Annotated in this window: 50 protein-coding genes (1 of these 50 running past the window's edge); 35 read left to right on the top strand and 15 right to left on the bottom strand. The window is 72.9% G+C overall.

The window, feature by feature from the left end; all coding sequences use genetic code 11:
• On the bottom strand, nt 1-532 hold the 5' portion of the coding sequence (cofD, locus tag DCI01S_RS03980) for a 2-phospho-L-lactate transferase (protein ID WP_061228049.1). 530 nt of this gene lie to the left of the window's left edge; only the first 532 of its 1062 coding nucleotides appear in the window; it begins with the start codon at nt 530-532; its stop codon lies beyond the left edge, outside the window.
• Between the two features lie 341 nt (nt 533-873).
• Between cofD and DCI01S_RS03975 the strand changes: the two genes are divergently transcribed.
• On the top strand, nt 874-1185 hold the full coding sequence (locus tag DCI01S_RS03975; protein WP_061228048.1) for a WhiB family transcriptional regulator: 312 nt from the start codon (nt 874-876) through the stop codon (nt 1183-1185).
• A gap of 70 nt (nt 1186-1255) precedes the next feature.
• On the opposite strand, the gene DCI01S_RS03970 is transcribed toward DCI01S_RS03975, so the two are convergent.
• Nucleotides 1256-1759: a metallopeptidase family protein gene (locus DCI01S_RS03970; RefSeq protein WP_061228101.1), complete on the bottom strand. Its 504-nt coding sequence runs from the start codon at nt 1757-1759 to the stop codon at nt 1256-1258.
• A gap of 185 nt (nt 1760-1944) precedes the next feature.
• Between DCI01S_RS03970 and DCI01S_RS03965 the strand changes: the two genes are divergently transcribed.
• From DCI01S_RS03965 to secA, 12 genes are all read left to right on the top strand, one after another.
• Nucleotides 1945-2451, top strand: coding sequence for a DUF3499 domain-containing protein (locus tag DCI01S_RS03965; RefSeq protein ID WP_061228047.1), 507 nt, complete (start codon nt 1945-1947; stop codon nt 2449-2451).
• Between the two features lie 93 nt (nt 2452-2544).
• On the top strand, nt 2545-3921 hold the full coding sequence (locus DCI01S_RS03960; RefSeq protein WP_061228100.1) for a phosphomannomutase/phosphoglucomutase: 1377 nt from the start codon (nt 2545-2547) through the stop codon (nt 3919-3921).
• Nucleotides 3914-5008 (top strand): hypothetical protein, encoded by a 1095-nt coding sequence (locus DCI01S_RS03955; protein WP_061228046.1) that lies wholly within the window; start codon nt 3914-3916, stop codon nt 5006-5008. The genes DCI01S_RS03960 and DCI01S_RS03955 overlap by 8 nt, the downstream gene beginning before the upstream one ends.
• Before the next feature lie 4 nt (nt 5009-5012).
• Nucleotides 5013-6230, top strand: coding sequence for a mannose-6-phosphate isomerase, class I (manA, locus tag DCI01S_RS03950; RefSeq protein ID WP_061228045.1), 1218 nt, complete (start codon nt 5013-5015; stop codon nt 6228-6230).
• 81 nt (nt 6231-6311) lie between these two features.
• Nucleotides 6312-7778: an adenosylhomocysteinase gene (gene ahcY / locus DCI01S_RS03945; protein ID WP_061228044.1), complete on the top strand. Its 1467-nt coding sequence runs from the start codon at nt 6312-6314 to the stop codon at nt 7776-7778.
• A gap of 41 nt (nt 7779-7819) precedes the next feature.
• A complete protein-coding gene (locus DCI01S_RS03940; protein ID WP_239550382.1) occupies nt 7820-8533 on the top strand; it encodes a dTMP kinase in 714 nt (237 codons plus the stop codon).
• A 91-nt stretch (nt 8534-8624) separates the two neighbouring features.
• Nucleotides 8625-9305, top strand: a complete 681-nt coding sequence (gene mtrA / locus DCI01S_RS03935; RefSeq protein WP_061228099.1) for an MtrAB system response regulator MtrA — start codon at nt 8625-8627, stop codon at nt 9303-9305.
• Complete coding sequence (gene mtrB / locus DCI01S_RS03930; protein ID WP_061228042.1) at nt 9302-11029, top strand: MtrAB system histidine kinase MtrB; 1728 nt, start codon at nt 9302-9304, stop codon at nt 11027-11029. Before mtrA ends, mtrB begins: the two co-directional genes overlap by 4 nt.
• The gene (locus DCI01S_RS03925) at nt 11026-12762 is read left to right on the top strand and encodes an LpqB family beta-propeller domain-containing protein (protein ID WP_061228041.1); all 1737 of its coding nucleotides are present in this window, start codon (nt 11026-11028) and stop codon (nt 12760-12762) included. The genes mtrB and DCI01S_RS03925 overlap by 4 nt, the downstream gene beginning before the upstream one ends.
• 4 nt (nt 12763-12766) lie before the next feature.
• Nucleotides 12767-13555 carry a ComF family protein gene (locus DCI01S_RS17115; protein ID WP_232303066.1) on the top strand — a complete coding sequence of 263 codons (789 nt, stop codon included), beginning with the start codon at nt 12767-12769 and terminating at the stop codon, nt 13553-13555.
• Between the two features lie 238 nt (nt 13556-13793).
• Entirely contained in the window at nt 13794-14495 is a 702-nt protein-coding gene (gene hpf / locus DCI01S_RS03915) for a ribosome hibernation-promoting factor, HPF/YfiA family (RefSeq protein ID WP_007628525.1), read from the top strand.
• Between the two features lie 165 nt (nt 14496-14660).
• A complete protein-coding gene (gene secA, locus DCI01S_RS03910; RefSeq protein WP_061228040.1) occupies nt 14661-17438 on the top strand; it encodes a preprotein translocase subunit SecA in 2778 nt (925 codons plus the stop codon).
• 31 nt (nt 17439-17469) lie between these two features.
• On the opposite strand, the gene DCI01S_RS03905 is transcribed toward secA, so the two are convergent.
• Entirely contained in the window at nt 17470-18036 is a 567-nt protein-coding gene (locus tag DCI01S_RS03905) for an Rv3235 family protein (protein WP_232303065.1), read from the bottom strand.
• A 128-nt stretch (nt 18037-18164) separates the two neighbouring features.
• On the opposite strand from DCI01S_RS03905, the gene DCI01S_RS03900 reads away from it, so the two are divergent.
• The 4 genes from DCI01S_RS03900 (at nt 18165) to DCI01S_RS03885 (ending at nt 21792) form a co-directional block, all read left to right on the top strand.
• Entirely contained in the window at nt 18165-18575 is a 411-nt protein-coding gene (locus DCI01S_RS03900) for an HAD family hydrolase (RefSeq protein ID WP_061228039.1), read from the top strand.
• 4 nt (nt 18576-18579) lie between these two features.
• Entirely contained in the window at nt 18580-19977 is a 1398-nt protein-coding gene (locus DCI01S_RS03895) for a wax ester/triacylglycerol synthase family O-acyltransferase (RefSeq protein ID WP_007630257.1), read from the top strand.
• Nucleotides 19978-20043: 66 nt separating this feature from the next.
• A complete protein-coding gene (locus DCI01S_RS03890; RefSeq protein ID WP_007630255.1) occupies nt 20044-20565 on the top strand; it encodes a DUF6912 family protein in 522 nt (173 codons plus the stop codon).
• A 108-nt stretch (nt 20566-20673) separates the two neighbouring features.
• Nucleotides 20674-21792, top strand: a complete 1119-nt coding sequence (locus tag DCI01S_RS03885; protein WP_007630253.1) for a ferredoxin reductase — start codon at nt 20674-20676, stop codon at nt 21790-21792.
• 61 nt (nt 21793-21853) lie between these two features.
• Here the strand turns inward: DCI01S_RS03885 and rsgA are convergent, their stop codons facing one another.
• The gene (gene rsgA, locus DCI01S_RS03880) at nt 21854-22903 is read right to left on the bottom strand and encodes a ribosome small subunit-dependent GTPase A (RefSeq protein WP_061228038.1); all 1050 of its coding nucleotides are present in this window, start codon (nt 22901-22903) and stop codon (nt 21854-21856) included.
• A gap of 9 nt (nt 22904-22912) precedes the next feature.
• Nucleotides 22913-24232 carry a 3-phosphoshikimate 1-carboxyvinyltransferase gene (aroA, locus tag DCI01S_RS03875; RefSeq protein WP_061228037.1) on the bottom strand — a complete coding sequence of 440 codons (1320 nt, stop codon included), beginning with the start codon at nt 24230-24232 and terminating at the stop codon, nt 22913-22915.
• 40 nt (nt 24233-24272) lie between these two features.
• On the opposite strand from aroA, the gene DCI01S_RS03870 reads away from it, so the two are divergent.
• Nucleotides 24273-25076, top strand: coding sequence for an SOS response-associated peptidase (locus DCI01S_RS03870; RefSeq protein ID WP_061228036.1), 804 nt, complete (start codon nt 24273-24275; stop codon nt 25074-25076).
• On the opposite strand, the gene DCI01S_RS03865 is transcribed toward DCI01S_RS03870, so the two are convergent.
• On the bottom strand, nt 25073-25654 hold the full coding sequence (locus DCI01S_RS03865) for an aminoacyl-tRNA deacylase (protein WP_244881639.1): 582 nt from the start codon (nt 25652-25654) through the stop codon (nt 25073-25075). The genes DCI01S_RS03870 and DCI01S_RS03865 overlap by 4 nt on opposite strands.
• A gap of 105 nt (nt 25655-25759) precedes the next feature.
• Between DCI01S_RS03865 and DCI01S_RS03860 the strand changes: the two genes are divergently transcribed.
• Entirely contained in the window at nt 25760-26437 is a 678-nt protein-coding gene (locus DCI01S_RS03860) for a sigma-70 family RNA polymerase sigma factor (protein WP_061228035.1), read from the top strand.
• Nucleotides 26437-26763 (top strand): zf-HC2 domain-containing protein, encoded by a 327-nt coding sequence (locus DCI01S_RS03855; protein ID WP_061228034.1) that lies wholly within the window; start codon nt 26437-26439, stop codon nt 26761-26763. The genes DCI01S_RS03860 and DCI01S_RS03855 overlap by 1 nt, the downstream gene beginning before the upstream one ends.
• 98 nt (nt 26764-26861) lie before the next feature.
• Here DCI01S_RS03855 and DCI01S_RS18245 read toward each other — a convergent pair whose 3' ends face one another.
• Nucleotides 26862-26936: a 50S ribosomal protein bL37 gene (locus DCI01S_RS18245; protein ID WP_370650909.1), complete on the bottom strand. Its 75-nt coding sequence runs from the start codon at nt 26934-26936 to the stop codon at nt 26862-26864.
• A 104-nt stretch (nt 26937-27040) separates the two neighbouring features.
• Here DCI01S_RS18245 and DCI01S_RS03850 point away from each other — a divergent pair, with 104 nt between their 5' ends.
• Nucleotides 27041-27256 carry a biotin/lipoyl-binding carrier protein gene (locus DCI01S_RS03850; RefSeq protein ID WP_061228033.1) on the top strand — a complete coding sequence of 72 codons (216 nt, stop codon included), beginning with the start codon at nt 27041-27043 and terminating at the stop codon, nt 27254-27256.
• Between the two features lie 78 nt (nt 27257-27334).
• Here DCI01S_RS03850 and DCI01S_RS03845 read toward each other — a convergent pair whose 3' ends face one another.
• A complete protein-coding gene (locus DCI01S_RS03845) occupies nt 27335-27583 on the bottom strand; it encodes a WhiB family transcriptional regulator (protein ID WP_007630625.1) in 249 nt (82 codons plus the stop codon).
• Nucleotides 27584-27970: 387 nt separating this feature from the next.
• On the opposite strand from DCI01S_RS03845, the gene DCI01S_RS03840 reads away from it, so the two are divergent.
• Nucleotides 27971-28399, top strand: a complete 429-nt coding sequence (locus DCI01S_RS03840; protein WP_109149117.1) for a hypothetical protein — start codon at nt 27971-27973, stop codon at nt 28397-28399.
• An 11-nt stretch (nt 28400-28410) separates the two neighbouring features.
• Here DCI01S_RS03840 and DCI01S_RS03835 read toward each other — a convergent pair whose 3' ends face one another.
• Together DCI01S_RS03835 and DCI01S_RS03830 are read right to left on the bottom strand one after the other, a co-directional pair.
• On the bottom strand, nt 28411-29751 hold the full coding sequence (locus DCI01S_RS03835; protein WP_061228032.1) for an Rv3212 family protein: 1341 nt from the start codon (nt 29749-29751) through the stop codon (nt 28411-28413).
• Nucleotides 29752-29780: 29 nt separating this feature from the next.
• On the bottom strand, nt 29781-31394 hold the full coding sequence (locus tag DCI01S_RS03830; RefSeq protein ID WP_061228094.1) for a DEAD/DEAH box helicase: 1614 nt from the start codon (nt 31392-31394) through the stop codon (nt 29781-29783).
• Nucleotides 31395-31611: 217 nt separating this feature from the next.
• Between DCI01S_RS03830 and DCI01S_RS03825 the strand changes: the two genes are divergently transcribed.
• Nucleotides 31612-31839, top strand: a complete 228-nt coding sequence (locus tag DCI01S_RS03825; RefSeq protein WP_061228031.1) for a DUF3107 domain-containing protein — start codon at nt 31612-31614, stop codon at nt 31837-31839.
• Nucleotides 31840-31916: 77 nt separating this feature from the next.
• On the opposite strand, the gene DCI01S_RS03820 is transcribed toward DCI01S_RS03825, so the two are convergent.
• Nucleotides 31917-32576, bottom strand: coding sequence for a TetR/AcrR family transcriptional regulator (locus DCI01S_RS03820; protein ID WP_061228030.1), 660 nt, complete (start codon nt 32574-32576; stop codon nt 31917-31919).
• 163 nt (nt 32577-32739) lie between these two features.
• Here DCI01S_RS03820 and DCI01S_RS03815 point away from each other — a divergent pair, with 163 nt between their 5' ends.
• The 8 genes from DCI01S_RS03815 (at nt 32740) to nudC (ending at nt 45949) form a co-directional block, all read left to right on the top strand.
• A complete protein-coding gene (locus tag DCI01S_RS03815; RefSeq protein ID WP_082767630.1) occupies nt 32740-33750 on the top strand; it encodes a DUF3152 domain-containing protein in 1011 nt (336 codons plus the stop codon).
• Nucleotides 33747-34991 carry a ThiF family adenylyltransferase gene (locus DCI01S_RS03810; RefSeq protein WP_061228092.1) on the top strand — a complete coding sequence of 415 codons (1245 nt, stop codon included), beginning with the start codon at nt 33747-33749 and terminating at the stop codon, nt 34989-34991. Before DCI01S_RS03815 ends, DCI01S_RS03810 begins: the two co-directional genes overlap by 4 nt.
• Nucleotides 34992-35017: 26 nt before the next feature.
• Nucleotides 35018-35908, top strand: a complete 891-nt coding sequence (locus DCI01S_RS03805) for a TIGR02569 family protein (protein ID WP_070723093.1) — start codon at nt 35018-35020, stop codon at nt 35906-35908.
• Nucleotides 35905-37155, top strand: coding sequence for an MFS transporter (locus tag DCI01S_RS03800; protein WP_061228028.1), 1251 nt, complete (start codon nt 35905-35907; stop codon nt 37153-37155). The genes DCI01S_RS03805 and DCI01S_RS03800 overlap by 4 nt, the downstream gene beginning before the upstream one ends.
• 73 nt (nt 37156-37228) lie before the next feature.
• Complete coding sequence (locus DCI01S_RS03795) at nt 37229-40477, top strand: UrvD/REP family ATP-dependent DNA helicase (protein ID WP_244881638.1); 3249 nt, start codon at nt 37229-37231, stop codon at nt 40475-40477.
• Nucleotides 40474-43800 carry an ATP-dependent helicase gene (locus DCI01S_RS03790; RefSeq protein WP_061228026.1) on the top strand — a complete coding sequence of 1109 codons (3327 nt, stop codon included), beginning with the start codon at nt 40474-40476 and terminating at the stop codon, nt 43798-43800. The genes DCI01S_RS03795 and DCI01S_RS03790 overlap by 4 nt, the downstream gene beginning before the upstream one ends.
• Before the next feature lie 60 nt (nt 43801-43860).
• Nucleotides 43861-44940, top strand: a complete 1080-nt coding sequence (locus DCI01S_RS03785; protein ID WP_061228025.1) for a potassium channel family protein — start codon at nt 43861-43863, stop codon at nt 44938-44940.
• Nucleotides 44941-45022: 82 nt separating this feature from the next.
• On the top strand, nt 45023-45949 hold the full coding sequence (gene nudC / locus DCI01S_RS03780; protein ID WP_061228024.1) for an NAD(+) diphosphatase: 927 nt from the start codon (nt 45023-45025) through the stop codon (nt 45947-45949).
• A gap of 65 nt (nt 45950-46014) precedes the next feature.
• Here the strand turns inward: nudC and DCI01S_RS03775 are convergent, their stop codons facing one another.
• Entirely contained in the window at nt 46015-46284 is a 270-nt protein-coding gene (locus DCI01S_RS03775; protein ID WP_043567235.1) for a mycoredoxin, read from the bottom strand.
• 138 nt (nt 46285-46422) lie between these two features.
• Here DCI01S_RS03775 and DCI01S_RS03770 point away from each other — a divergent pair, with 138 nt between their 5' ends.
• A complete protein-coding gene (locus tag DCI01S_RS03770) occupies nt 46423-48567 on the top strand; it encodes an ATP-dependent DNA helicase UvrD2 (RefSeq protein ID WP_174521517.1) in 2145 nt (714 codons plus the stop codon).
• 12 nt (nt 48568-48579) lie between these two features.
• On the opposite strand, the gene DCI01S_RS03765 is transcribed toward DCI01S_RS03770, so the two are convergent.
• Together DCI01S_RS03765 and DCI01S_RS03760 are read right to left on the bottom strand one after the other, a co-directional pair.
• Entirely contained in the window at nt 48580-49896 is a 1317-nt protein-coding gene (locus DCI01S_RS03765; protein ID WP_061228023.1) for an ABC1 kinase family protein, read from the bottom strand.
• Nucleotides 49897-49903: 7 nt separating this feature from the next.
• Nucleotides 49904-51010, bottom strand: coding sequence for a hypothetical protein (locus tag DCI01S_RS03760; RefSeq protein ID WP_244881637.1), 1107 nt, complete (start codon nt 51008-51010; stop codon nt 49904-49906).
• Between the two features lie 134 nt (nt 51011-51144).
• Here DCI01S_RS03760 and DCI01S_RS03755 point away from each other — a divergent pair, with 134 nt between their 5' ends.
• Entirely contained in the window at nt 51145-51849 is a 705-nt protein-coding gene (locus tag DCI01S_RS03755; RefSeq protein ID WP_244881636.1) for a M48 metallopeptidase family protein, read from the top strand.
• A 29-nt stretch (nt 51850-51878) separates the two neighbouring features.
• On the opposite strand, the gene DCI01S_RS03750 is transcribed toward DCI01S_RS03755, so the two are convergent.
• Nucleotides 51879-53276: a zinc-dependent metalloprotease gene (locus DCI01S_RS03750; RefSeq protein WP_061228021.1), complete on the bottom strand. Its 1398-nt coding sequence runs from the start codon at nt 53274-53276 to the stop codon at nt 51879-51881.
• A gap of 79 nt (nt 53277-53355) precedes the next feature.
• Here DCI01S_RS03750 and DCI01S_RS03745 point away from each other — a divergent pair, with 79 nt between their 5' ends.
• Both DCI01S_RS03745 and DCI01S_RS03740 read left to right on the top strand, forming a co-directional pair.
• Nucleotides 53356-54417: a YlbL family protein gene (locus tag DCI01S_RS03745; RefSeq protein ID WP_061228020.1), complete on the top strand. Its 1062-nt coding sequence runs from the start codon at nt 53356-53358 to the stop codon at nt 54415-54417.
• A 65-nt stretch (nt 54418-54482) separates the two neighbouring features.
• On the top strand, nt 54483-57560 hold the full coding sequence (locus DCI01S_RS03740; RefSeq protein ID WP_082767629.1) for a UPF0182 family protein: 3078 nt from the start codon (nt 54483-54485) through the stop codon (nt 57558-57560).
• The last annotated feature ends 111 nt before the right edge of the window (nt 57561-57671 follow it).

The following is a 57671-nucleotide window of genomic DNA, read 5'->3' as shown; positions in this document are numbered from 1 at the left end:
TCGCCCGCGAGCCGGTCGCGGACCCGCCCGCCTCACCCGCCCCGGCCCCGCCGTCCGCGGCCGGCGGGTCGGTCACCACGACGTGCGTCTCGCAGCGGTCGTCGGTCACGGGCAGCAGGCGCACGCCAGGGGACCAGCGGGTGCAGAGCGCCTCGGTGACGTCGGTGAGGCGGTAGCCGGCGTTCAGCATCTGGGTACGCACGAGGTGGGTGGCGAGGTCCTTGTCGCCGAGACCGAACCAGTCGGGCTGGACGCCGTACGCGGCGAGCTCGTCGCGGCAGTTCCAGGTCTCGCCGGCGTGGCCCCAGCCGCGCTCGGGATCGATGCCCCCGCCGAGGGTGTACATGCACGTGTCGAGGTCGGGACAGATGCGGACGCCGTGCATCCAGGCGTCGTCGCCCACGTTGACCACCGCGTCGATGCGGTGGGGGGAGTCGGCGCGGGCGGACCCGGAGTCCAGCCCGAGCAGTCGGCGGGCGCCGAGGAGGAAACGGGCGCCACCGACGCCGCCGGCCAGAACACAGATCTTCACGGGGACGAGAGTAGTGACGGGCCCGGGGGCCGGGGGCGCGACCCCGGTGGGCTGCGCAGGCCCGCGCGGCGACGTGTCCCACGCCACATCCGGGGCGGCGTGTCGCCGGTCATAGCCGGAGGGGGAAAATGGTAGGTTCCGTCGATTTCGCTTGACCTACGCGGCTTGCATGTGTGTAATCACAGATGTGTCATTCCCTGGTGGGTGACGGTAAACCACATTACGGACACCGGCCGGGCGCCGGGCCCACGGTGCCCTCACGGTCGAGGCCTCTCGCGATCGCGCCGGTGACGGGCACTCCATCGCGGATCTTTCGCAGACGAACAACGCAACACGAAGGGATGACCGTGGATCGACAGTCACGCACCGTCGCGGGACCCGAGCTGGCCCTGGTCGACCTCGGTGTCCCCGGTCTGCTCGTCGAGGACGAGCAGGAGAGCTGGCAGGACCGGGCTCTGTGCGCGCAGACCGATCCCGAGGCGTTCTTCCCCGAGAAGGGCGGCTCGACCCGCGAGGCCAAGAAGATCTGCACCGGGTGCGAGGTCAAGGCGGAGTGCCTCGAGTACGCGCTGGCCAACGACGAGCGGTTCGGCATCTGGGGCGGGCTGTCCGAGCGCGAGCGGCGACGCATCAAGCGCGACGCCGTCATCTGATCCCCGGGCGCCCGCGATCATCCCCTCCGCGGCCGCGCCGCGCGTCATCCGACCCGCGGCCGCGCCGCGTTCAGTCCTCCTCCGGGCCCGCCTCGACCTCGTCTGGTGAGATCTCCAGGTGCTGCGAGACCAGCTCCACGAGCACGGAGTAGATGAGATCCCGCAGATCGTCGCCCTCCGGCGCGCGCCGGGTGAGCGGCTTCCGGAACAGCACGAGCCGCGCGCGGGTCGGCTGTCCCGACCGGTCCACCCCCGCCGGCACGAGGCGGGCGAGAGGGACGTCGCCGTCGGCCACGACCTCCTCGGGCCACGTCTCCCCGGGTCGCAGGCGCATGCGGGGCACCATGTCCACGGCGAGGTCCAGGTGCTCGAGGCGCGAGTGCCAGTGCTGGTCGATCTCGGCGAACGCCTCGAGGGCGGCGGCGTCGAACTCCGCCGACCGGCTGCGCCAGCGGGGCACCTCGGGCGGCAGGATCGGCCCGCGGGGCCCGTGCACTCGGCGGTCCGCGCGACGGGACGTCACCACGCGGGGACCGCGACGCCCGGGGTCACCGGGGAAGTCGCGGACGGAGATACGGCTGCCCGCGGCGACGTCGGACTGGCCGGCGCCCGGGATCGCGGTCCCGGTGGGCGGCCGTCCGGGTACCGGGGCGGTCGGGGTCATGGCGCGAGGATAACCCCGCCGGCGTCGGCCGGCTCGCACCGGTGTGGGCGGGTCGCGGCCCACCCGTGCGGCGTGCGGGGCTACGCTGGGGCCTCGTGAGTGAGAACCGTCGTTGCTGCCGCCCGGGATGTCCCAACCGTGCGGTCGCCACGCTCACCTACGTCTACGCGGACTCCACGGCCGTCATCGGGCCGCTGCCCGCGGTCCAGGAGCCGCACGCCTGGGACCTCTGCGCCGTGCACGCACTGCGCATCACCGCCCCCCGCGGCTGGGACCTCGTGCGTCATCCGGACCTCGACACCTCGGCCGAGGACTCCGATCTCACGGCCCTCCTGGACGCCGTCACCGGCGGCCCCGTCGGAGGGCGGCGGACCGGCGCGGCACTGGTCGACGCCGAACGCCTGCGCCGACTCGGGGTCTCCGATCCCGAGCCCGCGCTGGACCGCGCGCTGGCCGGCAGCGACCCGCTCCCGGCCCCCGGGCCGTCGACCGGCTCAGGGCGCCCCCACCTGCGGGTGGTCCCCGACGTGTCCGCTGCCCGGGAAGACGGGTCCGACCGGCACTCCGGCGGCGCGGGCGGGTCCGGCCCCGCCGCCCGCTGACCCGCCGCCCGCAGGGTGGTCCGCCGCGTGATCGGCGCGGGTAGTGTCTCGGAAGACATCGACCGACCCCGTCTCACACCCCTGGAGCAGCACGTGGCACGCAGCGCCGAGTCCGTCCGAGCAGTCATCAAAGCCTACGACGTCCGTGGCGTCGTCGGAGAGCAGATCGACACGGACTTCGTCCGCGAGGTCGGTGCGTCCTTCGCTCGGCTCATGCGCTCCGAGGGCGCGGGCACCGTGGTGATCGGGCACGACATGCGCGACTCGTCCCCGGGCCTGTCGGCGGCGTTCGCCGACGGGGTGACCGCGCAGGGCCTCGACGTGGTGATGATCGGCCTGGCCTCCACCGACCAGCTCTACTTCGCCTCCGGCCTGCTGGAGTGCCCCGGCGCCATGTTCACCGCCAGCCACAACCCGGCGAAGTACAACGGCATCAAGCTGTGCCGGGCGGGCGCCAAGCCGGTGGGCCAGGAGTCCGGCCTCCGGACGATCGCCGACGAGGTCATCGCGGGCGTCCCCGCGCACGACGGGGAGACCGGCACCGTCTCCGAGCGCGACGTGCTCGAGGGTTACGGCGAGTACCTGCGCGGGCTGGTCGACCTGACGGGGATCCGCCGCCTCAAGGTCGCGGTGGACGCCGGCAACGGCATGGGCGGTCACACGGTGCCCGCCGTCCTGGGCGGGCTGCCGCTCGAGATCGTGCCCCTGTACTTCGAACTCGACGGGAACTTCCCCAACCACGAGGCCAACCCGCTCGAGCCGGCCAACCTCGTCGACCTGCAGGCCCTCGTCCGGGAGAGCGGAGCTGACATCGGCCTGGCCTTCGACGGCGACGCGGACCGCTGCTTCGTGGTCGACGAGCGCGGAGAGCCGGTGGCCCCGTCGGCCATCACCGCCCTCGTCGCCGAGCGGGAGCTCGCCAAGGAACCGGGCGCATCGATCATCTACAACCTCATCACCTCCAGGGCCGTCCCCGAGCTCGTCGAGGAGAAGGGCGGCGTCGCCGTCCGCACGCGCGTGGGCCACAGCTTCATCAAGGCGCAGATGGCCGACACGGGTGCCGTCTTCGGCGGCGAGCACTCCGCGCACTACTACTTCCGCGACTTCTGGGGCGCCGACTCGGGCATGCTGGCCGCCATGCACGTGCTGGCAGCACTCGGCGGTCAGGACGGCACGCTGTCCGAGCTCATGGGCGAGTACACCCGGTACGCCGCCTCCGGGGAGATCAATTCCACGCTCGACTCGGCGGAGGCGCAGACCGAGCGCATGGAGGCCGTCGTCGCCGCGTTCTCCGACCGCGCCGCGTCGGTCGACCGCCTGGACGGCGTCACCGTCGACCTCGGCGACGGCGCGTGGTTCAACCTTCGCGCCTCCAACACCGAGCCGTTGCTGCGCCTCAACGCCGAGGCGCCGACCAGGGAGGACGTCGACGCCGTGGTCGACGAGGTCCTCGCGATCGTCCGTGCCTGACCTGTCGAACGACACTGGGGCCGGGCGGGTCGACCTCGACGACCCCGAGGCGCTGCGCGCCGCGGACGCGACGGGGGCCCTGCTGCACGCGTCGATGGCCGGGGCGCAGCTCCGCGCCGTGGCCACCGCCGTCGAGGGCGGGGCCCTCGACGGTCTCACCGGCTTCCGGCCCCGCGCCGTGGTGTGGGTGTCCGGCCGGTCCGACCGCGCGCGGCAGGCGGCCGGCGTCGTGGCGGCTCTCGCCGTTGAGGCCGGTGGGCCCGCGGTCCCGCCGCTGGTGCACGCCGGCACCCTGCCCGCCTGGGTGGGAGCGCTCGACGTCGTCCTCGTCTCAGGAGACGACGCCGGCGATCCCGACCTGGCGGCGGCGATCGACGCCGCCGCCGGCCGCGGGGCCGCGGTGATCGTGGACGTGCCTCGCGAGGGGCTGGTCTCCGAGGCGGGCCGGGGGCGCGCCTCCTGGCTCGAGCCGCTGCCGTACCTACCCCCGCACCGCGGCGTACTGCGTCACCTCGCGGCCGGCATGGCGGTCCTCACCGCACTCGGGGCGCGGGGACTGGACGTGGGTGCCGCCGCCGACGCCGTCGACGTCGAGCTCGAGGGGATCGGGCCCGAACTGGCGACCCCGGTCAACCCGGCCAAGCTGCTCGCGACGTCGGTCGCCGGCCGCGACCCGCTCGTGTGGATCCACGCGGACGCGGTCTCCGCGGCCTGTTGCGATCGCGCGGTCGCGGCGTTCTGCGACGCGGGCCGGATCACCGCGGCCTCGTCGGTCGGGGACGCCGTGCGTGCCGGCGCCGAACGTGCGCAGGGGCGCCCGCCGGTGGATCCACTGGCGGACCTTTTCCACGATGAGGAACTTGACGGGCCACGCGAGGACATGCGCGTGCGATACCTCGGTATGGTGTTGAACGCGGACGAGGACATCGTCCGGCTGGCCGCGGGCCCGCTCGCGGACGTCGAGTGGGTCACCGACCGCGGTCGGGACACGGTCGGCGACGCCCCGGCCCCGTTGAGCGGAAAGGTGGCCGCGCACATGGCACGCACGGAGCTGTCCGCCGCCTACCTCCTCGTCGGAGGTCTGTAGGTCCGTGGTCGCCCTAGAACCGGTGGTCCAGGCCTACGCCTGGGGCTCCCGGACCGCCCTCCCCGAACTGTGCGGGACGGCCTCGCCGTCACCGCACCCCGTGGCCGAGCACTGGTTCGGTGCCCACGACTCGGGATCCTCCCTGTGCGCTGACGGACGGGCGCTCGACGCACGGATCGCCGACGACCCCGAGAAGGAACTCGGCGCCCGCGTCCTGGCCGAGCACGGCGGGGGACTGCCGTTCCTCGTGAAGCTGCTCTCGGCCGAGCAGGCGCTGTCCCTACAGGCGCACCCGTCACCGGAGAAGGCGCGCGAGGGCTACGCCGCGGAGGACGCCCGGGGGATCGCCGTCGACGCCGCTGACCGCAACTACCGCGACGCCAATCACAAGCCCGAGATCCTGGTCGCCCTGACCGAGTTCCACGCGTTGGTGGGATTCCGCCCGGTCGAGCGCACGATCTCCCTGCTCGACGCGTTCGACGTGGACTCGCTGCGGCCCTACCGCGACATGCTCGCCGGGCAGCCCGACGCCGAGGGCCTGCGCGCGGTGTTCACCACGTTCGTCACGATGCCCCACATCGTGCTGGCCGACGTCGTGTCCGACCTCGCGGCCCGGGCCGTGTCCTATCTGACCGTGAACGGGGTCGACGCCCCGTGGTCCGCGGTCGCCACGACGGTGGCGGAGCTCGCCGAGCGCTATCCGACGGACCCCGGCGTCCTGGGCGTCCTGCTGCTCAACCGGGTGGTCCTGCAGCCGGGCGAGGCCGTGTACCTGGGACCCGGGCAGCTGCACGCCTATCTGCGCGGCGTCGGGGTGGAGGTCATGGCCAATTCCGACAACGTGTTGCGTGGCGGACTGACCCCCAAGCACGTCGACGTGCCCGAGCTGATGCGGGTGCTCGAGTTCGGCCCGCTGGCCGACCCCACCGTCGACGCGATCCCCGCCGACCGCGGTATCCCCGGTGAGGTCGACTACCCCACGCCCGAACCGGATTTCGCGCTGTCGCGCATCGACCTGCCCGCCGGACGGCTCGTGACCTGGCGACCCGACGGGCCGGAGGTGCTGCTGTGCACCTCGGGCGAGGCGCAGGTCGACGAGGACGGTGCGGGGGAGGTGCTCCGGCCTGGGCGCGCGGTGTGGGTGCCGGCCTCGACGACGCGGGTGTGCCTGCAGGGTCTCGACGGGACGACCGTGTTCCGCACCCGCGTCGGCGACCGGTGACGGGGCCGACGCGCGAAGAGGCGCTGCCGCTAGTGTGGGGCGGAGATCTTTCGAGAGTCAACGAGGAGCTGGTCGAAGAACATGTCCGCTGATCTGCAGGTTCAGTCCGTCAACGGTGTCGAGTTCAAAGTGGCGGATCTGTCGCTGGCGGAGGCGGGGCGCAAGCAGATCCGTCTGGCTGAGCACGAGATGCCCGGCCTGATGGCGTTGCGTGAGGAGTACGCGGCCGAGCAGCCCCTGGCCGGCGCCCGGATCGCGGGGTCGATCCACATGACGGTCCAGACCGCTGTGCTGATCGAGACGCTCACCGCGCTCGGTGCCGAGGTCCGCTGGGCCTCCTGCAACATCTTCTCGACCCAGGACGAGGCCGCCGCCGCCGTGGTGGTGGGGCCCGAGGGCACCCCGGAGGCGCCCCGCGGCGTGCCGGTGTTCGCGTGGAAGGGCGAGACGCTCGAGGAGTACTGGTGGTGCACCGAGCAGATCATGACGTGGCCGGGCACCGAGCCGAACATGATCCTGGACGACGGTGGTGACGCCACGATGCTCGTGATCAAGGGCAAGGAGTTCGAGCAGGCCGGCGCCGTGCCGTCCGACGACGCGTCCTGGTCGGCCGAGGAGAAGGTCTTCCACGCGCTGCTGCGCGAGTCGGTGCCCGCGAACCCGGGTAAGTACACGGCGATCGCCGAGTCTGTGAAGGGCGTGACGGAGGAGACCACCACCGGCGTGCACCGGCTGTACCACTTCCACGCCGAGGGCGTGCTGCCGTTCCCGGCGATGAACGTCAACGACGCGGTCACCAAGAGCAAGTTCGACAACAAGTACGGCACCCGTCACTCGCTGCTGGACGGCATCAACCGCGGCACCGACGCCCTGATCGGCGGCAAGAAGGCCCTGGTGTGCGGTTACGGCGACGTGGGCAAGGGCTGCGCGGAGGCACTGGCCGGTCAGGGTGCGCGTGTGCAGGTCACCGAGATCGACCCGATCAACGCGCTGCAGGCGATGATGGACGGGTTCGACGTGGTCACCGTGGACCAGGCGATCGCGGATGCCGACATCGTCATCACCGCCACGGGCAACAAGGACATCATCACCTTCGAGCACATGAAGCGGATGAAGAACAAGGCCATCCTGGGCAACATCGGCCACTTCGACAACGAGATCGACATGGCCGGGCTCGAGTCCGCGGAGGGCGTCACCCGCATCAACATCAAGCCGCAGGTCGACGAGTTCGTCTTCGACGACGACGGCCGCTCGATCATCGTGCTCTCGGAGGGACGCCTGCTCAACCTGGGCAACGCCACCGGGCACCCGTCGTTCGTGATGTCCAACAGCTTCTCCGACCAGGTGATCGCGCAGATCGAGCTGTTCACCAAGGCCGACCAGTACCCGATCGGGGTGCACCTGCTGCCCAAGATCCTCGACGAGAAGGTCGCCCGCCTGCACGTCGAGGCTCTCGGCGGCACCCTGACCCGGCTGGCCAAGGACCAGGCCGAGTACATCGGCGTGGACGTCGAGGGTCCCTTCAAACCCGACCACTACCGCTACTGAGCTCACCGACGATGAGTGCACGGCCGATGAGTGCACGGCCGATGAGTGCACGGCCGATGGGTGCGCGGCCGGGAGGCGCACGGCTCGTGGTCGTCGAGGGGCTCGACGGAGCGGGCAAGAACACGTTGACGACCCGCCTCGTCGCCGAGCTCGGCGCCCGCGGGCTCTCGGTCGGCCGGCTGGCGTTCCCGCGCTACGGCACCCTCCACGCCGACCTGGCCGCCGACGCCCTGCACGGCGGTCAGGCCGGGGCGGCGGACTCGCCCCACGCGATGGCGCTGCTGTTCGCTCTGGACCGACACGCCGCGCTCGACGCGCTCACCGGACTCGCCGTCGCCCACGACGTTGTGCTGCTCGACCGGTACGTGGCCTCCAACGCCGCGTACACCGCCGCCCGGCTCGGTCCGGACCGCGAGGCCGAAGTCGTCGAGTGGATCGGCGCGCTCGAGTTCGACCGGCTCGGGCTGCCGGCCCCGCATCTGCAGCTGCTGCTCGACACCCCCGTCGAGGTGGCCGCCGAGCGGGCCGGTTCCCGCGAGGTCGCCTACCCGGGCCGTGCCCGCGACCGCTACGAACGCGACGCGGACCTCCAGGCGGCGACCGGGGAGGTCTACCGCCGACTCGCGGCGGCCGCGTGGCGGTCGCCCTGGCGCGTCCTCGGGGCCGATCCCGCGGTGCCGGAGTTGGCCGACCTCGTCGTCGACCCCACCCCGGAGCCCGCGCCGCACCCGCGATCGCGCGGGGTGGCCGGGTAGTGTCTGAAGCGGCAGGAAGACGACCCACGGTACGTACCGGCGGTCGTGCGCCTGACGATGCCGACCCGACACGCCGACACAAGTGGTGACCATGACCCCCAAGATCCTCGTCGTCGACGACGACGCCGCGCTGGCAGAGATGCTCACCATCGTCCTGCGGGGTGAGGGGTTCGAGACCGAGATCGTCGGCGACGGTGTCCAGGCCATCGAGACCTTCCGGGCCGTCCAGCCCGACCTGGTCCTGCTGGATCTCATGCTGCCCGGGAAGAGCGGGATCGACGTGTGCCGGGAGATCCGCGCCGAGTCCCGGGTGCCGATCGTCATGCTCACCGCCAAGACCGACACCGTCGACGTGGTCCTGGGTCTGGAGTCCGGTGCGGACGACTACATCATGAAGCCGTTCAAGCCCAAGGAGCTCGTCGCCCGCATCCGCGCGCGCCTGCGCCGGGGCGAGGACGAGCCGAGCGAGGTCCTGCACATCGGGGACGTCACCATCGACGTGCCCGCGCACACCGTCACCCGTGACGGCACGCCGATCCCGCTGACCCCGCTCGAGTTCGACCTCCTCGTGGAACTGGCCCGCAAGCCCCGTCAGGTGTTCACCCGTGAGGTCCTGCTGGAGCACGTGTGGGGCTACCGTCACTCCGCCGACACCCGTCTGGTCAACGTCCACGTCCAGCGCCTGCGCGCGAAGATCGAGAAGGACCCGGAGAACCCCGAGGTCGTCCTCACCGTCCGCGGCGTCGGCTACAAGGCGGGCCCGGTCTCGTGACGACCGCTCGTCCCGACGACGCGGCGGCGTCCACCGGGGACGAGCGCGACACCCGGGACGCCGGCGACGCGAACCCGACCCTGCGCGAACGACTGTCCTCACTGGACCCCGCCGCGCTGGGCGTGCGGATCGCGCGCATGTGGCGACGCTCCCTGCAGCTGCGGGTCGTCACCTCGACCCTCGCGTTGTCGATGGGCGTGATCCTCACGATCGCGTTCATGCTGCAGAGCCAGATGGCCGCCCAGCTGCTGTCGACCAAACTCGACGCCGCCATTGAGCAGGCCGGCCGGCTCCGCCTCACGGTCGAGGCGCAGATCGCCGCGACCGACGAGGGCACCAGCGAGCAGTCGCGGCTCGACCAGGCGCGCAGCGCCATCAGCGACCGCGGCGTCGCGTCCGGTGGAGACTCCGTCCACGCCGGGACGTTCGACCCCATCCTCGTCGTCCCCGACCAGACGGGCCGCGGTCAGGTGGTCAGTCCCGCCGAGGCGGAGGTGCCGCCCGAACTGCAGTCCCTCGTCCAGCGGGGGCGCATCGCCTACCAGTACGTCACCGTCGACTTCCGCGGCGAGCAGGCCAAGGCGCTCATGCTGGGCACCCCGACCGACTCGTCCATCCCCGGGCTCGAGCTCTACCTCGTGTACCCGCTCATCGCCGAGGAACAGACCCTCGGCATCATGCGGGGGATCGTCGCCACCGCCGGCCTGGCGATCATCGTGCTGTCCGCGGCGATCGCGTGGATCGTCGCGCGGCAGGTGGTGCTGCCCGTCCGGCAGGCGGCCTCGATCGCCCAGCGCTTCGCCAACGGCCACCTCAAGGAACGCATGGTCATCCGCGGCGAGGACGACGTGGCCCGGCTGGCGATGGCCTTCAACGACATGGCCCAGAGCCTGTCCGACCAGATCACCCAGCTCGAGGAGTTCGGCGACCTGCAGAAGCGGTTCACCTCCGACGTCTCGCACGAACTGCGCACCCCGCTCACCACCGTCCGGATGGCCGCCGACATCATCTCGGACTCGGCCGAGGACCTCGACGCCCCCACCAAGCGCGCCGTGGAGCTGCTCGAGTCCGAACTCGACCGCTTCGAGAGCCTGCTCACCGACCTGCTCGAGGTCTCGCGCCACGACGCCGGCATGGCCGAGCTGTCGACGGCCGAGCTGGATGTGCGCAACGCCGTCAGGGACGCGGTCGGCACCGTCGCCCACATCGCCGAGGCCGCGGGCGTCGAGGTCGAGATCGACATGCCCGACGAGCCGGTCATGGCCGAGGTCGACTCCAGGCGCGTCGAGCGGATCCTGCGCAACCTCGTGGCCAACGCGCTGGACCACTGCGAGTCCAAGCCCGTGCGCGTCACCCTCCGCGGCTCCGACACCGCCCTCGCGGTCTCCGTCCGCGACCACGGCGTCGGGCTCAAACCCGGCGAGGAGACACGCGTGTTCAACCGGTTCTGGCGCGCCGACCCCTCCCGGGTGCGCCGCTCCGGCGGCACCGGCCTCGGACTGGCGATCGCCCTCGAGGATGCCAAGCTGCACGGCGGCCGGCTGGACTGCTGGGGCAGCCCCGGCGAGGGATCATGTTTCCGGCTCACCATCCCGCGCCGGCGCGGCAGCACGCTCACCTCGAGCCCGCTGCCGCTGACGCCCGAGGACGAGGCGCGGCTCGTGTCCACCGGCTCACCGACCCCGCTCGAGCGGGGCCCCGGAACGGCGGAGGACACACCATGACCCGACCCCGGCTCCTGACGGTCGCCGTGACACTGGCCTGCGCCACCGGACTGACGGCCACCGGCTGCGCCACGCTGCCCTCGTCGTCGTCGCCCCAGGTCATCGGCACGTTCGCGCCGGAGGGCGACGACCTGGCGATCCCCACCCCCGTGCCCGACCAGGAACCGGACCTCCTGGTCCGGGATTTCCTCAAGGCGGCGGCCATCGCCGACCAGCGGCACGCCGCCGCGCGCCAGTTCCTCACCCCGGAGGCCGCGGAGACCTGGGACGACCTGGCCGAGACCATCATCGTGCTGCGCGCCGACCTCAGTGCGGAGGGCGGCCGCTCGGCCGACCGCGCCGAGTACACGCTCCGCGCGGAGAAGGTCGGCTCACTCGACCCCGGCGGCATCTTCCGCGAGGACGTCGGCCAGCTCGAGGTCACCATCGGGCTCACCCGCACCGACGGACAGTGGCGGATCGACGAACTGCCGCCGGGAGTCGTGATCGAGAAGGCCGAGTTCTTCTCCACCTACGCCCAGCGCGAGCTGTTCTTCCTCTCCGGCTCCGGCGAAGCCCTCGTCCCGGACCCCCGGTGGACGGCCGCCGACCGCACCGACCTCGAGTACTCCCTCGTCAACCTCCTCGCCACCGGCCCGCGCGCCGGTCTCACCGACTCCGTCCTGTCCAGAGTCCCCGCCTCCGTCTCCGTCCGCCCCGGCGAGGAAGACGGCGCAGACGTCCCCGGCACCACCATCGACTTCGCCGGGCTGCCGGTGCTGAGCAGTCAGGCCACCACCCAGTTCGCCGCTCAGGTCGTGTGGACCCTCGCGCGCGCCGACGTCCCCGGGCCCTACCGCCTCGAACGCGACGGCGCGCCCCTCGACGAGCGGTACGCGAACGGGTGGACCACCGAGGACGTCCGCGACTTCGACCCCTACCCGCCGGCCGAGCCCATGCGCTACGCCCTCACCGCAGCCGACGGGCTGGTCCGACTCGAGCCGGGCGGCGCCCGCCCGGCCGGCGGACCGTGGTCCGAGGTCCGCGGGGGCAGCAGCGCCGCGGTGTCCTACGACGGGCGCGTCCTCGCGATGGTGGTCGGCGACGAGGCGGCGGGGACCAGCCGGCTCCTCGTGGGACCGATCGACGGCGAGCCCACCGAGGTCCTCACCGCGCGGAGCGTCGCCGGACCCACGTTCCACCCGGTCGACGGCCGGGCGTGGGTGATGGTCGACGACACGCGCCTCGTCCGCATCGGGATGGGGCGCGGCGGCCCCGACGTCCGGGAGATGGAAGCCGGCCCGATCCGGTCCCTCGGCGGCCGGGTCACCGCCCTGCGCATCGACCAGTCCGGCACCCAGATGGCCGTGGTCGCCGACGGCAAGGTGTTCATCGGCTCACTGTCCGCCGAGACGGGGCAGCCGCTCGCCGGCACCTTCCGGCAGGTCGGCCGCGCACTCGGGGAGACCGCCACGTCCGTGGCGTGGCGTGACCGCTCGACGATCGTCGTGGCGCGCGACACCACCGAGGCGCCCGTCGCGACCGTCTCCGTCGACGGGGCCATCGCGGAGCCGCTGTCCCAGCGCAACATCTCCGGACCGGTGACCGCCGTGGCCGCGGCCGGACGCGAGATCTACGTGGTGGACCGGCGCTCCCTGCTGCGCCTCGACACCGGCGCCCAGACCGGGGACAGGTACTGGCGGGAGATCCCCGGACTGGCCGCGATCCGCGCCGACCCGGTGGTCGCGGGCTGACCCGGTGACCGCCGGGGACGAGGGCGCGCCGCCCTCCGGACGCGCCACGCCTCGCCGGCGCGGCACCGACACCTGGGCCGCCGCCCTGGCCGACCTGTTCGTGCCGCTCGAGTGCGCCGGCTGCGGACGCGCCCGCCACCGGTGGTGCCCGGGGTGCGCCGCGACCCTGGCCGGACCACCGCTCGTCGTACGGACCCGCGCCGACCTCCGCGTCCCCGCCTGGGCGCTGGCCCGGCACGCCGGCCCGCCCGCACGCGCCGTGTCCGCCTACAAAGACCGCGGCAGATCCGACCTCGCGCGCCCGTTCGGCACCGCCCTCGCCGCGGCGATCGACCGCCTGCGCGAGGCGGGGGAGATCGCCGAGGCGGGGGAGCGTCCCACCGTCCTCGTGCCGGCCCCGGCGTCGGCGCGGGCCCGCCGACGGCGCGGGTTCGACCACGTCCGTGACATCGTGGACGTCCTGGCCGCCGACCTCGCCGGCTCGCTACCGACCGGCCCGGTGGTCGTGGCGCCGCTGCTCGAGGTCCGCGGACGAGTGCGTGACGCCTCCGGCCTCGGTGCGCGGGCCCGCGCCGACAACCTCTCCGGGCGCATCCGCCGACGCCCCGCCGGGACGGTGCTGCGCGCCTCCCCCGGGGCGCCGGACACGGTGGCCGCCCTGCTGGCGACCCCGGCCACGGTCCTGTTCGTCGACGACGTGGTGACCACCGGCGCCACGGCCGCCGAGTGCGTGGCGGTCCTCGCGGCGGGAGGCCTGCCGGTGACCGCTGTCCTGGCCGTCACCGCCGCCTGAGCGAGCGCCGTCGCGTGCGGACCGAGGTGAGCTTCGCCGTCTCGGGTGCGGCGTCAGCGGGAGCGGGTAGAGTGGGCTTCGGACGGGTTCACCAGCACATTCGCCGCCTGTCGGCTCCGGTGGGCCGTGTCCGCAGAGTGTCCACTCAGCCATGTGGGTGGACCCTTCGGCCGGGATTCCGGGCGGTTACCGGACCGGTCGCAGCGGTCCGCCGCAGGCCCGATGAGGAGGAGCTTCGATGGCGAAGACCCCCGCAGTCCTGCTCGACCCCGCCACCTTCGACGGTCCCGAGACCGACGATCCCGGCACCCCCGAGGCCCAGGTCACCATCCGCGGCCGGAACGTCGAGGTCCCCGACCATTTCGCGAGCCGGATCAACACCAAGCTGGCGAAGGTCGAGAAGATGGCGCCGTTGATCCAGCGGTTCGACGTGATCCTGTTGCACGAGAACAACCCGAGGCTGGCCAAGGTGAGCCAGCGCGTGGAGATCACCGTCAAGGGCAAGCCGGGAGTGGCCCGGGCCGAGGCGGCCGAGGACACCTTCTACGCGGCTCTCGAGTCGGCCGTGGCCAAGCTCGAGCGGCAGATGCGCAAGGCCCGCACCCGTCGCAAGATCAGCCACTCCGGGCACCGGCGGCCGCAGTCGGTCGCCGAGGCGACCGCCGAGCTGGCCGCCGACGCCGCCCCGGTCGACGCGCTGGACCAGCAGCTCGACGGCGTGGAATACGACGACGGGGTCGACGCCTCGATGCCCGGGCAGATCGTGCGTCGCAAGGAGCACGACGGCACGCCGATGTCGGTCGACGAGGCGCTCGAGAAGATGGAACTCGTGGGTCACGACTTCTACCTGTTCCGCGACGCGGAGACCGGACGCGCCACCGTCGTCTACCGCCGGCACGCGTTCGACTACGGGCTCATCACCCTGAGCGACGAGGGCTGACGGCCTCCACCCGCACCCGCCGAGGGCGGTCCGGTCCCACTCGACCGGACCGCCCTCGGCGTGTCAGGACGGCCCGAAGCACCTAGGATGAACCCGGGCCCGCGTGCCACCACGCAGGTCGCAGATACCACGACCACTTCCCCGACCACGAGGACGTTCGAGACTGTGTCCATTCTTTCCAAGCTGCTGCGGGCCGGCGAGGGGCGAAAGCTCAAGAAGTACACCGCTCTCGCCGACTACGTGGACTCGCTCTCCGCCGACACGGAGAAGTTGACCGACGACGAGCTCCGGGCGAAGACCGGGGAGTTCAAACGTCGGGTGGCCGAGGGGGAGACGCTGGACGACCTGCTGCCCGAGGCGTTCGCCGTGGCGCGCGAGGCCGCGTACCGCGTCCTCGGGCAGAAGCCGTACAAGGTGCAGATCATCGGCGCCATCGTGCTGCACACCGGGTCCGTCGCCGAGATGAAGACCGGCGAGGGCAAGACCCTGACCTGTGTGCTGCCCGCTTACCTCAACGCCCTGTCCGACAAGGGTGTGCACGTGGTGACGGTCAACGACTACCTCGCGAAGCGCGACGCCGAGTGGATGGGCCGCGTCCACCGCTTCCTGGGCCTGTCCGTGGGCGCCATCCTCAGCGGCATGACGCCCGACCAGCGGCGCGAGGCCTACCACGCCGACATCACCTACGGCACGAACAACGAGTTCGGGTTCGACTACCTGCGCGACAACATGGCGCACGACACCGCCCAGCTCGTCCAGCGCGGCCACAACTACGCGATCGTCGACGAGGTCGACTCCATCCTCATCGACGAGGCGCGGACCCCGCTCATCATCTCCGGTCCCGCCGACGGTTCCAGCAAGTGGTACGCCGAGTTCGCGCGCATCGCCCCGCTGTTGGAGGAGGGCACCCACTACGAGGTGGACCGCAAGAAGCGGACCATCGGCGTCACCGAGCAGGGCGTGGAATTCGTCGAGGACCAGCTGGGCATCGACAACCTCTACGAGGCCGCCAACTCGCCGCTGGTGAGTTACCTGAACAACTCCATCAAGGCCAAGGAGCTGTTCACCAAGGACAAGGACTACATCGTCCGCGACGGCGACGTCATCATCGTCGACGAGTTCACCGGGCGCGTCCTCGACGGTCGCCGCTACAACGAGGGCATGCACCAGGCCATCGAGGCCAAGGAGCGCGTGGAGATCAAGGCCGAGAACCAGACCCTGGCCACCATCACGCTCCAGAACTACTTCCGGCTCTACGAGAAGCTGGCCGGCATGACCGGCACCGCCGAGACGGAGGCGGCCGAGCTGTACCAGATCTACAAGCTTGAGGTCATGCCCATTCCGACCAACCGCCCCATGGCCCGCGCGGACCAGCCCGACCTCATCTACAAGACCGAGGAGGCCAAGTTCGCCGCAGTGGTCGAGGACATCGCCGAGCGGGTCGAGAAGAAGCAGCCGGTGCTCGTGGGCACCGCCTCCGTCGAGCGCAGTGAACACCTGTCCCGGCTGCTCACCCGCAAGGGCATCAAGCACCACGTGCTCAACGCGAAGTTCCACGCCCAGGAGGCCCAGATCATCGCCCAGGCCGGCCGGCCCGGCGCGGTCACGGTCGCCACCAACATGGCCGGCCGCGGTACCGACATCGTGCTGGGCGGTAACCCCGACATCATCGCAGACCTCAACCTCCGCGAGCGCGGTCTCGACCCGGTGACCACCCCGGAGGAGTACGAGGCCGCGTGGGACGCCGAGATCGAGCGGATGCGCAAGCTCACCAAGGAGGAGGGCGAGCGGGTCCGCGAGGCCGGTGGCCTCTACGTCCTGGGCACCGAGCGGCACGACTCGCGCCGCATCGACAACCAGCTGCGCGGTCGTTCCGGCCGCCAGGGCGACCCGGGGGAGTCCCGCTTCTACCTGTCGCTGGGTGACGAGCTCATGAGGCGCTTCAACGGCGCGGCCGTCGAGGCGATCATGAACAGGCTGAGCCTGCCCGACGACGTGCCCATCGAGGCCGGCATGGTCTCGCGCGCCGTGAAGAACGCTCAGACGCAGGTCGAGTCGCAGAACTTCGAGATCCGCAAGGACGTGCTCAAGTACGACGAGGTGATGAACCAGCAGCGCACGGTCATCTACCGTGAGCGCAAGCGCATCCTCGAGGGCGAGGACATCACCGACCAGGTCGAGTCGATGATCTACCAGGTGGTCAGCGCCTACGTCGACGGCGCCACCGCCGAGGGGTACGTCGAGGACTGGGACCTGGAGAAGCTGTGGGACGCGCTGCGGCAGCTGTACCCCGTGTCGATCACCGCGCAGGAGATCATCGACGGGGACGAGTACGGCTCTCCCGGCGATCTGTCCGCCAAGAACCTCAAGGACGCCGTCCTCGACGACGTCTTCGCCCGGTACGACGAGCGCGAGGCCGAGATCGAGGGGATCGGCGGCGAGGGCGCGATGCGCCAGCTCGAGCGGTCGGTCATGTTGCAGGTCCTCGACCGCAAGTGGCGCGAGCACCTCTACGAGATGGACTACCTCAAGGAGGGCATCGGTCTGCGGGCGATGGCCCAGCGCGACCCGTTGGTCGAGTACCAGCGCGAGGGCTACGACATGTTCTCGGCGATGATGGACGGCGTGCGCGAGGAGACCGTGGCGTTCCTGTTCAACGTCAAGGTCCAGGCGGGCCGGCAGCAGGCGGCGATGGCCGGCCCGTCGGCCGCGCAGGCCGCGGCGCTGGCGGGTGGCAATCCCATCCTCCAGGCGGCCGGCACCGGCCGGGACGTGAGCGAGGAGCAGATGCAGTTCTCCGGCCCGTCGGAGAGCGGCGACGCCCAGATGGTCGACGAGGGCGCCAGCGCCAACCGGGCCGAGCGCCGCTCGCAGGAGCGTCAGCAGCGGGCCGAGCGCCGGGAGCGGGCCGCCCGGACCGCCTCGCGCGGTCGCCGGGACTGATCGGTCCCGCCCGGCCACCGCGCCGGGGCGCTCACACCAACCGCAGGGCCGTGCAGCCGGCCCCCGTGGGTGTCACCCGGATGCGGGCCGCGACGGCGAACAGCCGCGGTCCGCGCGCGTACGTGGCGCAGACCTCGTAGTCCCGGGACCCGGGGTCCCCGTCCGGCCCCGCGTCCGTCGCCACGGCGCCGGCGGCATGGATGTGGAGGCGGTGGAGTCTGGCGGGCCCCAGGTGCTGTCCGGGTACACCGGTGCGCGCGAGGGAACGCAGCATCTCCATGAGATGCGGCGGGAACGCCCCACGGGTGTTCTGCGGCGCGCGCCGACGATCCACGACCTCCAGCGCCATGACGACGAGCGCGTGGGCGGCCCGTCGTGCAGGCACGGGTACCTCCTCGTCCGGGGCGGGCGCGGTTCCCGGGGTGCGTTGGACGACGCGCTCGCGCTCACGTCCCCGCGAACCCGGTTCGGGTTCCGTCGGCGGCAGGGGTCGGATCCGGCCGTCCGCCGTGTGCGTCTCCGCGGCGCCTCCGGCGGCGATCACGGCGGCCGGCGGCGGCCGGCCGGACGTCGGTGCGGATACGGGTGTCGGTGTCATCTGGCTGGGCTCCTCTCGCGCTCGACCCTCGGTGGTCTCGCGTCCTCTACCCTCTTGACGCCGCGGATCGCGGCCGTGGTTCCACCTCGCCTACTGCACACCGGACGGGTGTTGCCTAGGCTGTCCCCATGCGTGGACTGATAGTCGACTACTTCGGCGTGCTGGACGGCACGGACGAGGACCGTGAGAACTGGCGGTCGATCCTGACCGGTGCGAGGGCCAACGATGTGCGCCTCGCCGTGCTGAGCAACGAACCCGAGGGGTCGGGCGCCGACCGCGTCCGCGAGGACGCCCGTGAGTACGGGATCGACCACGTGGTGCTCAGCGGCGCGATCGGCGTCGAGAAGCCCGAGCCGGAGGCCTTCCTCGAGGCCGCCCGCCGCCTCGAGCTCGAGCCGAGGGAGTGCGTGATGGTCGACGACGCGATCGAGAACATCCTCGGCGCGGTGCAGACCGGCATGATCGGCGTGTTCTACCAGGTGTTCGATCGGGCGGCCGTGGAGATCCGCGGTCTGCTCGGGTTGGACGAGGCGGTCTGACGCCGTGGCGACCAGGCTGGCCACCGCGGACGCGGACCTGCTCCTCGGGGACGCCGCGCGTTCCCGGAGCCGGCACTCGTGTTCGTTGGCCCTGGTCGCCCGCGACGAGCCGTGGGACATCGACCGTGTCATGGAATTCGTCGACACGCGGCTGGCCGACGCGCCCCGCTACCGGCAGCGGATCCGCCAGGTCCCGTTCGGCCTGGCCAGGGCGGTCTGGGTCGACGACCCCGACTTCGACCTGAGCTTCCACGTCCGCCGGTCGGCGCTGCCGGCGCCGGGCGGGATGCGGCAGCTGGCCGACCTGGTGGCCAGATTGGTCGACAGGCCCCTCGAGGCGGATCGTCCGCTGTGGGAACTGTACCTCATCGAGGGCCTGCCCGACGGCCGGTTGGCGATCCTCACCAAGACCCACCACGTCCTGCTGGGCGGGCCCAACGCCGTCGATCTGGCGCAGGTGCTCATGACCGACGAGCGCGTCTCCGCGGATGTCGACGAGGTCGCCACCTGGACGCCCGTGCCGTCACCCGGAGACGGGGTGCTGGTGCTGGACGCGCTCATGACCATCGCGACCGACCCCCTGGAGTTGGTCCGGCGTTCGGGACGCCTGGCGAACGCGCTGGAGCGCGCGACTCGTGGTCTCGTGGGGGCTGCCACGCTCTCCGTGTTGCGTCCCGGCGGGGGTCTGTCGGAGATGTTCCGCACCGCGCGCCCCCGGGGCAGCAGGGTCGGGCTCGCGTCGTTCCCGTTGTCCGAGGCGAGGGAGATCGCCCGGGCGCACTCCTGCAAGGTCAACGACGTGGTGCTCGCTGTCCTGTGCGGGGCGCTGCGGTCGTGGATCTTGTCCTGCGGTCATCCACTGTCGACATCGGACAGCCTGCGCGCGATCGTCCCGATGGCCGTGACCGCCGAGGCCGACGGCGCCGAGGCGCCGGGTGACGTCACGTCCGCGGAGATCGCCTCGGCGCTCATCGGTATGCCGGTGGGGGAGCCGAATCCCCGGATGCGGTTGGCGCAGATCGCCCGCGAGGCCGCGACCCAGCGGTACCCGCGGGAGGCGGTCGGCGCCAAGTCCCTGGCCCGGCTCTCCGGGTTCGCCCCGCCCACCTTGCACGCGCTGGCGTCCCGGGCGGCGATCATGTTGCCGTCGGAGAGCTACGACCTGGTGGTGACCAACGCCCCCGGTCCGCAGCACAAGGTGTTCTGGGGCGACGGCGAGCTGGTCGAGGTCTACCCCGTCCCGGCGCTTCTCGAGGGCCAGGCGCTGGCCGTGTCCATGAGCAGTTACTCCGGCACCGTGTACTGCGGCTTCACCTCCGACCGCCAGGCCGTCCCGGACGTCGAGGAGATCGGCGAGCTGATCGCGTCGGCCCTGGACGAGCTCGCCGGTTCCGCTGGCTGACCGGAACCGGCCGATCCACCGGCGCCCCCCCCCAGTAACCGTCACCCGCCCCAGGAAGGCCCACCGATGCGACTGTTCATCCCCGCCACGCTGACGATGCTCGAGACCCTGCTGGATGCGGGCGAGATGCCCGTGCGGAGCGGGACCGCGTTCGCGGCGACCCCCGCCCTGATCGAGTCGTACGCGGAGGGCGACATGGAGGAGATCGAGCACGTGGCGTTCCTCGAGGCCGCCCGCGCCTCCCTCCGCCTGCTCGGCGGCGAGCTCGACTCGGGGACGGCGCACGAGGCCCACCCGTACCGGCGTGTCGTGGTGAGCGCGGACGTGCCGGATGAGCAGGTCACGCCGCGCCCGGATCTCGACACCGCCGTCGTGCGCCTGACCGGTGGGACGGTCGCGATGGCCGACATCGCGGCCGTGCACGTGGACCTCGCGGGAGCGGTCGACCTGGTGCGAGACGCCGTCGAGGCGGTCGATCGGGCCGATCTCGGGGACGAGGACGCGGAGCTCACCGTGGGGGACGCCCTCGACGTGGATCTGGCGTGGTACGACGCCGTGGAACTGCCGTTCCTGCTCACCCTGCTCTGAGGGCGACGGTATGGGCGTCGACGGCTTACCTACGCTACCGTAGGTTCATCTTCTGGCAGCGTCGGTCCGATCCCCGGGCCGCGGGTGGCCGGACGCGAGGAGGCACCAATGTCCGAGTCGAAGAGCGGGCTCAGTCGCATCATGCGGGCGGCGGCCGCGCGGGTCCCCGAGCCCCGGGGCGCGCGTCGGTTCCTCAACCGTCTGACGCACCCACTGCGCATGGACGACTACTCGTCGCTCATCTACCCACTGTGGTCCGCGCGGGAGCTGCGCGGCGAGATCGTCTCCGTGCGTCGCGAGGCCGACGACGCGGTGACGCTCGTCATCAAGCCGGGGTGGGGCGCCACCCCGGAGTACCGCCCGGGCCAGTATCTGGGGATCGGTGTGCTGCTCAACGGCCGTTGGACGTGGCGGTCGTACTCGCTGACCTCGGCGCCCACGAGCGGTCGTGGCGAGTACTCGGTGACCGTCAAGGCGATGCCGGAGGGCCTGCTGAGCAATCACATCGTCGGCACCGTCGAGCCGGGCACCATCGTCCGGTTGCAGGCCCCGGCCGGTGACTTCCACCTGCCCTCCCCGACTCCGGACAAGCTGATGTTCGTCACCGCCGGGTCGGGCATCACGCCCGTGATGGGCATGCTGCGGTCGCTGGACCGGCGCTCGGCCGACGAGCGGTTCCCCGACGTGGTCCACGTCCACTCCATCCGCGACCGTGAGGACGCGCTGTTCCACGACGAGCTGCTCGCGTTGGAGCGCACCCAGCCCGGGTACACCCTCCACCTGCGGGTGACCAGCGAGGAGGGCCGTATCAACGCCGAGCAGATGGCGGCGCTGGTGCCGGACTGGTCCGAGCGGCCCACGTGGGCCTGCGGTCCGTCGGCGATGCTCGACGAACTGACCGAGCACTTCGAGGCCTCGGGGCGCGACGACCTGCACGTCGAGAGGTTCACCGTGGACCGCAACGCGGGCGCCTCGGGCGGGACGGTCAAGTACGGCTCCACCGGCAAGACCGTCGAACTCGACGGGGCCACGACGATCCTCGAGGGCGGGGAGAGCGTCGGCGTGCAGATGCCGTTCGGGTGTCGCATGGGCATCTGCCAGACCTGCGTCGTGGGCCTGGACGAGGGGCACGTGCGGGACCTGCGCAACGGCACCGATCACGGCCCGGGCGAGCGGATCCAGACGTGCGTGTCGGTCGCGCTGGGGGACGTCGAGCTCAAGCTCTGACGCCGCCCGGCGCCCGCCGCGGGCCCGCGCCGCCCGGCGCCCGCGTGCCCGTGGCGGCGCGTCAGTCCTGGTCCAGTCCCAGCGCCCAGGGGTCGTTGGACTGCAGCGCCCCGAGCAGCTCGCGCACGGCCATCGCCCGTCGGTGCACGGCCGGATCGTCGATGGCGTCGAACGCGCACTCGGGGTCGGCCGGCGGTCCCTGGTGGGTGCACCCGCGTGGGCAGTCCGCCGCGATCTCGTCGAGGTCGGAGAACGCGGCCACCACGTCGTCGGGCGAGACATGTGCCAGTCCGAAACTGCGGATGCCGGGCGTGTCCACCACCCAGCCGCCGGCGGCCAGTTCGAGCGCGACCGACTGGGTGGACGTGTGCCGGCCCTTCCCGACGCCGGAGACCACGCCCGTCGCTCTGTCCGCGTCGGGGACCAGGCGGTTGACCAACGTCGATTTGCCGACCCCGGAGTGCCCGATCATCGCGGAGATCCGGCCGTCGATCACGGCGTGGAGATCGTCCAGCTCGTCGTCGACCCCCACCCGCAGGACCGGCACGTCGAGGGCGGCGAACTCGGCGGCGAACACGGACGGGTCGTCGAGGTCGCCCTTGGTCAGGCACAGGACCGGTTCCAGCCCGCCGGTGTAGGCGGCCACGAGCGCGCGGGCGACGAAGCCGGCGCGGGGCGGCGGGTCGGCCACGGCGACCACGATGAGCAGCAGTTGGGCGTTGGCCACCACGACGCGCTCGTAGGGGTCGGAGTCGTCGGCGGTGCGACGCAACACGGTGGAGCGGTCCTCGACGCGCACGATGCGGGTGAGGGTGTCGCGCGCGCCGGACAGGTCACCGACCACGCCCACACGGTCACCCACCACCACGGGCGTGCGGCCCAGTTCGCGCGCACGCATGGCGACGACGCGGGTGCCGGCGCTGTGCCCGGGTCCGTCGTCGAGCAGCACGCACCCCCACCGGCCGCGGTCGACGGCGACGACCATCGCGGCGGCCGCGTCGTCGTGGCTGGGCCGGCGCTTGGTGCGCGGGCGCGACCCCTTGCCGGGCCTGATCCGGACGTCGGATTCGTCCCACCCGCGTGCGCCGCCCGCGCCCCGTCCGCTCGGCATGGCGGTCCGTCAGCCCCGTCCGGCGAGCATGTCGGCCCACAGGGTGGTGAAGCCGGGCAGGGTCTTGGAGGTGCACCCGATGTCGTCGACCTCGACACCCGGCACGACCAGTCCGACGATGGCGCCGGCGGTGGCCATGCGGTGGTCGGCGTAGGCGCGCCACGGGGCGCCGCGCAGGGGCGCGGGGGAGATCTCGAGGCCGTCGTCGAGCTCGGTGACGCCGCAACCGACGGCGCCCAGCTCGGCGGCCAGCGCGGCGAGGCGGTCGGTCTCGTGGCCGCGCAGGTGCGCGATCCCCGTGAGGCGCGACGGGCCGTCGGCCAGGGCGCACAGCGCGGCGACGGTGGGGGTGAGCTCGCCGACGGCGGACAGGTCCCGGTCGACGGGGGAGAGGCGGGAGGGGCCGACGACGACGAGGGTGCCGTGGTCCGCACCGTCGGCGATCTCGAGGGTCACGGACGCGCCCATGGCCCGCAGGATGTCGCGGATGGCGTCGCCGGGCTGGGTCGTGGTGGCGGGCCAGTGCGGGACGCGGACGGTTCCGCCGGTGACCGCCGCGGCGGCCAGGAACGGGGTGGCGTTGGACAGGTCGGGCTCGACGACACGGTCGACGGCCGCGATCGGGCCGGGGGCGACCCGCCATGACGACGGGGTCGGCTGTTCGACGGTGACGCCGGACTCGCGGAGCATCGCCAGTGTCATCTCGATGTGCGGTCCGGACGGGACGGGCGAGGCCCCCACGTGGACGAGGTCGACGCCCTCGTCGAAGCGGGCGGCCGAGAGCAGGAGGCCGGAGACGAACTGCGAGGAGGCCGAGGCGTCCATCTCGACGCGGCCCCCGCGCAGAGACCCAGCGCCCGAGACGGTGAAGGGCAGGCGCTCGCCGTCGATCTCGGCTCCGAGGGCCCGCAGCGCGTCGAGCACCGTGGACTGCGGGCGGATCCTCGCGGCGGGGTCGCCGTCGAAGGTCGAGGGGCCGGTGGCGAGAGCGGCGATCGGCGGGACGAAGCGCATGACCGTCCCGGCCAGCCCGCACTCGATCTCCCCGCCGCGCAGCGGCCCCGGGGTGATGAGCAGGTCGGTGTCGTCGGGGCGGAGATCGCCGGCGGGGCCCTCGATCCGGGCGCCCAGGGACCGCAGGGCGCCGATCATGAGGTCGGTGTCCCGGCTGCGCAGGGTGCCGGTCAGGCGGGAGGGGCCGTCGGCCAGGGCGGCGAGGGGGAGGGCGCGGTTGGTCAGCGACTTGGATCCGGGGACTACGACGTCGGCGTCCACGGGGGCTGCGGCGACGGGGGCGCTCCAATGACTCACCCGGCCATTGTCGCCCATCGCGGGCGCTCCCGGCGGACTCGGGTGCGAGGATGTCGGCATGTGTGGACGGTTCTCGCTCTCTTCCGCCCCGGCGCAGCTCGCGCTGGAACTGGACGCGGTCGACGAGGCGTCCGCCCCGCCCGTCGGCCTTCACCCGGACACCGCGCCGCCGACGCCGCGGTTCAACATCGCGCCCACCACCACCGTCCCGGTCCTCACGCTGGACGTGCCGCGCGAGAGCCTCGACGAGGCCGTCGGCCCCGCCGCCCCGCGACGGGTGCTCCGGGCCATGCGGTGGGGGCTGGTCCCGTCGTGGACCAAGGAGTCCCAGCGCCTGCCCACTCTGTTCAACGCCCGCGTGGAGACCGCGGCCTCCAAGCCGGCGTTCCGCGCCGCCGTCGCCCGCCGGCACTGCGTGGTGCCGATGGACGGCTGGTACGAGTGGGTGCCCGGTGACCCCGCCTCCCCGGGTGCTAAGGCGGGGCCCAAGCAGCCGTACTTCATGAGCCTGCCGGGCGACCGCGGCCTGTTGATGGCCGGACTGTGGGAGGCGCGGCGCGACCCGGTCGACCCGTCCGTCTCCCAGTTGTCGTGCACGATCCTCACCACCGAGGCGCTGGGCCCGCTCCGGCGCGTCCACGACCGGATGCCGCTGGCCGTCCACCCGGACCTGGTGGCGGACTGGCTCGATCCCGCCGTGATCGGCGACCCCCGCGCGCTGGTCGACGGCGCGGGCGGGGATCTCGGGGAGTGGGCGGAGTCCGTCGAGATCCGCCCGGTCTCCCGGGCGGTGTCGAACGTCCGCAACGAGGGGCCGGAGCTCGTCCGGCCCGTCGACCCCACCGAGGGGATGTTGTTCTAGCGGGACGTCGTGACCGGGGCCGTCACCGCGCCGGTGAGCCGGACCAGCTCCGCGGGGTCGAGTTCGATCTCCCAGCCGCGCCGCCCGGCGCTGCACAGGACCGTGCGGTGACCGAGCGCGGAGGCGTCGACCACCGTGGCCAGGGGACGCTTCTGGCCGATGGGGGAGACGCCACCCACCACGTAGCCGGTGGTCTTCTCTGCGACGTCGACCGGCGCGAGCGTGGCCCTGCCGCACCCGAGGGCGGCGGCCGCGGCCTTGAGGTCGAGCGAAGAGGTCACCGGCAGCACCGCCACCGCCAGCGCGACGCGGGAACCCGCCGGCGGACGCGCTGTCGCCAGGACCAGGGTCTTGAACACCCGGTCGGCATCCACCCCCAGGCGCTCGCCCATCACGCGGGCGGCCTCGTCGCCGTATGCGGTCTCGCCGCTCGCGTCGTAGATGTGGACCTCGTGGGCGACCCCGGCGGCCCGCAGCGCGGCGATCGCGGGGGTCGCCGCGGCACCACCGCGTGCACCACCGCGTGCACCACCGCGTCCACCCGTCGCGGCGTCACCGCGTCCGCTCTTCCTGCCCACGGTCGACCAGCGTAGTTCCCTCACGCTCCGGAATACGGGTGCGGCGGCCCGCGTTGTTCCTGGGCGAGTGCCCCGGGATGGTCCGGGGACGGGAAGGAGGGTGCGATGCGGACCGCGGTCCTCGACGCCCCGGATGTGCGGTTAGACTCCGGGACATCGACAGGTGAGGAGTTCCGGTTGCCGACCGAGTTGCAGCCCGACGAGGCCGACCAGCGCGCCGAGCAGTTCGAGGAGCTGGCCATGCCACTGCTCGACCAGCTGTACGGCGCCGCCTTGCGGATGACCAGGAATCCCGCCGATGCCGAGGACCTGGTGCAGGAGGCCTACGCCAAGGCGTTCGCCGGGTTCCACTCGTTCAAGCCGGGGACCAACTTCCGGGCCTGGATGCACCGCATCCTCACCAACGCTTACATCAACCACTACCGCAAGCGGCAGCGGCAGCCCGCGCAGTACCCGACCGACGAGATCACCGACTGGCAGCTCGCCGCGGCGGCCGAGCACACCTCGACGGGGCTGCGTTCGGCGGAGGTCGAGGCCATGGAGCTGCTGCCGGACGACGAGATCCGTGCGGCGCTGGCCGAGCTCCCCGAGGAGTTCCGGATGGCGGTCTACTACGCCGACGTCCAGGACCTGCCGTACAAGGAGATCGCCGAGATCATGGACACCCCCCTGGGGACCGTGATGTCGCGTCTACACCGCGGCCGCAAGCAGTTGCGGGAACTCCTGCGCGACGTGGCCACCGAGCGCGGCTTCGGCCGTGACCGTGAGGAGGGGGCGAAGTGATGAAGGAGCACGATCCGCGCCTCGACGAGATCGACTGTCGCGCCGCGATGCGCGACCTCTCACTGCTCGTGGATCTCGAATGCGACGACGCTTGCCGTTCGCGCCTCGAGCACCATCTCGCCGGCTGCCCGGACTGCCGGGAGATGTTCCTGTCGGAGCGGCGTCTCAAGGCCAAGCTCTCGAGTTCGTGTTGCGAGAAGGCGCCGTCGGGCCTGCGGGAGCGTCTCATGGTGGAGATCCGGCGTACGACGGTGACCACGACGGACGTCGACGGCACGACCGTGGTGCACCAGCGCACGACGGTGGAGCGGCGCGACCTCACCTAGACCGGCCGGGCGGTCGACGTCACGGCCGCGCCGGACACAGACGAAGGGGCGGGCACCTGTTCGGTGCCCGCCCCTTCGTCGTTCGTGCGTTCCTGAACTCAGCTGTTCGGACGCTTGCCGTGGTTAGCGTTCTTCTTGCGGCGATCCCGCCTCTTGCGGCCACGCTTGCCCATGGTCGCCTCCTTTCGTCGGTGTACAAGTCTTCCATGCGCGGGCCCGTGTGGTTGCATTGGAGGTGTCCGGGGGCCGCCTTCGAGGAAGTAGAGGAATAATCCGTATGGCTGAACAGGTCCGTGCCGAGATGGTCGCGAACGTCATGGAGGTCGTCGCGGCGGTCGGCACCGAGGTCGCCGAGGGCGACACGATCGTGCTCCTCGAGTCGATGAAGATGGAGATCCCGGTGCTGTGTGAGACCTCCGGCACCGTGACCGAGGTGGCGGTGAAGCCGGGGGACGTCATCCAGGCGGGCGACCTCATCGCGGTCATCGACTGACGGGCTGCCCGCCCTCACGCCGAAGGCCGGCCCGTTCCCGTGGGGGAGGGGGCCGGCCTTCGGCGTATGTGGTCCGTGTCAGACGGCGGTGCGGGTGCGGGCGCGGCGACGCTTGAGGGCGCGACGCTCGTCCTCGCTCATGCCGCCCCAGACGCCGGCGTCCTGGCCGGACTCGAGGGCCCAGGACAGGCACTCGGCGGTGACGGGGCAGCGGTTGCAGACGATCTTCGCCTCGGCGATCTGCGCGAGGGCGGGCCCGGAATTGCCGACGGGGAAGAACAGCTCGGGATCCTCGTCGCGGCAGATGGCCTTGTGGCGCCAGTCCATGGGAACTCCTTTGATGTGAGACCGTGATCGGGTGCGCCGGGCAGCACGACCAGCCGCCGCCGACTCGCGGACATGTAGAGTCCACTGGCGGACGTGCGTGATCGATGGCACCCGGCGGGTGGTGGGGGATCTGTACCCTTTCCGCGGGCTCGCTCCTGTCGGAGGGGCTCCCGGTTAAGGCGAGGCAAACACGGTGTGTCTGCGCTGTTACAAATGATCGTCCCACGATTTCATGACAAGTCAATACGTTTGCGCGTCTATGTGGTAAACGTCACGCGGCTTGTCAAATCGTCGGAAAACCGCACACCAGAGGCGGTAATGGCCTAATTGGACCCCGGTCCGACTGGTGGTTTCGGTGGCGTGGCGGGGCCCGCTTAGTCTGGAGAGGTGAACGTGAGACGACCAGATGACCGTGGTGTTCCGGCCGATCCCCGCACGGCGATCCCCACGCCGGTCCGCCTCGCCGGGTGGATCTCCTCGGCCCAGGGACTGATCGGTGTCGGCGTGGCCGTGGTGTTGTTCGTCCGGGCGTTGGGCGGGCACCGCGAGGAGACCGTCGTCATCAGCGGCTACGGGACCGCGGTGTGGTTCGCGATCCTCGGCGGCGGGCTGCTGGCCGCCGGGGTCGGGTTGCTCCGCGGTCGGCGATGGGGCCGTGGGCTCGTCGTGATCGCCGAGCTCCTGCTGCTGTTCGTCGCCTGGTACGTCGGGGTGGGGTCGGGGCAGTACCTCGCCGGCATCGTCCTGGCGGTGGTGTCTGCGACGGCGCTGGTGTCGCTCTTCCGGCGCGACGCGGTCGAGTGGTACGCCGTCTGACCCGCCCGGCGTCAGGCCAGCATCTTGTAGGCGTGGACCGCGCCGTCCCGGTGCTCGTAGAGGATGTCGCCGATTTGGGACAGGCCGGTCACGTCCGGCCCGCCCCCGGCGGAGGGGCCGCCCCCGGAGGGCTCCCCGCCCGCGCCCTCGCCGGGCGTGACGGGCACCTGCCGGGGCCCGGCCCCCGTGTCGTGCTCGAGGACGCGGAAGCCACCGGCGTCGGGCACCAGGACCCAGTCGCGGGCGGTGGCGACGTCGGGGTCGGGGGACCAGCCGCCGGTCAGGCCGGGCCCGGTGGTCGCCGGGGCTGTCCAGGAGTGCGCGCCGGTGACGGCGGAGAAGGCGTGTGTGGCGGTGCCGTCGAACCAGCGCGCCTGCGTGTCGTCGCCGGCCACGGTCCGCGGGTCGGGCTTGGCGGCGGGCTCGGCGGGCAGCGGCAGGACCGGGGCGTAGTCACGGGGGGAGGTGAACCACTCGACCGCCCAGGCGCCGCCCCGATCAGTCAGGGCGAGGACCCCGTCGTCGCTGACGTCGATGATCCACAGCCCGTCGGCGCCCGTGGTGTCGGAGGCGATCTCCTCGGGCTTGCGGCTGTCCTCGGGCACCGTCTCGGACAGGGTCAGCCGAGCCGAGTCGTCGCCGGGGCAGCGTTCGGCCACGGCGAAGCGCTCGTCGGTGAGGTCGGCGGTCCCGAGGGTGCAGCCGGTGCGCGGTTGCATGTCCGCCTCCTGGGGCGCCTCGACGGCCCCGTACTCGACCGTGCGGACGAGGTCGTCGCGCCAGATCTCGAGCCGTGCGGGGCTGGACGCGAGGGCGTGCCGCCAGGTGGACGTGAGCTGCATGGTGTCGGGGAAGGCGCTCTGGCGGGTGCTGCTGTACTGCTGGGTGGTCGGGTCGAGCGCGGTGACGTCGCTGCACCCGGCCGCGCCGTCGAAGGCGGCGGCGAGGATGTCGGCGTAGAACGTCGCCGCGCAGAGCGGCCCGGCGTGGGAATAGGACCACGTCTGCTCGCCCGAGCCGGCGTCCCGACCGACGAGCGTGCCGTCGTCGGTGACGGTGACGAGGTTGCCCTTGGTGGTCAGCGGCGCGCCCGGATCCGCCGACGGGTGCGACCACAGGGCGCGGAGTGACGTGGGTGGCGCGGTGGCGGGTCCGTAGACGGGCTGCCCGGCGCCGGCGGCGGAGAAGTCGGAGCGGGCGGCGCTCCCGGTGAGGAGGACGCCCCCGGCCGCCACCGCCATGACGACGGTGATGACCGCCGCGGTGACCAGGTCGCGCCGGGTGCGGCGTTCGGAGGGCACGCCCCGGCGCGGTCGGCGGCGGCCGGTGGGGGCGTCGTCGGATGCGCGCACGTGTGACCTGCGTGGTGCGGACGGGCGGGTCAGTCCCGGCCGGCCTGATCCGGCGACGACGACGAGGGCCGGCGACGGCGACGGCGGCGCCGCGCGGGGGCGTCCCCCGAGGGGGCGGGGGAGTCCGCGTCACCGGACGCGGTGGGGGAATCGGTGGCGGGGGCCGGCGTCGAGGGCCCGTCCTCTCCGGACCCGCCGCCGCGGGTGCGCCGGCGCGCGGGGCGCGATCCGGAGCCCGACTCGCGGCCGGACCCGCGCGTGCCACGGACCTCGGTGCGGCGGCCGGACCCGGTGCCGGTGGGGGCGCCGATCCGACCTCCGGCGCTCTCGGGGATGCCGAGGTCGCTGCGCAGGTGGGGCGAGGTGGAGTAGGTCTCGGCGGGCTCGCCGAAGTCCAGCCCGAGGGCCTTGTCGATCAGTCCCCACCGGGGCAGGTCGTCCCAGTCGACGAGCGTGACCGCGACGCCGGTGCGCCCGGCGCGGCCGGTGCGGCCGATGCGGTGGACGTAGGTCTTCTCGTCCTCGGGGCACTGGTAGTTGATGACGTGGGTGACGTCGTCGACGTCGATGCCGCGGGCCGCGACGTCGGTGGCGACGAGGACGTCGACGTCACCGGAGCGGAACGCCTTGAGTGACTTCTCGCGCGCGCCCTGGCCGAGGTCGCCGTGGATCGCGCCCACGCGGAAGCCGCGCTCGGCGAGGTCGTCGGCGAGCTTCTGGGCGGTGCGCTTGGTGCGGCAGAAGATCATGGTGGCCCCGCGGCCCTCGGCCTGCAGGATGCGCGCCACGACCTCGGGCTTGTCCAACGAGTGCGCCCGGTAGACGTGCTGGGTCGTGTTCTCGTGGGTCGCGCCGGAGTCGGCGGCCTCGGCGCGGATGTGCGTGGGCTTGGTGAGGAACGTGCGGGCCAGGGTGATGATCGGCCCGGGCATGGTGGCGGAGAAGAGCATGGTCTGCCGCTTCTCGGGCACCATGCGCAGCAGCTTCTCGATGTCCGGGAGGAAGCCCAGGTCGAGCATCTCGTCTGCCTCGTCCAGGACCAGGGCCTCGACCTTGCCGAGCACGAGCTTGGACTGGTTGGCCAGGTCGAGCAGGCGCCCGGGGGTGCCCACGACCACGTCGACGCCCTTCTCGAGGGCCTCGGTCTGCTGCTCGTACGGGGTGCCGCCGTAGATCGCGAGGACCTTGAGGGGACGGGTGCCCGAGCCGGTGGACGCGGTGAGCCCGGTGGCGGCGATCTTGAGGTCCTGGGTGACCTGGATGCACAGCTCTCGCGTGGGCACGATCACCAGCGCGCGGGGCGTGCCGTCGAGCTCACGGGTCGCCTCGCCGGTGGAGATGCGGTGCAGGAGCGGCACGCCGAACCCGTAGGTCTTGCCCATCCCGGTGCGGGCCTGACCGATGAGGTCCGAGCCGGCCAGGGCGAGCGGCAGGGTGAGTTCCTGGATGGCGAACGTGTGGGTGATGCCGCGCTCGGCGAGGGCGGTGACGATCTCGGGTCGGACGCCGAGCTCGGCGAAGCTGGGGGAGGAGTCGGAGGACGGGGCGTCGACGACCGCGGTCGTCGTGGCCATGCCGTCTACGTCTTCTGTGGTGACATCTGTGGTGGACAGGGCGGTGCCTTTCTCGTCTCGCGCGCGGATGGTGTCGGGCCGTCGGAGTTCGGCCTCGCGAGCGGGGCGCGCGCACATTTCCACGGGACCCGCCGTACCCGACGCCGGTGTGGCCGGGCGCGGAGAGTGGTCCACGTGCGCCCATCCTATCCCGTGCCGCCGCCCCGGGCGGGGCTCGGGCTAGCCTGGGTCGCACGCATCATCGATGACGGCGTGACATGCGCCTACGACGAGAAGGGCAGGCACCGTGGAGGTCAAGATCGGCATCGCCGACAGCAACCGTGAGCTCGTGTTCAAGACCGGGATGGAGCCCGACGACGTGCACAAGCGCGTCGAGGCGGCCCTGACCGCGGACGCCAAGGGGATCCTCGAGCTCGAGGACGAGAAGGGCCGTCGCTACCTTGTGTCGACCGACCGGGTGGCGTATGTGGAGATCGGCGAGTCCGCCCGGCGACCGGTGGGCTTTTTGTCCTGACGCCGGCGACCGTCCGTCCGCCGACCGTCCGCCGAGCGTCCGCGCTCCCGGGCGGGCGGGCCGCGCGCGGCTCGGGGTCAGGCCTCGGGTGCGGGCCGGTCACCGCCGTGGCGCGGGATCTTCGACAGGCCGCCCCAGCACAGGGTGACCGTGGTCGAGACCGCGTCCTCGCGTGGGATCGGCCGACCGGCGTCGAGCCAGTGGCCGGCGCTGACCCGGCTGGCGCCGACCAGCCCGACGGCGAGCAGGCGCGATCGGTGCACGTCGAGGCCGGAGTCCCCCCGCACCAGGTCGTGCACCGCGTCGATGCACCCCTCGGTGGCCCGGTCGAGTTCGCGGCGGACGTCCTCGTCCCCGGACTCCGAGTAGAAGACCAGTCGGAAGCCCCGGGTGTCGTTGTCGGCGTAGGCGAAGAACGTGTCGACGGCCGCCTCGACGCGGCGGCGGTTGTCGGAGGTCGAGTCGAGCGCGGCCCGGATCCGGCCGAGCAGCGCGTCCACGTGGTGGCGCAGGACCTCGATGTACAGGTCCCGCTTGGAGTCGAAGTGCTGGTACAGCACCGGTTTGGACACCCCGGCGAGGACGGCGATGTCGTCCATCCCGGAGGCGTGGAAGCCCTGCTCGACGAACACCGTTCCGGCGGCGTCGATCAGCTGGCTTCGCCGCGCGCCGCGGGGGAGCCGGGCCGCTCGGGCGCGTCCCGGGGCGGCCGGGGCCGGTCCGTCCGGGCTCGTCATCTGGTGGCTCCTTCTCCGCCCGGGCGAGAGTCGACAGCCGACCGGGTCAGACGGACAATACCTGCACCTGTGGAGTGCGGCGGGACGCGCCTCACCCGGTATGTGGGATCGTGGAGACCGTGATCGGCAGTGGCCGATCGTCAGCGGACGTGGAGGTGTACGGATGAGCGACGGCCGTCGTCGGACGCCGGCCGGTGCGGAACCCGGCGCGCGTCAGCGGGCACCGTACTACCCGCCACACGGTGAGCCGCTGCGCGCGCCGTGGGACCCGGCGGAGTCGACCCCGGGTCGCCGCCGGTCGGTGCCCGGGTCCCGGGACCACCTGCCCAGGCAGACCCCCGTCGGGCGGTTCTTCGCCACGTGGGGCTGGCGCGCGTACGCCATCCCGGTGCTCGTGGTGCTCACCGCGCTCGTCATCGCGGACGCCGTCGTCTCGACGGACGAGCAGCCGGCCGACGGGGCCGTGCGGGCCCGGGAGACACCGGCGGTCGTCGGGGCGCCCGCGCCCGGCGAGGTGCCGCCGAGCGGCGAGCTGCCCGAGGGCGGCCCGTTCGTCGAGGCGGCCAGTGGGGAGTTCCGGCTCGTGCCCGGCGGAACCGACCCGGTCGGGCGGCCGACGGCGGAGCAGTTCACCTACACGGTGGAGGTCGAGGACGGGATCGACACGGTCGACTTCGGCGGGGACGACTCGGTCGCCCGGATGATCGACGCGACCCTGGCCAACCCCAAGAGCTGGACGGCCGACGGGGCCGTCGCCTTCCAGCGCAGCACCCGCGGCGAGCCCGCGTTCCGCGTCTCGCTGACCAGCCCCATGACCGTCCGCGAGAACTGCGGGTACGACATCGAGCTCGAGGCGAGCTGCTACAACTCGGCGACGGGGCGCGTGTACCTCAACCTCGCGCGCTGGGTGCGGGGTGCGCGGTCGTTCGAGGGGGACATCGGCTCCTACCGGCAGTACCTCGTCAATCACGAGGTCGGCCACGCGATCGGCTTCCCGGCGCACGAGCCGTGCCCCGCGGACGGCGCGCTGGCGCCGATCATGATGCAGCAGACGTTCGGGGTGAACAACGCCGAGATCCACCGGTTGGACCCCGAGGGCGTGGTCCCGGACAACGACGACACGTGCCGGTACAACGCGTGGCCGTTCCCCGACGGCGCGCCGGTGGCGCGATGAGCGCCACGGGTGGGTCGGCGGACCGGTCGCTGCCGCCGCTGGTGGACCCGGTGCCCGAACTGAGCGCGGAGGAGCGGGCGCGGTACTCGCGGCACCTGCTGCTCGGGGCGATCGGCGACGAGGGGCAGCGGCGCCTGCGCGCCGCGTCGGTGTTCGTCGTGGGCGCGGGTGGCCTGGGCGCGCCGGTGCTCATGTACCTCGCCGCGGCCGGCGTCGGGCGGATCACGGTCGTCGACGACGACGAGGTGGACCTCGGCAACCTGCACCGGCAGGTGATCCACTCCGTCGGGGCCGTCGGCCGGCCGAAGGTGGACTCGGCCCGGGACCGGCTGGCCGAGTTGGCCCCCGGCGTCCGGGTCGACGCCGTGCACGCCAGGCTGGACGCGCTGAACATCGGTTCCCTGCTCGAGGGGCACCACCTGGTGATCGACGGCAGCGACAACTTCGCGACCCGGTACCTGGTCTCCGACGCGTGCGAGATCGCCGGGATCCCGCTCATCTGGGGGACGATCGACCGGTTCCGGGCCCAGTTGGCCGTGTTCTGGTCCCGCCCGCCCGCACCGGCCGAGGCGGTGACCCTGCGGGACCTGTACCCGGCGCCCCCGCCCGCGGGCTCGGTGCCCAGCTGCGCCGAGGCCGGGGTCGTGGGAGCCCTGTGCGGCACGGTCGGGTCGATGATGGCGATGGAAGCCGTCAAGCTCGTCACCGGTGCCGGGCGGCCCCTGCTCGGCCGCCTCGTCCTCCTGGACCTGCTCGAGTCGACCAACCGGACGGTGAGGGTCCGTCCGGACCCGTCGCGGGAGCCGGTCACCGAGCTGCCGGACGGCGCCGGGGACGTCTCCTGCGAGGTCCCGGATCCAGGGCTGCCGGAGGTGCCGACCGTGTCCGCGACCGACCTCGCGGCGGAGCTGGCCGGGTCGGGTCCGACCGGGTCGTCCGGACCCGGCGCGGTGGCACCGGTGCTCGTGGACGTCCGCGGGGCCGGCGAGAGGTCGATCGCGAGGATCGACCCGTCGGTGTGGGTGCCGCTGGACTCGGTCGCCGAGGTCGCCGGGGACCCGACGGGCGTCCTCGGCCGGGCGGCCGAGCGCGGTCCGCTGGTCGTGTACTGCAAGTCCGGGGTCCGGTCGGCGCGTGCGGCGGCGACCCTGTCCGCCGCCGGTTTCCCCGGCGTCCGGTCGCTCGCGGGCGGCATCGAGGCGTGGACACGCGACGTGGACCCGTCCCTGCCCGGGTACTGACGACCGGGGTGGGTACCGTGGTCGGCGTGAACGACGTGACCGTCCCCGAGCACGTCCGCGGCGCCTTCGGCGTGGCGGACGGCACGGCCTCCCCCGTGGTCGCCGGTTCCGGCACGGGCTGGCTGATCCCCGCGCCGGGCGGCGCCGTGGTGCTGCGCCCCGTCGCGGACACGGCACTGGCCAACTGGTCCGCCCGGGTGCGGGAGGAGCTCGACGTGACCGGGCTGCGTGTCTCGCTGCCGGTGCGGTCGCGCGACGGCCGGCACGTCGTCAGCGGGTGGCGCGCCGACCGGGCCGTGTCCGGTCGGCCCGAGGCACGGGCGGACGAGACCATCGCGTGGTCGGCCAGGATCAACGCCGCCCTCACCGAGGTCGAGCGACCCCGGCTGGTCCGTCGGCCCGCCACGCGACCGTGGTCCGAGACCGACCTGTTCTCGTTCGCCGAGGCCGCCGCCTGGGACGGCGATCCCGAACACGATCTGGCGCCCGGGATGGAGGACCGGGGCACCCCCTTCGCCACGCATCGCGCGGCCGCCCTGCTCGGGGCCACCGGACTCATCCGGCACCGGCGCCCGGTCACGGTCCCCGGCGCGGGCGTGGTGCACGGTGACCTCGCCCGGGGCCTGCTCTTCGACGCCTCCGCCGAGCCGGCGCTGTCTGACGTCGTGCCCTACGCACGGCCGGCGTCGTGGTCGGCGGCGGTCGTCGCCGTGGACCACCTGTCCTGGGGCACGGTCGACGCCGGCGTCCTCACCCGCTGGCGGCAGCTCGAGAACTGGCCCCAGATGGTCCTGCGGGCGGCGGTGTTCCGACTCGCGGTGCACGCGCTGCACCCGGGATCGAAGCCCGCGGCGATGGACGGGCTCCAGGCCATGGCCCGGCAGGTCGGCGAGTTCGTCGCGGACACCGCCGCGTGAACGCCCGCTCCCCGCGGGCCGGATCCCGCCGCGGCGCCGTCACGTTCCCACTCGTCGCGTTCGTCGGCGTCGTGCTCGTCTCGCTCAACTTGCGCACCGCCGTCACCTCGCTCAGCCCCCTGCTCGGGGTGATCGACGCCGAGATCGGACTCGGCACCGCGGGCATGGGCCTGCTCGGCATGATCCCCACCCTGATGTTCGCGGTCTGGGGCGTGATCACGCCGATGGTCCTCAGACGGGTGGGCCTCGAACTGCTCACCGTGCTGGCGATGGTCGCCGCCGCGGTGGGGCAGGTGATCCGCGCCCTCGCGCACGACCCGTGGCTGATGGGCGCGGGGTCGCTCGTCGCCCTGGCCGGGATGGGTATCGGCAACGTCGTGGCCCCACCCCTGGTCAAGAAATACTTCCCCCGGCACGTGGCCGCCGTGAGCATGGCCTACATCACCGGCCTGCAGCTCGGCACCGTGGTGCCGGCGCTCGTGGCCGTGCCCGTCGAGGAGGCCGCCGGGTGGCGGGTCTCCATCGGCTGGTGGGCGGTGTTGGCCGTCGTCGCGGCCGTGCCGTGGGTCGTCGAGATCCTGCGCCCGGGCACACCCATCGGCGCCCCCCGGCCCGCCCCCGACGCAGTGTCCGCGGGAGGCGGCTCCGAGGCCGCACCGGCCCGCCGCATCCGCCCGTGGCGCTCGCCCGTCGGCGTGGCACTCGCCCTGTTCTTCGGCACGAACTCCCTGTGCACGTACGCGTTCTTCACGTGGCTCCCGGCCGTGGCGGAATCGATCGGCATGACACGCGCCGAGGGCGGCCTCGCCCTGGCGGTGTACTCGGCGATCGGACTCGTCGCCGCGCTGGCCGTCCCCTACATCGCGGGCCGGTTCGAGGACCCGTACGCCGTCGTCGTCGTCTCCGTCGTGTCCTACCTGGGGGCCTTCGCCGGCCTGCTCTGGGCGCCCGACCTCGCCCCGTGGCTGTGGATCTGCCTCCTCGGCGTGGGGCCCAGCACGTTCCCGCTCTGCCTGACCCTGATCAACCTCCGCACCCGCACCCAGGCCGGCTCGGCCGCGCTGTCCGGCTTCTCCCAGGGCGTCGGGTACACGGCCGCGTGCCTCGGGCCCATCGTGTTCGGGGTGCTGTTCGACGGTCCCGGGCTGGCGTCCGGGCTGGCGTTCCTCACGGTCGTGCTGCTCCTCATGCTGGTCGTGTCGCGGACAGCGTGCAGGCCGACCATGCTCGAGGACACCCTCCGCTGACGGTCGGCCGTCGCACCGGACCGGTCACTCCGGGCGGGGGTGCGATGTCGGAGTCGTGTGGTCTCATCGAGCCGTGACAGCGCCCGCCCCCACCCAGCCCACCAACGGACCCGGCCGGACCTGGCCGGCCGGTCTCGACGACCTCGTCGGCCGTGACTGGACCGCCGCCCGCGCCGGCCGGCAGGACCGGTGGGTCGTCCGCGGCGGCCCGGGCAGCGGCAAGACCTCGCTGATCGTCGACGTGGTCCGCGCCGCGGTGGCCGGCGGTGTGGGGATGGACGGCGTCCTCGTGCTCACGGGGTCGGCCACCGCGTCCGCGGCGCTGCTCGAGGAGGCCACCCGCGGGATGCCGCCGGAGCTCGTGGTGGGCACCGACGCGCCGGTACGGACCGTCCACTCGCTCGCCCACGCCGTGGTGCGGCTCGCCGCCGCCCGGGCCGACGCCCCGCCGCCGAGGCTGCGTACCGGTGCGGAACACGACGCGCTGGTGCGCGAGACCCTGCTCGGTGAGCTGTCCGACGGGGCGCCGCACTGGCCCGAACAGATGCGCCCCGCGCTGTCCACGGTCGGGTTCGCGCGCGAGCTGCGCGACTTGCTGCTGAGGTCGCTCGAGCGGGGGATCGGGCCCCGCGAGCTGGCGCGGCTCGGCCGCACGGCGGGCCGGCCGGCGTGGGTGGCGGCCGCGGGCTTCTTCCGCCGGCACGAGGAGCAGATGGCCCTGCGGTCGGGCGTGCGGGGCGCCCAGGCGGACGTGCCGGAGGCCCTCAACGCCGCCGAGCTGGTGGGCGCCGCGCTGGATGCGCTGACGGCCGACCCGGAGCTGCGCGAGATCTTCCGCTCCCGGCGCCTCGTGGCCGTGGACGACGCCCATCACCTCGATCCGCTGGTCGCGGAGTTCGTCGCGACGGTGGGCGGCGGCGCCGACGTCCTGCTCGTCGTGGAGGACGGCGACCAGTCGGTCTTCCGGTTCCGCGGCGCCGACGGCGGCCTGGCGCGCGCAGTGATCGAGCAGGGCGGCCGCGCGGTCGACCTCCCGGTCGGCCACCGCATGTCCCCGGCCGTCACGGCGGTCGCCGCGCGGATCGCCTCCCGCCTGCCCGGGGCCGCCCGCCACCGGCCCCGCGAGGCGCACCCCAGTGAGGCGCACGGTGGACCGGACGGGAAGGTGGGCGTCGGCGTGGCCGGGTCGGCCGCCTCGGAGGCCGCCGTCGTCGCCGACTTCCTGCGCCGCCGGCACGTCCTGGACGGTATCGACTACGGCGAGATGGCAGTGGTGACCCGCTCGCTGCCGCGTGTGGCCGACGCCCTGCTGGCCGCGCTCGACGCCGCCGGCGTCCCGGTGGTCGACGCCGGCGCCGAGATCCCGCCGGCCCACGACCCCGTCGCCTCGGCTCTGTTGCTGTTGGTGCGCTCGGCGCTCGAGGGCGCCGACGGCAGCGACGCCGAGCGGGTCCTGGCGCTCCTGTCGGGGCCGATCGGCCGCGCGGACGCCGTGGCCATGCGTCGTCTCCGTCGCGGACTGCGCCGCTCGGGGATCGGCGGGACAGAACCCAGCGCCGAGACCCTGCGGCGTCTCGTCCTGGCGGACGAGGACGATCTCCCGCCCGGGCTCACCGCCGTCGAGCTCGCCCCCGTCACCCGGGTCCGCCGCGCGCGCCGGGCCGTGCAGGCCGAGCTGCGGGCGGGAGGGACCGCCGAGGAGGTCCTCTGGGCCGCGTGGACGGCCTCCCGGCTGGAGCGCCGCCTCGTCCGGCAGGCGGTGGCCGCCGATCCCTGGTCGCGATCCGCGGACCGGTCGCTCGACGCGGTCGTGTCCCTGTTCGACCACGCCGCCGACTTCGTGGACCGGGTCCCCGGAGGCTCCGTGGGACTGTTCTGCGACGTCGTCTCCGGCGAGGACCTGCCCGCGCCCCGGCGCGCCGACACACGCGCACGGGGGGGCGCGGTGAGCGTGCTGTCCGCGCACGCCGCGGTGGGCCGTCAGTGGCGTGCGGTCGCGGTGTGCGGCGTCCAGGACGGTGTCTGGCCTGCGCCCCGCCGCCGGTCCGGCCTGCTGGGAGTCGACGAGCTGGTCGACCTGACGGAGATCGCCGGGGACGGACCGGTGCCGTCAGAGGCGGAGCGGGCCGTGTCCTCCGCGGCCGCCCGGTCGGCCGAGGAGCGCCGCCTGTTCTACGTCGCGTGCTCCCGCGCCAGCGAGCACCTGCTCGTCACCGCCGTGGAGTCGCCCGAGGAGGGCGACGTCGCCCCCTCCCGCTTCATCGACGAGATCGCCGACCTGGCGACCACCGCCACGGCGGTCGCGTCCCCCGGCGCCCCGGTGGGTCCGTCCCGCCACGCGCCCACCGTGTTCTCCCTGCCGCATCTGGCGGTGGATCTCCGGGCCGCGCTTCACGACCCGTCGACAGACCCCGCCGACGCGCGCCATGCGGCCGGCCTGCTCGCCGGCCTCCGCGACGCCGGGGTGGGGGAGGCGGACCCCCGCACGTGGTTCGGCGCCACCGAACCCTCCACGGACGCGCCGCTCACGCCCGACACCCCCGACCGGCCGGTCGCGGTGCTCTCGCCGTCCGGATTCGGGGCCCTCGAGGAGTGCCCGCTGCGGTGGTTCCTGCAGTCGGTCGGGGGAGACTCCTCCGACGCCGGATCGGCCGCCCCGCTCGTGCGGGGATCGGCCGTGCACGCCCTGACCCAGGCCGTGGAGGGCGGTATCGACGAGGACACGATCCGCTCGACCGTCCGCCGGCGGGCCGAGGCGCTGACCCTGTCCCGCGGGTGGTTCGCCGAGCGCGGGGCCGAGACGATGGTGGAGATGGCCGAGACGTTCCGCAGGTGGCGCTCGTCCACCCGCGACGAGTACACGACCGCCGCGGTCGAGGAGCCGTTCGAGTTCGACGCCGGCGGCGGGGTGCGCGTCCGCGGGCGGATCGACAGGCTCGAGGCGACCTCCGCGGGGCAGGTCGTCCCCGTCGACGTGAAGACCTCGGCCGCGGCGGCCAGCAAGAAGGACGCCGCGGTCAATCCGCAGCTGGCCCTGTACCAGCTCGCGGTCGCCCGGGGGGCGGTGGCCGCCGCGGGCGGTCGCGAACCCGGAGGCGGGCTCCTGCTCTACCTGGCCGGCCGCGAGGGCCGGATGCCGACCGAGCGGGTGCAGGACCCCCTCGGGACCGACGGCGCCGAGGCCCTGGTCGATCGCGTTCAGGAGGCCGGCCGCGCGACCGTCGGCCCCGGTTACACCGCGCGCGTGGGCCGGTGGTGCGAGCACTGCAGCGTCAGGTCCAGCTGCCCCGCGCAGTCCGAGGGGAAGCAGGTGAGCGGGTGACCGCGTCGATAGACCCCGCCGCCATCGCCGACGCGCTCGGCATTCATCGACCCACCCCCGAGCAGGCCGAGGTGATCGCCGGGCCGACCGAACCCACTCTCGTGCTGGCCGGGGCGGGCGCCGGTAAGACCGAGACCATGGCAGCCAGGGTCGTGTGGTTGGTGGCCAACGGATACGCGCGACCGGGGGAGATCCTCGGCCTGACCTTCACCCGCAAGGCCGCCCAGCAGCTGTCCAGACGGATACGCCGCCGCCTGGACGCGCTGGCCCGCAGCGCGCTGTGCTCCGGGCCCGGCGCGGACCCCGCGATCGCCGAGGCGATCCGCACCGAGGACCCGCAGATCTCCACCTATCACGCCTTCGCCGGCACGCTGCTCGGCACCTACGGACTGCTCGTACCGGTCGAACCGGACTCGAGGCTGCTCACCCCCACCGCCGCTTTCCAGCTCGCCCACGACGTCGTGTCGAGGTGGGAGAGCCCGCTGACCACCGCATCCAACCCCGGCACCGTGACCCGCGACGTGCTGGCGCTGGCCGGGCAGTTGTCCGACCACCTCGTCACCACCGACGACCTGCGCTCGCACCCCGACCTGATCACGACCCTCATCGCGACCCTCCCGCCCGGGCCGCGGCAGAAGGCGACTCCCACCGCGTGGCTCGGGAGGACTGCCGAGATCCAGGGTCACCGGGAGGAACTCGCTGACCTGGTGGACGCGGTCGCCACCCGCATGCGAGCCGAGACGGCGCTCGACCACGCCTCCCAGATGGCCCTGGCCGCCACCGTCGCCCGAGACCACCCCCAGGTCGGGCTCGCCGAGCGCCGCGCGTTCCGCGTGGTGCTGCTCGACGAGTACCAGGACACCGGGCATTCCCAGCGGGTCCTTCTGTCGTCCCTCTTCGGCGCGGGGGCCGACCCGGCCCCGGCCGTGACCGCCGTCGGTGACCCCATGCAGTCCATCTACGGGTGGCGGGGGGCGTCGGCGTCCAACCTCGACCGCTTCCGCGAGGATTTCCCGCTGCAAGGGGGGCGGCCCTCGCACCTGCGGGAACTCACGACCTCGTGGCGCAACCCACCGGAGGTCCTCGCGTTGGCCAACCGGATCACCGCGCCGCTGCGCGACCGACCCGGATCCGTCCCGGTGCCCGAACTTCGGGCCCGGCACGGAGCCGCGCCCGGCGACCTCAGGGTCGCGCTGCTCGATACGGCCGAGGACGAGCGCGAGTGGCTCGCCGACACCCTCGCCGACCGGTACCGCGCGGCGGAACAGTCCGGCCGGGTACCGACCGCGGCGGTCCTCGTGCGCCGCAACGGCGACTCCGCCGCGATCGCCGAGGCCCTGGAGGCCCGCGGCCTGCCGGTCGAGATCATCGGCGTCGGCGGGCTACTCGACGTGCCCGAGGTCGCCGACGTCGTCGCCCTGCTCACCGTGGTCGCCCGCCCCGGCGCGGGCCCCGCGCTGCTGCGACTGCTCAGCGGCTCCCGGTTCGCGCTCGGCGCGGCCGACCTCGCCGCACTCGCCCGACGCGCGTCCCGCCTGTCCCTGCGAAGGACCGCGACCGCTACCGGGCCGGTCTCCGACCCCCGCGAACTCGACGCCCTCCTCGACGCTCTCGCCCGCGGCGAGGAGACGGACTCGGCCGGCCTGGCCGATGCGCTCGCCGATCCGGGCCCCGAGGACCAGTACAGCCCCGCCGGTGCGCAGCGCATCAGCGAACTCGCGGCCATCATCTCGGGGCTCCGCGTCCGCGCGTCCGCGCCACCGGCGCGGCTCGTCGCGGCCGCCGAACAGTCCCTCGGGCTCGACGCCGAGGTCCGCCTGCGCCAACGCGCCGGCGGCGGCGAGGCCCGCGAACAACTCGACGCGCTCCAGGAGGTGGCCGCCGGCTTCCGACCCGAGCGCGGAACCGGGCTGGACGCGTTCCTGGCGTATCTCGACCTCGCCCGCTCCATCGACGGCGGGCTCGCCCGCGGAGAGGTCGCCTCGACGCCCGGCCGGGTGCAGATCCTCACCGTCCACTCCGCCAAGGGCCTCGAATGGGAGATCGTCGCCGTGCCGCACCTGGCGGAGGGCGTCTTCCCTTCCGGCCAGCCACCGCAGACCTCCGTCCGCACCGCGACCCAGCTGCCCGAGCAGCTGCGGGGGGACCGCGAGACCGAGGACAACCCCGGTGGGGTGCCGGTCCCGCGACTCGACGGCGTGACAGACCGCAAACTGCTGGAAGAGGCGCTGGGGAAACACATCAAGCGGGTCGAGCGGCGCTCGCTCGACGAGGACCGCCGACTGTTCTACGTCGCGGTCACCCGGGCCGAGCAGACGCTGCTGCTGTCCGGGTCGCACTGGCTGGGGTCGGCCACCACACCCAAAGGACGGTCGGAATTCCTCGGGGACGTGCTCGACGCCTGCGGGGGGGAACCACCGCTCGGGGTGATCGACCACCTCGTCGTCACACCCTCTCCCACGAATCCCGCCACCTCGGGCACCGTCGAGGCGACGTGGCCCCGCGCGGCCGCGCCCGACCGACTCGCCGTCGCGCGAGCGGTGCGGGCTGCCGCGCCCGTGGACCCGGAGTCCCAGGCGCCACCGGAGTCGGGCCCCGCCCGGCGCTGGCACCTGGCAGCGGCGTCCCTGCTCGCCGACGCGCGGCGGGCCGCGCAGCGCCGCGACGAGGTACACCTCCCGCGCCGTCTCACCGCCGGGGAGATCGTCGCCATGGCGACCGACCCCGCCGAGTTCGCCGACCGCCTCCGCAGGCCCGTGCCGTTCCGCCCTGACCGGTTCGCGCGGCGCGGCACCAGGTTCCACGCCTGGCTCGAGCACCGCTACGGCGCCACCCACCTGCTCGATATCGACGATCTGCCCGGTGCCGGTGACCAGGGTGCCGTCGACGGGTTGTCCGAGGCGGACCTCACCGCCCTCCAGAAGGCGTTCGAGGCGTCGCGGTGGGCGCGGATGACGCCCGAGGCCGTCGAGGTGCCCTTCGAGGTCGGCCTGGGCGGCCACCTCCTGCGCGGACGGATGGACGCCGTGTTCGCCGACGGCGACGGATGGATCGTCGTGGACTGGAAGACAGGGCGTGTGCCCGCGGAACGCGACATGCCCGCCGTTGCTCTCCAGCTGGCGGTCTACCGGTACGCGTGGGCGAAGGTCGTCGGGGCCCGCCAGGGGCGGACGGTCGAGGTGGGTTCCGTCCGCGCCGCGTTCCACTACGTGCGCTCCGGCCGGACCATCGAACCGTCGGACCTGCCCGACGCCGAGGAATTGCTGCGTATCCTCTCCGAGGGCCCCGGCCGGGGTCGGTTGTTGTCCGACAGCGATCGATAGGCGACGATTCTCCTCGATGACGGCGGGCCCAGCGGGGGTCCGCGGCGGAAACGGAGTCCCATGGTCGAGAAGCGCGCACTGGCGTCCCGGTTCCGTGGCAACGATCCACTGGACGAGAGCCCCGACCACGCCCTGGTGGGTGTCGTCAGCATCCCCGAGAACGCCGGAAGCCCGTGGCGGCTGATCGGCAAGCGCGTCCTCATGGCCCTCGTCGCGCTCTGTCTGGGAGTGCTCGTCGTGTGGACCGACCGCGGCGGCTACACCGGAGGCGGTGGTCCGAACGGTGAGATGACGCTGATTGACTGCTTCTACTACGCCACCGTCTCGCTCTCCACGACCGGCTACGGGGACATCACCCCGATCACGCAGCAGGCACGTCTGATCAACACTCTCGTCGTCACGCCCCTGCGCCTGGTGTTCCTCATCCTGCTCGTCGGCACCACCCTCGCCGTCCTCACCGAACAATCCCGTCAGGCCCTGAAGATCCAGCGTTGGAGGAGCGTCGTGCGCAACCACACCGTCGTCGTCGGCTACGGCACCAAGGGCAGGTCGGCCGTCGCCGCCATGCTCGCCGACGAGATCGCTCCCGACGACATCGTCGTCGTGGACACCGACCCGCAGGCGATCAAAGCCGCAGCCGCGCACGGACTCGTCACCGTCCACGGGTCGGCGACCCGGTCCGACGTGCTCAAACTGGCCGGGCTCACCCGCGCCTCGGCGGTGGTGGTCGCCACCAATTCCGACGACACCGCGGTGCTGGTCACGCTCACCGCCCGCGAACTGGCACCCCATGCCAAGATCGTCGCGACTGTCCGTGAGAGCGACAACAAGCACCTGCTCAAGCAGTCCGGCGCCGACTCGGTCGTGGTCTCCGCCGAGACCACCGGCCGGCTACTGGGCCTGGCCACCATCACCCCGACAGTCGTGGGAATGATGGAGGACCTGCTCACGCCCGATGAAGGTTTCTCGATCGCCGAGCGCCGCGTGGAGGAGTCCGAGGTCGGCGGCTCGCCGCGGCACCTGGCCGAGCTCGTGCTGGGCGTGGTGCGCAAGGGCCAGCTGATCAAGGTCAATGAGCCGGAGGCGGACGCGTTGGAGGCCGGCGACCGGTTGCTCTACATCCGGATGGTCTCCGGCTGATCATCGGGTCGGCGCGGTTCGATCGGCCCGCGGGACTACGCTGATCGGCGCCCCTCACGACCGGCGAAACGGACCCCTCACAATGCCGCTGGACTTCACCCTGGACTCCGACCCTGTGCTGTCTGTGGCCGCGCCCGACAGGGCCGCCCCGCTCCGGCGGGACGCGGAGGGACTCGCGGCGGGATGGGCCTCGGCGCGGATCATGAGGGTCGACCGGCGGAACCGGTTCGCGACCGAACCGACCGCGGGGGACCGCAAGCGGATCCGGCTCGAGCCGGCCCGCGACCACGCCGATCGCCTGCCCGAGGACGCGGTCTTCCTCGGGCGCACCGACGACGCCCGGCACATCTGGGCCGTGCTCGTCGACGAGCTGCCCGACAGCCCCGCCGTGAGTAACCTCCGCGCGTGCGGGGCGGATCTGGTCGAGGGCGACGGATCATTGGCCGCGCAGGCCATGGCGCTGCTGGGGTGGCACCGCGACAACGTCAGGGGCCGGCAGCCGGACCACCACCCGCGCCGGAAGGAGGCGGGGTGGGCCATCGAGGACCCCTTCCACGGCGGACTCGAGTACCCGCGGACCGATCCCGCCGTGATCTGCCTCGTCCACGACGGCGGCCGGCAGGTCCTCCTCGCGCGGCAACCCGTGTGGCCGGCGGGGATGTACTCGCACGTGGCCGGTTTCGTCGAAGCGGGCGAGTCCCTCGAGGGGTGCGTGCGCCGCGAGGTCGCCGAGGAGGTCGGTGTGGTCGTGGACCGCGTCCGCTACCTGGGCAGTCAGCCGTGGCCGTTCCCGCGCTCACTCATGGTGGGGTTCCAGGCCGTCGCCGACCCGGAGGCGCCGATCCTGCTCGAGGACGAGGAGATCAGTGAGGCCGCCTGGTTCGATGTCGACCGGGTTCGGGATGCGCTGGCCGGTCGCGGTGACCTCATGGTGGCCCCGCCGGTGTCCATCGCGCACGTCATGCTGCGCTCCTGGGTCGCGGCCGTCGACCGCGACGGCGGCGCCTGACGCGAGGGGGCGCCGTCGGCCCTGTCCCGGGCCGGCGGCGCCCCGTGTGCCGGGCCTATCGCGCCTCAGGCGCCGGCGAGCTCGGCGAGCTTCGCGCGAACCTGGGAGGCCGGGGGGTTGGTGGCCGTGGTGCCGTCGGAGTACAGGGCCGTGGGCACGACCCGGTTGCCGCCGTTGACGCTCTCGACGAACGCCGCCGCCTCGGCGTCGGCGTCCACATCGATCTCCGTGTAGCCGATCTCCTTCTCGTCCAGCAGCTTCTTCAGCCGCGTGCAGAACGGGCACCACGAGGTGGTGTACAGGGTCAGGGCGTCGTTGGTCGTCACATCGCTCATGACGGGGTGTAACGCCCACGCCGGTGGGAATCATCCCCGGGGGGAGGCCCCCGGCGCGGTGTCCGACCCGGATGCCACGATGGGGGCGTGAGTGAGACGGGGCGCGGCGGCCGGGAGAGTGGCCAGGAAGGCGGCCGGATGGGCGGCCAGGTCGGCGGACGGGGAGTCGGGCGCCGAGGCGGTGCGGAGTCGGCTCTGGAGGGCCTGGACCCGCAGCAGCGTCGCGCCGTGCTGGCGCCCCGCGGACCCGTCTGCATCCTCGCGGGTGCGGGAACGGGCAAGACCCGCACCATCACCAGACGCATCGCACACCTGGTCACCACCGGACACGTCCGCGGGGACCAGGTGCTGGCGGTGACGTTCACCGCCCGCGCCGCGGGGGAGCTGCGCATGCGCCTGGCGAGCCTCGGCGTCGCGGACGCCGGGACCGGGCCGGTCCAGGCGCGGACCTTCCACTCGGCTGCCCTGCGCAACCTGTCCTACTTCTGGCCCCGGGTCTACGGCGAGGAGCCGTGGCAGCTGTTGGACGGTCAGTTCCGTGCGGTCGCCCAGGCGGTCAGGCGAGCCGGACTCGATCCCGCCACCGAGACGATCCGCGACGTGCTGACCGAGATCGGGTGGGCCAAGTCGAGCCTGCTCACCCCCGACAGCTACGCGGAGCAGGCGGTCGCTCTGGGACGGGACCTGCCGGTTCCCGCGCCCGAGGTGGCGCGGGCGTTCCGGGCGTACGAGGACCTCAAGGTCTCCGGCCCGGTCCGGATGCTCGACTTCGACGATCTCCTGTCGCACATGGCGGAGCTCGTGGAGGAGGTGCCGGCCATCGCGGAGGAGTTCCGGGACCGGTACCGCTGCTTCGTCGTGGACGAGTTCCAGGACGTCACGCCGGCCCAGCAGCGGCTGCTCACCGCATGGCTGGGTAATCGCGACGACCTCACGGTGGTGGGCGACGTCAACCAGACGATCTACTCCTTCGCCGGCGCCGAGCCCGACTTCCTCCTCGGCTTCGCCGACCGCTACCCCGGCGCGACCGTCGTGAAGCTGGAGTCCGACTACCGTTCGACCCCGCAGGTCGTGGACCTGGCGAACGCGGTGATCGGCGCCGGAGCCGGTCGGTTCCGCAGCGCCGGCCTCACGCTGCGCGGTATGCGGCCGCCCGGGCCCGAGCCGGTGCTCGCCGAGTACGCGGACGAGGATTCGGAGGCCGACGCCGTCGCGGCGGCCGTCGCCGACCTAGTGCACGGCGGGACCGATCCCGCGGAGATCGCCGTGCTGTACCGGGTCAACGCCCAGTCGGAGAGGATCGAGGCGGCTCTGGACGAAGCCGGCATCGGGTACCGGCTCAAGGGTGGCGAGGGCTTCTTCGAACGCCCCGTCGTGCGCCGGGCCATGTCGGCGATCGACCGCCTCGTCGACGGCTCGGACGAGGCGATGGCCGGCGCCCACGCCGGGTTGACCGACCCGGCGGACATCGTCGCGGTCATCCGGCAGGCGCTCGAGCCCCTCGGCCTGACCGCCGCGGAACCCTCCGGCACCCAGGCCCGCGAGACGTGGAACTCCCTGAGCGCGCTGGTGGGACTGGCGGAGGAGATCGCCACCGCCGAGAGCCGCCCGGGACTGCTCCCGGTCGTGGCCGGCCTGAGGGAACGCGCCGCCGCTCGGCACGCGCCGGACGAGCGGGGGGTGACGCTGGCGTCGATCCACGCCGCCAAGGGCCTCGAATGGGACGCGGTGTTCCTCATCGGCGTGCACGAGGGCAGCCTGCCGATCAGCCACGCGATCAACGCCGGGCCCGACGCGATCGAGGAGGAACGCCGCCTTCTCTACGTGGGCATCACCCGCGCCCGCGAGCACCTGTCGCTCTCGTGGAGTCGCAGCCGCCGCGCCGGGGGGCGAGCCACCCGGCGGCCGAGTCGCTTTCTCGATCCCGTCCGTCCGGCGCAGGCCCCGGCAGCCGCCCGGCGGTCCACCGACTCGTCCGACAAGGGACGTTGCCGCGGCTGCGGGGAGAGGCTCAACGGGCCCATGCACCGGGCGCTCGGGCTGTGCCCCGAGTGCTCGATGGAGATAGACACCGAACTGTTCGAGCGGCTACGCGAGTGGCGTCGCGAGACCTCGGAGCGGATCGGCAAGCCCGCCTACACGGTGTTCACCAACGAGACCCTCGCGCAGATCGCCCGCGACCGTCCCGCCGACACGAGGGCCCTGGGCCGGATCGGCGGAATCGGCGCGCACAAACTCGGCGAGTACGGCGACGACGTGCTGAAGCTGGTCCGCGGGACCTGACGACCGGCGGCCTCAGTCCTCGTCGGGGAAGATTTCGGGCATCCAGCGCCGCACGATCTCCCGGTAGGGCGCGGACGCCTGGAGTTGGCACAGCATGCCGACCGACGCCGACAGCACCCGGTGGATCAGCACGAACTCCCGGGGCAGCGCGAACGAGCGCGAGGTCCGGAACTCCCGACCCGAGACGTCCCCGTAGACGGCCATAATGCCCTGCATCCACGCGCGGTCGAAGTGGAACACCGGCTCGCGCATCGGCTCGATGAACGGGTTGAGGAACGCCATCGCGTCGGCGGGATCCAGCCCGCCCCGCCCCACGTAGCCCGCGCGGGTCATCACCCTCACGAGCTCATCCGCGTCATCGGCCAGCGCGTGCCGCATCATCGAGGTCAGCACGGTCGGTATGCCCTCGGGGAGCGGGATGGACGCGCCGAAGTCCAGCACCACCAGGCGACCGTCGTCGGCCAGCAGGAAGTTGCCCGGATGCGGATCGCCGTGCATCAACCGCGCCCGCACGGGGGAGCTGAACTGGAACTCGGTCAGTAGTTCCCCGGCGAGATTACGCTCCTCGGGACTGCCGTCGGCGGAGATCCGACTCAGCGCGCGGCCGTCCGCCCACTCGGTGACCAGCACCTTGGGCGCGGAGGCCAGCACGGAGGGGACGTGGAACTGGCGGTCGTCGCGGAACGCGGCCGAGAAGATGCGCTGGGTGTCGGCCTCGGTGCGGTAGTCGAGTTCGCTCACCGTGCTGTCGTACAGCTCGTCGATGATGCCCCTGATGTCGGTCCCCGGGTTGAGCGGGCGCAACAGCGGGGCCAGTCTGCGGAGCTGGCGCAGGTCCGAGCGCAGGGCCTCGTCGGCCCCCGGGTACTGCACCTTGACGGCCACCTCGCGGCCGTCGGACCAGACGGCGCGATGCACCTGGCCGATCGAGGCCGCCGCGGCGGCCTCGCCGTCGAACTCCGAGAACCGCTCCCGCCACCGCAGCCCGAGCTGGGCGTCCAGGACGCGTTCCACCTCGGCGGCGGGCATGGGCGGGGCCTCGGACTGGAGCTTGGTGAGCGCCTCGCGGAAGGGCTCGGCGTACTTGTCCGGCATGCCGGCCTCGAACACGCTCAGGGCCTGCCCGACCTTCATGGCGCCGCCCTTGAGCTCTCCGAGGACGGCGAAGACCTGCTCGGCGGCCTGGTCGGCGAGTTCCTCCGTCAGATCCCCCTCGCCCCGCCCGAAGGCGCGGCGGCCGAGCGATCCGGCAGCGCGGCCGGCGATGCCCAGTGGTAGTCCCGCGAGGCGTGCTGCGCGGCGGGACGAGGTACGGGGTAGATCGGACACGCCCCAATCATGACAGAGGATGGGCCCCCGGGGCGGCCCCACAGTCGCAGCCCTCGACGGCCGGCCATTCGATACGACGCCACAGTCCCTCGGCCGGGTTGATCTCGACGGAGGCGCCGACCGTCTGCATCCGACCGGTCGGTTCGCGGGTCGCGGCGACCTCGGCCAGCACGAGCGCGGCCGCGGCGGTCAGGGCGGGGACGCCGGCGTCGGGGGAGTGTCCGAGGAGCTGGGCGGCGACGAACGGCCAGCGTGGGTCCCTGCGGGCCCGGAACAGGTCGGTGCACCGCAGGCACGTGCTGAGTCCGGGCACGACGGTCGGTCCCACCACCACCCTGCCGTCGCGGCAGTACACGTGCATGTGCGCCTGCCCGGCGCGGCTGAGGGCGGCCGTGATGACGGGGTCGACGGAGACGGTGCCGGTGAGGATCACGAGGTCGGGTGGCTGTCCGCGGCGGTGCCAGGGTGGCCGTTCGGCGTCGAGCGCCAATCCGGGAGTGGGGCCGGTGCTCACCCGGCATCCGTTGACGGACAGCGGTCCGCGCAGCACCTCGGAGATCTGGCCGGAGCCCAGGATGTGGACCCGGCGGACAGGGGAGGGCCGCGGCTGCGCGGATGTCGTGGAGGGCGCGGGCGCGGAGGCCGCGAGTGCGGGTGCCGCTGCGCCGGGGACGTCGAGGTGGACGTGCCCGAGGTCGGCCAGGCGGGCGAGGATCCGTGCGACGGCGGCCCGCCCGGTGGCGTCGATTCCGGCGCGGCGGGCGGCCGAGTCGAGGTCGGCCCCGCCCTCGAGCCCGGCGAGCAGGGCGGCGAGGCGGCGGGCGTCGACGGTGGCCGGCGCGTCGACGACGACAGCCCTGTCCGGCGCGAGCCCGACCTGCACGGTGCGGCCGTCTCGGGCGACGACCACGGTGCCCGGACGCAGCGTCGCGCGGATCGGCGACGAGGTGCCGAGAGGCGACGAGGTATCCGGACGGACGGGCCCGGTCGCGGTGGCCCCGACCTCGGCGGGCGCGGCGATGACGACGCCGCGCGGCGGCTCCGTGGCACGTGGCGGCTCCGTGGCGCGCCGGGGTGCGTCGGCGGGCGCGGTGAGCGGGGTAGGCGGGGTCACGGGTGTCATCGTGGCACGTGATCGCCGGGGCACCGGGCCCGCCGGCGGGGTTATCCACAGGCACGGGAGGGCGGATCGCGCGTGTGGACGGCGGCCCGCGAGGGCGCGTCGTCCGGTGGTCTACCGTGGTCGGCGTGCCGCCAGCCCCTCGCCCCGCCGACCGATCCGAGGAGACCGCCCCCGGCGGTCCGGCCGCGGCGTCGGCGCTGCCCACGGACCCCGACGACCCGCGGATCGAGATCCGGCGGTCGCGGCGCCGCAAGCGGACGGTGTCCGCGCGGGTGGAGGGGGAGACGGTGGTCGTGCTCATGCCGGCGGGGCTGCCCCGGGCCGAGGAGCGGCGCCTGGTCTCGGACATGCTCGGCCGTCTGGCACGGTCGGGTCGCCGTCGGGGCCCGAGGGTCTCGGACGAGGATCTGATGCGACGGGCCTCCGGGTTGTCGGACAGGTGGGTGGAGGGGCGCCCGCGGCCGTCGTCGGTGCGATGGGTGCCGTCGATGACCACGCGGTGGGCGTCGTGCTCACCGGCGTCGGGGGAGATCCGGATCAGCGAGGCGCTGCGGGACGTCCCGGCGTACGTGCTGGACTACGTCCTCGTCCACGAACTGGCCCACCTCGTGGTGCCGGGCGGGCATCCGCCGGAGTTCTGGGAGGTGGTGCGCCGGTTCCCGCGCGCCGAGCGCGCGATGGGGTACCTCGAGGCGTACTCGCGGGTCCTCCGTGGCGCCGCGGGCGCACCCGGGAGCGGGGACGCCGCCCGCGACGACGGGGGCGGCGGTGCCGGCGAGGGAGTGGGGGACCTGATCGAAGGAGACGACGACGAGGTCCACTCGCCCTGACCGGCCCCGCCCGGGGCCGAGCGGGCGGGTCAGTCCGCGTCGCGCGGCCCCTCGGAGCCGGTGCCGTCTCCACCGATCCGGCCGCCGGACTCGCGGAGGAACCGCTCGATCTCGTCGACGCCGCCGGAGTCGCCGCTCGAGTCGTCGAGGAGGCGGTCGATCACGGCGGCCGGGTTCTCGAGGTCCTCGCCGACGGGCAGCAGGTCGGGGTGGCTCCACAGACCGTCGCGGCGTTCGATGCCGACGGCCTCGCCGACCCGGCGCCACAGTTCGGAGGCCTCGCGGGCGAGCCGCGGGCGCAGTTCGAGCCCGACGAGGCTGGCGAAGGCCTGCTCGGCGGCCCCGCCGGTGGCGCGGCGGCGCAGCCACATCTCGCGGAGTCTGTCGGCGCTGGGGAGCCGGTCGCCGACGGCGGCAGTGACCACGGCGTCGACCCAGCCCTCGACGAGGGCGAGGAGTGTCTCGAGGCGGCCGAGGGCCGCCTCGTTGACGTTCGTGACCTTGGGGCCGATCGCGCCGGCGCCGCCCGAGAGCAGTTCCTGCAGCTTGGCCGGGTCCTGCAGCATCGACGGGTCCAGCCCGGAGGCGAGGTCGTCGAGCCCGGAGGTGTCCACGCGAATGCCGCGCGCGTACTCGTCGACCGTGGCGAGGAAGCGGGCGCGCAGCCAGGGGGCGCCGGAGAACAGCCGCAGGTGGGCGGCCTCGCGCGCGGCGAGGAACACGACGACCTCCTGGCGCGGCAGCTCCAGCTCGTCGGCGAACGCGTCGATCGCGGCCGGTGAGAGGGCGGCCACCCCGTCGGCGCCGAACGGGATGCCCACCTCGGAGGAGAAGAGGACCGCCGGGGCGAGCTTGCCCAGCCCCTGGCCGAGTTGCATGCCGAAGCCCATGCCGCCCATCTGGTCGAGCATGCCGAGGAGCGGGCCTGCGAGCTGGCGGGCCTCCTCGGGCATGGCGCCCCTGGTGGCCGCGTTCATCTGCTCGGCGACCGGGGTGCAGATCTTCTCCCAGGTGGGCAGGGATTGCTCGACCCACTGCTGCGGGGTCCACGCCTCGGTGCGGTGGACGCCGGAGGGGAACAGGGTGGTGTCGTCGAGCCACAGTTCGGCGAGGCGGACGGACTCCTGGACGGCCGTGCGCGAGGAGTCGGTGATCACGGGCGTGCGGCCGAGCGCCTGCAGGGCGACCGTCCGCGCCAGCTGGTAGTTGACGGGGCCAGAGCTGCCGGGGCCGGACATGGCCGATCCCATGGACCCGAGCATCTGCCCGAACTGGGAGAGCATCTGGCCGAGGTTGCCGAACTGCGAGGGGTCGAATCCGCCGGGGCCACCGGGGCCACCGGCGCCGCCCGATCCGCCGGGATTACGGTCCCGGTCGTCGTCGCGCCCGTCGTCGTCGGAGGCGGAGAAACCGAAGGGCTGGTTCATGCCACAACGGTACAGCGTGCAGGGGTGCGGGGTTCGGCCGCGACGCGGTGGCGGCCGGGCGCGGACTACCCTTGCCCCCGTGAGCCGCCGCCTCTTAACCGTCCTCGCCGCGCTGGTGCCGGCGGTCCTGCTGCTCGTCCTGGCGACATCGGCCACCGTCCCGTTGGTGTCGATGGGCCCGGGGCCCACTTATGACACTTTCGGGACGGCTGAGGTGGAGACCGAGAACGGTGAGGTCGAGCGGGTCCCGGTGATCGACGTGGTCGGCAGGCCGGCCGACGAGACCGCGGGGTCGCTGCTCATGACGACGGTGGCGGTGCGGGACCGTCTCACCCTGGTCGACGCGGCGCGCTTCTGGCTGGACCCTGCGCAGGTCGTCGTGCCGCGGGACCAGGTGTTCCCGCCGGACCGGTCGCGCGACGAGGTGCGTGAGTCCAACGCCGCGCAGATGGTCGGGTCGGAGAACTCGGCCGAGGCGGCCGCCTACCGCCACCTGGGGATCCCGATGCAGCCCCGCGTCGAGGGTGTGGAGCCCGACGGCGCGGTCGCCGGGCGTCTGGAGGAGGGCGACGTGCTGACGTCGATCGACGGGGAGCCGGTCGAGGACGCCACGTCCGTGGTCGAGCGGGTCGGCGAGCGCCGAGCGGGGGATGAGATCACGATCGGGTACACCCGGGACGGCCGGGAGGGGTCGACGACGACGAGGTTGCAGCCGGCCGGGCCGGACGGCGATCCAGACCAGGGCCGGCTGGGCATCCTGGTCGGTGACTCCCCGGCGGACGGCACCGACGTGGACATCACGGTGGATCCGGGTGTGGGCGGCCCCTCGGCGGGCCTGGTGCTGGCGCTGGCGATCGTGGACAAGCTGTCACCGGGGGAGACGACCGGGGGGGCGCGGGTCGCGGGCTCGGGGACGATCCTGCCCGACGGGACGGTCGGGTCGATCGGCGGCATCCGGCACAAGATCCGGGCCGCCCACGAGGCCGGGGCGAGCGAGTTCCTCGTTCCCGCCGCCAACTGTGCGGAGGCTGTGCAGGACCCTCCCGAGGGCATCCGGCTCATCGAGGTGTCGACACTGGGCGGCGCGGTGGAGGCGCTGGAGACGGCCGCTTCCGGGGGGCGGCCACCGACCTGCGGCTGAGGCGGGGTTTTCCGTAAGGTGGGGCCCACGAGCATGTCCGCCCCAGCAGTGCAGGAGCATCCCAGGTGTCCGTCCGCCCACCCGGTAACCCCCCCGGTCGGCCAATCGCGATCTCGCGTCGCGGTCGGGCCGTCGCCGTCGCCGTCGTCGTCCTCATCCTCCTGATCCAGGTCCTGCCGAGGCTGAACACGGCCTATACGGACTGGCTCTGGTTCGGCAGCGTCGACGCCTCGAGCGTGTTCCGCACCGAACTGCTCACGCGGCTCGGGGTGTTCGTCGTGGTGGCGCTCCTGGTGGGGCTGGCGGTGACCGCCGGCATCATGCTGGCCTACCGCGCCCGCCCCGTGTTCCTCACGCAGCCGGGGATGCCGGACGCGCTGGCCCGGTACCGCGCGGCCATGGGTGCCTCGCCCGGCCGGACGGTGTTCTGGATCCCGGCCGTGCTGGCGATCCTGGCCGGGTCGGTCGCGCAGACCGGCTGGCAGACGGTGCTCGCGTTCTTCAACTCGACGCCGTTCGGTGAGACGGACCCCCAGTTCGGGCTCGACATCTCCTTCTACGCGTTCGAGCTGCCGATGTGGCGCGCGATCGTCACGTGGCTGATGATCGCCATCGTCCTGGCGTTCCTGGCCAACCTCTTCACGCACTACATCTTCGGCGGCCTCCGGCCCGGCGCCCGGGAGGGTGCGCTGACCCGGGCGGCCCGCATCCAGCTGGTGAGCCTCGCGGGCCTGTTCGTCCTCGCCAAGGCGGCGGCGTACTGGCTCGACCGGTACGAGTTGCTGTTCAGCGAGAACGCCACGTTCACTGGCGCCAGCTACACCGACGTCAACGCCCTCATGCCGGCCAAGATCTTCATGTTCTCGGTGGCCCTGGTGTGTGCGGTCGCGTTCTTCTCCGCCATCGTCATCCGGGACCTGCGGATCCCCGCGCTGGCCACGGTCCTGCTCCTGTTCTCCGCCCTCGTGGTGGGGTCGGCGTGGCCGCTGGCCGTCGAGCAGTTCTCGGTCAACCCCAACCGCGCCGAGAAGGAGCGGGAGTACATCGCCCGCAACATCGAGGCGACGCGCGCCGCCTACGACATCGGTGACGACCGGGTGACCTACATCGACAACTGGGGTTCGGCCGACCCGAACCCCCGCGAGGCCGCCTCGGACATCACGACGCTGTCCAACGTCCGCGTGCTCGACCCCAACGTCCTGGCGCCGACCTTCACCCAGCAGCAGCAGCTGCGCAACTTCTACGGCTTCCCCGAGACCCTGAGCATCGACCGGTACACGATCGACGGCGAGATGCAGGACTTTCTCGTGGCCGCGCGCGAGCTCAACCCGGCGTCGTTGCAGGCCAACCAGCGCGACTGGATCAACCGCCACACCGTGTACACCCACGGCAACGGCTTCGTGGCCGCTCCCGCGAACCGCGTCAACGAGATCGCCGACGACGCGGGCTCGGACCGCGGTGGCCTGCCCAACTACCAGGTCTCGGACCTCGACGCGATCAACAACGGCGAGGACATGATGATCCCGGTCACGCAGCCGCGGATCTACTTCGGTGAGCTCATCGCCCAGTCGGATCCCGACTACGCGATCGTCGGCGACAACGGCGACGGCCCCCGTGAGTACGACACCGACGCCGAGCAGTATACCTACACCGGCTCAGGCGGTGTGCCGATCGGCGGGTGGGTCAACCGGATCGCGTACGCGTTGAAGTTCGCCGAGCGGAACATCCTGCTGTCGAGCCTCATCGGTGACGACTCGAAGATCCTCTACGACCGCGACCCGCGTGACCGCGTGCAGAAGGTCGCCCCGTGGCTGACCACGGACACCAACACGTACCCGGCGGTGATCGACGGGCGCATCAAGTGGATCGTCGACGGCTACACGACGCTCAAGACCTACCCGTACGCCGAGCTCAGCTCGCTGGAGGCCATGACCTCGGACTCCCTGAGCGACGGCAGCGGCCGCGTGTTGCCGGACGAGGAGGTCTCCTACATCCGCAACTCGGTCAAGGCCACCGTCGACGCCTATGACGGCACGGTGGACCTGTACGCGTTCGACGAGTCCGACCCGGTGCTGCAGACGTGGATGAAGGCCCTGCCGGGCATCGTGCAGCCGCGTGACGCGATCTCCGAGGAGCTCTCCGAGCACCTGCGCTACCCCGAGGACCTGTTCAAGGTGCAGCGCGAGCTGCTCGCCAAGTACCAGGTCGACGATCCGGGTCAGTTCTTCACGAACGACGCCTTCTGGTCGGTGCCGTCCGACCCGACGGTGACCTCGTCCATCCAGAACCCGCAGACCCCGCCCGCGGCCGGGCCCGGCACCGCCCCCGCTCCCGGGACCGCGGGTGGCCCGGCCGGGGCACAGACCGTGGACCGCGACGGCCCGAGCCAGCCGCCGTACTACGTGGTGGTCTCGGACCCGACGGACCCGGAGTCCGACGAGCCCTCGTTCCAGCTCATCTCCGCGTTCCGCGGGTACGAGCGCGAGTTCCTCGCCGCGCACATGTCGGCGAGCTCGGACCCGGAGACGTACGGCGAGATCACCGTGCGCGTGCAGCGGCGCACCGAGCCGCTGGCGCAGGGCCCGAACCAGGCGCAGGACATCATGATCGCCTCGCCGGCGATCGCCCAGGACCGTCGCCTGTGGGGTGAGACGGCGGAAATCACCGAGGGCAACCTTCTGGCGCTGCCGCTGGCCGGGGACTCGGTGCTGTACGTCGAGCCGATCTACACGCAGCGCAAGGACCAGGACTCCGCGTTCCCGCGTCTGCTGCGCGTGATGGTGAGCTACGACCGCGCGGTCGGGTACGCGCCCACCCTGTACGAGGCGCTGCAGCAGGTCGGTATCGAGACGGATCCCGACACCGTGCGGATCGACGAGACCGGTCAGGCCGAGGCCCAGGCGGAGGGCGGCACGTCGCGGCCCGCCGAGGGCACGGCCCCCCGCCCGTCCTCACCCGCGGCCGGCGGTGGCGGTGGTGGCGGCGACGAGGCCTCCCGTGAAGCCGCGGTGCGCGAGCTCAACGAGGCGTTGAACGCCGTCCGTTCGGCCCAGAGCGGGGGAGACCTCTCCGATCTCGGGCAGGCGCTCGAGGACCTGCAGGCCGCCGTCGACGCCTACCAGGCGCTCGGCAACGGCAACTGACGACCCGACTCCGTCCGCCCGGGCCGGTCTCTCCGTGTGACCGGCCCGGGCGTCGTCGTACGGCCGGCCGATTTGCCTTGTCGGTTCAGTGGCACGTAGTGTCATAGATGC

The organism is Dietzia cinnamea NBRC 102147, assembly GCF_001571065.1.
GTDB lineage: Bacteria > Actinomycetota > Actinomycetes > Mycobacteriales > Mycobacteriaceae > Dietzia > Dietzia cinnamea.
This window is presented reverse-complemented; position numbering and strand designations above follow the sequence as displayed.

Excerpts from the sequence above, each read along its gene's own strand:
- hpf (WP_007628525.1), top strand. The coding sequence starts at position 13,794 with ATGGCGAAGACCCCCGCAGTCCTGCTCGACCCCGCCACCTTCGACGGT.
- DCI01S_RS03905 (WP_232303065.1), bottom strand. The coding sequence starts at position 18,036 with ATGACACCGACACCCGTATCCGCACCGACGTCCGGCCGGCCGCCGCCG.
- DCI01S_RS03890 (WP_007630255.1), top strand. The coding sequence starts at position 20,044 with ATGCGACTGTTCATCCCCGCCACGCTGACGATGCTCGAGACCCTGCTG.
- DCI01S_RS03785 (WP_061228025.1), top strand. The coding sequence starts at position 43,861 with ATGGTCGAGAAGCGCGCACTGGCGTCCCGGTTCCGTGGCAACGATCCA.
- DCI01S_RS03820 (WP_061228030.1), bottom strand. The coding sequence starts at position 32,576 with ATGACGAGCCCGGACGGACCGGCCCCGGCCGCCCCGGGACGCGCCCGA.
- rsgA (WP_061228038.1), bottom strand. The coding sequence starts at position 22,903 with ATGCCGAGCGGACGGGGCGCGGGCGGCGCACGCGGGTGGGACGAATCC.
- DCI01S_RS03860 (WP_061228035.1), top strand. The coding sequence starts at position 25,760 with ATGCGGACCGCGGTCCTCGACGCCCCGGATGTGCGGTTAGACTCCGGG.
- aroA (WP_061228037.1), bottom strand. The coding sequence starts at position 24,232 with ATGGGCGACAATGGCCGGGTGAGTCATTGGAGCGCCCCCGTCGCCGCA.
- ahcY (WP_061228044.1), top strand. The coding sequence starts at position 6,312 with ATGTCCGCTGATCTGCAGGTTCAGTCCGTCAACGGTGTCGAGTTCAAA.
- DCI01S_RS03940 (WP_239550382.1), top strand. The coding sequence starts at position 7,820 with ATGAGTGCACGGCCGATGGGTGCGCGGCCGGGAGGCGCACGGCTCGTG.
- DCI01S_RS03885 (WP_007630253.1), top strand. The coding sequence starts at position 20,674 with ATGTCCGAGTCGAAGAGCGGGCTCAGTCGCATCATGCGGGCGGCGGCC.
- DCI01S_RS03900 (WP_061228039.1), top strand. The coding sequence starts at position 18,165 with ATGCGTGGACTGATAGTCGACTACTTCGGCGTGCTGGACGGCACGGAC.
- DCI01S_RS03975 (WP_061228048.1), top strand. The coding sequence starts at position 874 with ATGACCGTGGATCGACAGTCACGCACCGTCGCGGGACCCGAGCTGGCC.
- DCI01S_RS03750 (WP_061228021.1), bottom strand. The coding sequence starts at position 53,276 with ATGAACCAGCCCTTCGGTTTCTCCGCCTCCGACGACGACGGGCGCGAC.
- DCI01S_RS03855 (WP_061228034.1), top strand. The coding sequence starts at position 26,437 with ATGAAGGAGCACGATCCGCGCCTCGACGAGATCGACTGTCGCGCCGCG.
- nudC (WP_061228024.1), top strand. The coding sequence starts at position 45,023 with ATGCCGCTGGACTTCACCCTGGACTCCGACCCTGTGCTGTCTGTGGCC.
- DCI01S_RS03775 (WP_043567235.1), bottom strand. The coding sequence starts at position 46,284 with ATGAGCGATGTGACGACCAACGACGCCCTGACCCTGTACACCACCTCG.
- DCI01S_RS03850 (WP_061228033.1), top strand. The coding sequence starts at position 27,041 with ATGGCTGAACAGGTCCGTGCCGAGATGGTCGCGAACGTCATGGAGGTC.
- DCI01S_RS03845 (WP_007630625.1), bottom strand. The coding sequence starts at position 27,583 with ATGGACTGGCGCCACAAGGCCATCTGCCGCGACGAGGATCCCGAGCTG.
- DCI01S_RS03870 (WP_061228036.1), top strand. The coding sequence starts at position 24,273 with ATGTGTGGACGGTTCTCGCTCTCTTCCGCCCCGGCGCAGCTCGCGCTG.
- DCI01S_RS03815 (WP_082767630.1), top strand. The coding sequence starts at position 32,740 with ATGAGCGACGGCCGTCGTCGGACGCCGGCCGGTGCGGAACCCGGCGCG.
- DCI01S_RS03810 (WP_061228092.1), top strand. The coding sequence starts at position 33,747 with ATGAGCGCCACGGGTGGGTCGGCGGACCGGTCGCTGCCGCCGCTGGTG.
- mtrA (WP_061228099.1), top strand. The coding sequence starts at position 8,625 with ATGACCCCCAAGATCCTCGTCGTCGACGACGACGCCGCGCTGGCAGAG.
- DCI01S_RS03770 (WP_174521517.1), top strand. The coding sequence starts at position 46,423 with ATGGGCGGCCAGGTCGGCGGACGGGGAGTCGGGCGCCGAGGCGGTGCG.
- DCI01S_RS03925 (WP_061228041.1), top strand. The coding sequence starts at position 11,026 with ATGACCCGACCCCGGCTCCTGACGGTCGCCGTGACACTGGCCTGCGCC.